The sequence below is a fragment of the Streptomyces sp. NBC_01017 genome, from assembly GCF_045162795.1.
Classification (GTDB): Bacteria; Actinomycetota; Actinomycetes; order Streptomycetales; family Streptomycetaceae; genus Streptomyces; species Streptomyces machairae.
This window is the reverse complement of sequence record NZ_CP108683.1, coordinates 11,333,071-11,375,640: the sequence shown is the minus strand read 5'-3', so window position 1 is coordinate 11,375,640 and position 42,570 is coordinate 11,333,071. Positions and strand designations below refer to the sequence as shown.

At 68.4% G+C, this 42,570-nt stretch carries 34 protein-coding genes and 4 pseudogenes (1 of these 38 only partly in view); 18 read left to right on the top strand and 20 right to left on the bottom strand.

The window, feature by feature from the left end; all coding sequences use genetic code 11:
• Positions 1-602 precede the first annotated feature (602 nt).
• Positions 603-3,089 (top strand): Helicase associated domain protein, encoded by a 2,487-nt coding sequence (locus OG331_RS52335; protein WP_406190225.1) that lies wholly within the window; start codon positions 603-605, stop codon positions 3,087-3,089.
• 453 nt (positions 3,090-3,542) lie between these two features.
• Here the strand turns inward: OG331_RS52335 and OG331_RS52330 are convergent, their stop codons facing one another.
• The 6 genes from OG331_RS52330 to OG331_RS52305 all read right to left on the bottom strand — a co-directional run bounded on the left by OG331_RS52330 (position 3,543) and on the right by OG331_RS52305 (position 11,312).
• The gene (locus OG331_RS52330; protein ID WP_406190228.1) at positions 3,543-6,209 is read right to left on the bottom strand and encodes a TOTE conflict system archaeo-eukaryotic primase domain-containing protein; all 2,667 of its coding nucleotides are present in this window, start codon (positions 6,207-6,209) and stop codon (positions 3,543-3,545) included.
• Positions 6,210-6,421: 212 nt separating this feature from the next.
• The gene (locus OG331_RS52325) at positions 6,422-7,567 is read right to left on the bottom strand and encodes a hypothetical protein (protein WP_406190230.1); all 1,146 of its coding nucleotides are present in this window, start codon (positions 7,565-7,567) and stop codon (positions 6,422-6,424) included.
• The gene (locus OG331_RS52320) at positions 7,564-7,995 is read right to left on the bottom strand and encodes a hypothetical protein (RefSeq protein ID WP_406190234.1); all 432 of its coding nucleotides are present in this window, start codon (positions 7,993-7,995) and stop codon (positions 7,564-7,566) included. Before OG331_RS52320 ends, OG331_RS52325 begins: the two co-directional genes overlap by 4 nt.
• Position 7,996: 1 nt before the next feature.
• Positions 7,997-8,758: an AAA family ATPase gene (locus tag OG331_RS52315; RefSeq protein ID WP_406190237.1), complete on the bottom strand. Its 762-nt coding sequence runs from the start codon at positions 8,756-8,758 to the stop codon at positions 7,997-7,999.
• A gap of 86 nt (positions 8,759-8,844) precedes the next feature.
• A complete protein-coding gene (locus tag OG331_RS52310) occupies positions 8,845-9,636 on the bottom strand; it encodes an AAA family ATPase (protein WP_406190240.1) in 792 nt (263 codons plus the stop codon).
• Positions 9,633-11,312, bottom strand: coding sequence for a Mu transposase C-terminal domain-containing protein (locus tag OG331_RS52305; RefSeq protein ID WP_406190243.1), 1,680 nt, complete (start codon positions 11,310-11,312; stop codon positions 9,633-9,635). The genes OG331_RS52310 and OG331_RS52305 overlap by 4 nt, the downstream gene beginning before the upstream one ends.
• A gap of 297 nt (positions 11,313-11,609) precedes the next feature.
• Between OG331_RS52305 and OG331_RS52300 the strand changes: the two genes are divergently transcribed.
• The 4 genes from OG331_RS52300 (at position 11,610) to OG331_RS52285 (ending at position 17,663) form a co-directional block, all read left to right on the top strand.
• Positions 11,610-14,000: a Helicase associated domain protein gene (locus tag OG331_RS52300; protein WP_406190246.1), complete on the top strand. Its 2,391-nt coding sequence runs from the start codon at positions 11,610-11,612 to the stop codon at positions 13,998-14,000.
• A gap of 705 nt (positions 14,001-14,705) precedes the next feature.
• Complete coding sequence (locus OG331_RS52295; protein ID WP_406190249.1) at positions 14,706-16,511, top strand: helix-turn-helix domain-containing protein; 1,806 nt, start codon at positions 14,706-14,708, stop codon at positions 16,509-16,511.
• The gene (locus tag OG331_RS52290; RefSeq protein WP_406190252.1) at positions 16,499-16,708 is read left to right on the top strand and encodes a hypothetical protein; all 210 of its coding nucleotides are present in this window, start codon (positions 16,499-16,501) and stop codon (positions 16,706-16,708) included. The genes OG331_RS52295 and OG331_RS52290 overlap by 13 nt, the downstream gene beginning before the upstream one ends.
• 124 nt (positions 16,709-16,832) lie before the next feature.
• Entirely contained in the window at positions 16,833-17,663 is an 831-nt protein-coding gene (locus OG331_RS52285) for a DUF6233 domain-containing protein (RefSeq protein ID WP_406190255.1), read from the top strand.
• A 419-nt stretch (positions 17,664-18,082) separates the two neighbouring features.
• On the opposite strand, the gene OG331_RS52280 is transcribed toward OG331_RS52285, so the two are convergent.
• A complete protein-coding gene (locus OG331_RS52280; protein ID WP_406190258.1) occupies positions 18,083-18,628 on the bottom strand; it encodes an IS1096 element passenger TnpR family protein in 546 nt (181 codons plus the stop codon).
• 335 nt (positions 18,629-18,963) lie between these two features.
• On the opposite strand from OG331_RS52280, the gene OG331_RS52275 reads away from it, so the two are divergent.
• Positions 18,964-19,656 carry a hypothetical protein gene (locus OG331_RS52275; protein ID WP_406190261.1) on the top strand — a complete coding sequence of 231 codons (693 nt, stop codon included), beginning with the start codon at positions 18,964-18,966 and terminating at the stop codon, positions 19,654-19,656.
• 247 nt (positions 19,657-19,903) lie between these two features.
• On the opposite strand, the gene OG331_RS52270 is transcribed toward OG331_RS52275, so the two are convergent.
• Positions 19,904-21,019, bottom strand: a complete 1,116-nt coding sequence (locus tag OG331_RS52270) for an endonuclease domain-containing protein (RefSeq protein WP_406190263.1) — start codon at positions 21,017-21,019, stop codon at positions 19,904-19,906.
• A gap of 301 nt (positions 21,020-21,320) precedes the next feature.
• Between OG331_RS52270 and OG331_RS52265 the strand changes: the two are divergent.
• The 3 genes and pseudogenes from OG331_RS52265 to OG331_RS52255 all read left to right on the top strand — a co-directional run.
• Positions 21,321-21,626 (top strand): annotated as a pseudogene (locus OG331_RS52265) (helicase associated domain-containing protein); the annotation flags it as partial.
• A gap of 172 nt (positions 21,627-21,798) precedes the next feature.
• Positions 21,799-22,008 (top strand): helicase associated domain-containing protein, encoded by a 210-nt coding sequence (locus OG331_RS52260; protein ID WP_406190266.1) that lies wholly within the window; start codon positions 21,799-21,801, stop codon positions 22,006-22,008.
• Positions 22,005-22,196 (top strand): hypothetical protein, encoded by a 192-nt coding sequence (locus OG331_RS52255; RefSeq protein ID WP_406190269.1) that lies wholly within the window; start codon positions 22,005-22,007, stop codon positions 22,194-22,196. Before OG331_RS52260 ends, OG331_RS52255 begins: the two co-directional genes overlap by 4 nt.
• A 3-nt stretch (positions 22,197-22,199) precedes the next feature.
• On the opposite strand, the gene OG331_RS52250 is transcribed toward OG331_RS52255, so the two are convergent.
• The 4 genes from OG331_RS52250 to OG331_RS52235 are packed head-to-tail and all read right to left on the bottom strand — an operon-like array spanning position 22,200 to position 26,082.
• Entirely contained in the window at positions 22,200-24,623 is a 2,424-nt protein-coding gene (locus tag OG331_RS52250; RefSeq protein WP_406190272.1) for a site-specific integrase, read from the bottom strand.
• Positions 24,620-24,961 (bottom strand): helix-turn-helix domain-containing protein, encoded by a 342-nt coding sequence (locus OG331_RS52245; RefSeq protein ID WP_406190275.1) that lies wholly within the window; start codon positions 24,959-24,961, stop codon positions 24,620-24,622. The genes OG331_RS52250 and OG331_RS52245 overlap by 4 nt, the downstream gene beginning before the upstream one ends.
• Positions 24,962-24,966: 5 nt before the next feature.
• Complete coding sequence (locus OG331_RS52240) at positions 24,967-25,698, bottom strand: tyrosine-type recombinase/integrase (protein WP_406190277.1); 732 nt, start codon at positions 25,696-25,698, stop codon at positions 24,967-24,969.
• Between the two features lie 36 nt (positions 25,699-25,734).
• Positions 25,735-26,082 carry a hypothetical protein gene (locus tag OG331_RS52235; protein WP_406190281.1) on the bottom strand — a complete coding sequence of 116 codons (348 nt, stop codon included), beginning with the start codon at positions 26,080-26,082 and terminating at the stop codon, positions 25,735-25,737.
• Positions 26,083-26,248: 166 nt separating this feature from the next.
• Between OG331_RS52235 and OG331_RS52230 the strand changes: the two genes are divergently transcribed.
• Together OG331_RS52230 and OG331_RS52225 are read left to right on the top strand one after the other, a co-directional pair.
• Entirely contained in the window at positions 26,249-27,916 is a 1,668-nt protein-coding gene (locus OG331_RS52230; RefSeq protein ID WP_406190284.1) for a Helicase associated domain protein, read from the top strand.
• Between the two features lie 353 nt (positions 27,917-28,269).
• Positions 28,270-29,793: a Mu transposase C-terminal domain-containing protein gene (locus tag OG331_RS52225; RefSeq protein WP_406209539.1), complete on the top strand. Its 1,524-nt coding sequence runs from the start codon at positions 28,270-28,272 to the stop codon at positions 29,791-29,793.
• Positions 29,794-29,934: 141 nt separating this feature from the next.
• Here OG331_RS52225 and OG331_RS52220 read toward each other — a convergent pair whose 3' ends face one another.
• The 6 genes and pseudogenes from OG331_RS52220 to OG331_RS52195 all read right to left on the bottom strand — a co-directional run bounded on the left by OG331_RS52220 (position 29,935) and on the right by OG331_RS52195 (position 33,323).
• A complete protein-coding gene (locus OG331_RS52220; protein WP_406190287.1) occupies positions 29,935-30,621 on the bottom strand; it encodes a DDE-type integrase/transposase/recombinase in 687 nt (228 codons plus the stop codon).
• Positions 30,622-30,714: 93 nt separating this feature from the next.
• Positions 30,715-30,891: a hypothetical protein gene (locus tag OG331_RS52215; RefSeq protein WP_406210882.1), complete on the bottom strand. Its 177-nt coding sequence runs from the start codon at positions 30,889-30,891 to the stop codon at positions 30,715-30,717.
• 44 nt (positions 30,892-30,935) lie between these two features.
• Positions 30,936-31,031: pseudogene (locus OG331_RS52210) on the bottom strand (helix-turn-helix domain-containing protein); the annotation flags it as partial.
• Between the two features lie 410 nt (positions 31,032-31,441).
• Positions 31,442-31,864 carry a tectonin domain-containing protein gene (locus tag OG331_RS52205; protein ID WP_406190290.1) on the bottom strand — a complete coding sequence of 141 codons (423 nt, stop codon included), beginning with the start codon at positions 31,862-31,864 and terminating at the stop codon, positions 31,442-31,444.
• Positions 31,865-31,875: 11 nt separating this feature from the next.
• A pseudogene (locus OG331_RS52200) lies at positions 31,876-32,175 on the bottom strand (tectonin domain-containing protein); the annotation flags it as partial.
• Between the two features lie 434 nt (positions 32,176-32,609).
• A complete protein-coding gene (locus tag OG331_RS52195; RefSeq protein WP_406190293.1) occupies positions 32,610-33,323 on the bottom strand; it encodes a LysM peptidoglycan-binding domain-containing protein in 714 nt (237 codons plus the stop codon).
• An 886-nt stretch (positions 33,324-34,209) separates the two neighbouring features.
• Here OG331_RS52195 and OG331_RS52190 point away from each other — a divergent pair.
• Positions 34,210-34,931, top strand: a pseudogene (locus tag OG331_RS52190) (IS6 family transposase).
• Between the two features lie 110 nt (positions 34,932-35,041).
• On the opposite strand, the gene OG331_RS52185 reads toward OG331_RS52190, so the two are convergent.
• Positions 35,042-35,311 (bottom strand): hypothetical protein, encoded by a 270-nt coding sequence (locus OG331_RS52185; protein ID WP_406190296.1) that lies wholly within the window; start codon positions 35,309-35,311, stop codon positions 35,042-35,044.
• A 334-nt stretch (positions 35,312-35,645) separates the two neighbouring features.
• Between OG331_RS52185 and OG331_RS52180 the strand changes: the two genes are divergently transcribed.
• From OG331_RS52180 to OG331_RS52170, 3 genes are all read left to right on the top strand, one after another.
• Positions 35,646-37,514: a helix-turn-helix domain-containing protein gene (locus tag OG331_RS52180; protein WP_406190299.1), complete on the top strand. Its 1,869-nt coding sequence runs from the start codon at positions 35,646-35,648 to the stop codon at positions 37,512-37,514.
• A 251-nt stretch (positions 37,515-37,765) separates the two neighbouring features.
• A complete protein-coding gene (locus tag OG331_RS52175) occupies positions 37,766-38,254 on the top strand; it encodes a winged helix-turn-helix domain-containing protein (RefSeq protein WP_406190302.1) in 489 nt (162 codons plus the stop codon).
• Positions 38,206-38,805 carry an IS630 family transposase gene (locus tag OG331_RS52170; protein ID WP_406190305.1) on the top strand — a complete coding sequence of 200 codons (600 nt, stop codon included), beginning with the start codon at positions 38,206-38,208 and terminating at the stop codon, positions 38,803-38,805. The genes OG331_RS52175 and OG331_RS52170 overlap by 49 nt, the downstream gene beginning before the upstream one ends.
• Before the next feature lie 1,870 nt (positions 38,806-40,675).
• Here OG331_RS52170 and OG331_RS52165 read toward each other — a convergent pair.
• The gene (locus OG331_RS52165) at positions 40,676-41,056 is read right to left on the bottom strand and encodes a hypothetical protein (RefSeq protein ID WP_406190308.1); all 381 of its coding nucleotides are present in this window, start codon (positions 41,054-41,056) and stop codon (positions 40,676-40,678) included.
• Between the two features lie 286 nt (positions 41,057-41,342).
• Between OG331_RS52165 and OG331_RS52160 the strand changes: the two genes are divergently transcribed.
• The 3 genes from OG331_RS52160 to OG331_RS52150 all read left to right on the top strand — a co-directional run.
• Positions 41,343-41,654 carry a hypothetical protein gene (locus tag OG331_RS52160; RefSeq protein WP_406190311.1) on the top strand — a complete coding sequence of 104 codons (312 nt, stop codon included), beginning with the start codon at positions 41,343-41,345 and terminating at the stop codon, positions 41,652-41,654.
• A 141-nt stretch (positions 41,655-41,795) separates the two neighbouring features.
• Positions 41,796-41,987: a hypothetical protein gene (locus OG331_RS52155; protein ID WP_406190314.1), complete on the top strand. Its 192-nt coding sequence runs from the start codon at positions 41,796-41,798 to the stop codon at positions 41,985-41,987.
• 7 nt (positions 41,988-41,994) lie between these two features.
• Positions 41,995-42,570, top strand: partial view of a hypothetical protein gene (locus OG331_RS52150; protein WP_406190317.1) — the 5' portion only. The gene runs 402 nt beyond the window's last position; the window shows 576 of its 978 coding nt (coding positions 1-576); the start codon lies at positions 41,995-41,997; its stop codon lies beyond the right edge, outside the window.

Below are 42,570 nucleotides of genomic sequence, written 5' to 3'. Positions count from 1 at the left end.
CAGCGCTGGCGCGCTGCAGAGCGATGGCCTCCGCTGACGCTTCGGCCCGACTCCGCCGACGCTCCGTCGAATTCCCGCGCTCGCGCGGGAATTGAATTCCGCAAGCGGAATTCTGAAAGCGTGTCAATTTCGCGCAAGCGCGAAATTGAAGGAGCCCCGCAAGCGGGGCTCCTTCAGCCGGCTGCAAAGGAGTGGGTGGGCGCGGTCCTGTGAGAGCGGACCACCGCGCTGCGCGTATTGCTCTTGAGTACCCGGGGAATCGCACGCGGCCGCTCACTCCTCTTGTTGCGAGAGTGGATTGACGCTCTGTCCATTCCGCTCCCTGAGGGGACTCCGCCCCCTCGTCTCGCCCGCGTTGTGGGCGAGACGCTAACCATGCCAGCGGGAAGGGGTGAGGGCACGGGGCTCGAGGCTGGAAGTGACGGCATGTCAGACATGAGCCATTGCTGGGCAAGGAAGCTACCTCTCTAGTATGCTTCAAAATGAAGCCGAGATCTAAACTTGCCTCAGCATCCCCCACCGGATGACATCCGTGACGCGCCACCAGAACGTCACACGATCGCGTCACCGACGACAGCAGAGCCCTTGGAGGAGCGGAGAACGTGCCGAAGACTCTCCGTCCCCATCAGCGTGAGGCTGTCGACGCGGTGCTGCGCGCGCTCGAACTGCCGCCGCGGTCGACTGTGCCCGAGCGGGGGTTGCGGACGCAGGTGGTCATGGCGACCGGCTCGGGCAAGACCCTGGTGGCCGTGCGCAGCGCGGAGGAGCTGGGGGCGGGCCGGGTGCTGGTGCTGGTGCCCTCGCTGGACCTGCTCACGCAGACCCAGGCCGAGTGGCATGAGGGAGGCCGCAAGGGGCTGATGATCGGGGTGTCGTCACTGCACGGGGATCAAGCGGTCTTCCCGAACACCACGGCGGTTGAGGAGCTGGTCGACTGGGTTCGGCCGTTCGACAGGGTGACGGTGTTCGCCACGTATGCCTCGCTCGGGCTCGGCACGCTGGAGCGGGCGCACGCGGCCGGGCTTCCGGGCTGGGACCTGGTGGTCGTGGACGAGGCGCACCGGACCTCGGGGCGGATCGGCAAGCCCTGGGCGGCCGTGCACGACAACACCCGCATCCCCGCACTGCGGCGGCTGTACATGACCGCCACACCCCGACTGTGGCAGCTGGACGACGACACCGGCGCGGGGGTGCCCGGTGAGCTGGTCGCGTCGATGGAGGACGATCCGGACGGACCGTTCGGCAGCAGGTGCTACACCCTGACCCTGTCCGAGGCGGTCAACTGGGGCATCTGTGCGCCGTATCAGGTGGTGTGCGTGGACATCACCGACACTCAGCTGAAGGCCGCGCAGGTCCTGGGCATAGAGGGCCGGTCGGATGAGGTGCGCGGGGCGCGGCTCGCGGCTCTTCAGACGGCGCTGGTGAAGGCGTCGGCCGAGGAGTCCTTCGGCCGGACGCTGGTCTTCCACCACCTGGTCAGGGAGGCCGAGGCCTTCGCGGCCGGCCTGCCCGACGTCGCCGCGCAGTTGCACGCGGACGCGCCGGAGCTGTACCCGAGCGCGGTCTGGGCCGACTGGCTCTGTGGCGATCACCCGCCGGCCCACCGGCGCCGTGTGCTGGACGAGTTCGCCGGCGGTACGAACGCGGTCAGGCGCTTTTTGGGGTCGGCGAAGGTCCTGGGTGAGGGCGTCGACATCCACAACTGCGACAGCGTGTACTTCGCCGATGTCCGCGGGTCCATGCCCGACCTGGTCCAGGCCGTCGGCCGTGCCCTGCGCATCCAACCCGGTGAGGGCAAGGTGGCCTCGCTGGTGGTGCCGATCCTGCTCGGGCCCGGGGAAACCGGGGACAACATGCTCACCAGCAAGGCCTACGGCGGCCTGGCCAAGCTCCTGGAAGCCCTCAGGGCACACGACACCCGCCTCGTGGAGGCATTGGCTGTGCCGCAGGCACCCAGCCGCTCCAAGGGCGTCCCAAGCCGCGCAGGAGACCCGGATGCAGAGAGCGCCGAGGGTGAAGACGGCGTCCCCGTCTCGGTGCCGGCGCGGGCGCTGCTGAAGTTCAGCACCCCGCGCGATGCGGCCGCCCTCGCCGCGTTCATCAACCTGCGCGTCCTCCACCCCGAGAAAGAGCACTGGCGGCGCGGCGTCGAAGCAGCCGTCATCTACACCCGGCTCCACGGCAGCCTGAAGATCCCGTTCACCTACCGCGTCCCCGACGGCCAGGAGCAGGAGGTGGAGGCCGAGGACCAGGGCGAACAGGAGAGCGAGGGTGTGCGCGAGAGGTGGCCGGCCTCGCTCGCAGGCTTCCCGCTCGGACAGTGGATCGCCGACGCCCGCCACCTGCACGCCCGCGGCCGCCTGCACGCCGAACGCGCCGGGCAGCTGGAGCAGCTGGGCATGGTCTGGTCGCACCATGACGTCGCGTGGGAGGAAGGGCTCACCGCGGCGCGTGAGTGGGCGAAGGAGAACGGACACCTCCTGGCGCCGCTGGACGCCGTCCACCGCGGCCACAAGGTCGGCATCTGGCTGAAGAACGCGCGAGCCGACGCCCGCACCGGAACGCTGGCCCCCGAGCGGCGCGAGCAACTGGACGACATCGACCCATCCTGGTGTCCCGCCTGGCCCGTCCAATGGCAACGCGCCTTCCACCTCGTCCGCCAGCACCTCCAGGCCCACGGCGTGCTCCCGACCGGACCGGGCGAGACCGTGCACCAGGGCCAGGACCTCGGACGGTGGGTACGCCAGCAGCAGTTCGCCTTCGGCAAACTCACCTCAGTCCAGCAGTGGATGTGTGAACACGTCCTCGGGATCCAGCCCACGGCCGAGAACGAGAAGCCGCCCCTGCGCCCCACACACGCCGACAAGTGGGCACTGAACTACGCCGCCGCCCGCCAATACTACGAACGCGAAGGCCACCTCCAGGTACCCAGAGGACACATCGAACGGATAGTCACCGGCGACAGCGGAGACCAGCAGGAACGAGACCTCAAGCTGGGGTCATGGATCAGCAACCAACGCAGCAGAGCCGCCACACTCTCCCCCGAGCGCATCGAGCAGCTGACAGCGATCGGCATGCGCTGGGCATAGCCGGCCACCGGTATCAACGCCCTCGCCGCCATGGGGAGCCACCACACCTGCCGTACTCCGTTCTCGTCCGTACGGGCGGAATGAGAGAGCCCCGCCCTCGGGCTGTCCAGGCTCTGGTGGGGTGCGGCGGACTTCGCCCGGTGGTGGGCGGCCACCACGGTCGGGCTGGCTGCCGGTTGCTGGACCGTTTGTCGACGGCGATGCTGCTGGACTTCCACCCGGGGTGGTCGACTTCAGTGCCTGGTCGGCGCAGCTGATCTGGCGTGAAAAGGGCCGGCAGCGGCAACTGGTGCCGGACTTCTTCGTGCGTACCGTCCGGCCACGCGCTGGTGGTGCTCTGCCCGCCGCAGCGCGGGCCAGGCGAGGGGTTCCAGCGGCCATGACTTTCTCCCAGGTCGCTTCGGCAGTCGTATGGCACCACTGGGCTCGAAGTGGGAGCGTCCGTCGGAGAGTTCACCGGTTGAGCACGGTGTCGTGCTCGTCCGAGGTCGGGTGGGCTGCGTGCCAGGCGTCCCAGATCCCTGCGCGGAGCCTGCCGCGTGGTGGTACTTCCATGCCCTGCTCGCGGGCCCAGGCCCGTACCTCCGCCACGCTCGGTACGGGAGCTACGGATTGGGGCTGCCGGGCGGCGGCAACAGGTGCACGCGGCGGTGTCGGCGGCAGATTCGCTGGTGTGGTGGTGGTGAAGCCGCGGCGTTCGAGGATGCGGCGGCGCTTGTGGTGCATCCGCTCCAGGAGGGGGACGTCGGCGTCGAGGTAGTCGTGGGCCTCGACGTGGGACTTTCTGGCTTCGGTGTTGCGCATGATCCGGCCGACCTGCTGGATCACCCTGCCTTTGAACGAGATGGGGCTGGTCAGGAACAGGGTGTCGAGGCGGGGTGCGTCGAAGCCCTCGCCGGCGAGTTTGTCGATCGCCAGCAGCACCAGCGGCCCGTCGTGTTCCTCGGCCAGGGCGGCGCGGATCCGGGCGCGCTCGGCCGGCGGCAGGCCGCCGTGCAGGACGAGCGGGGTGACGTCATGGGGCCTGAGGGCGTCGGTGAGTTGCTTCAGGTGTTCGACACGGTTGGTCAGTGCCAGGCTGCACCGGCCGCGCCGGGTGGCGTCTGCGATGTCCGCTGCGATCAGCTGGTTGCGGGCGCCGTGGTGGGCGAGTTCGTTGTAGATGGCCTGGATGGAGGCGCCGTCGGTGCCCGGCTCGTCGGTGGTGAAGGTGGTGGGGTGCACGACGAGGTGTTTGGCGAAGGTGCTGGTGTCGTCGATCTCGTGGCGGATCGGGCCGCACTGCATCGTGATCACCGGGTCCATCTGGTCCGCGCGGTAGGGGGTGGCCGAGAGCCCGATCCAGCGAGGGGCTTTCGCTCGGCGGATCGCCGCTTCCGCTCCGGGCGCACCGATCGTGTGACACTCGTCCACGATGACCAGGCCGTACCCGTCGAGGAGGCCATCGGGGGCGTCGCGGTGGGAGAGCGTCTGCAGCATGATCAGGTCGACGGCGTGGCCGCGGCGGTCCTTGCCTGCCCCGAGTGAGCCGGGCTGCTTCTCGCCGAGGTCGAGGAAGGTGGCAAGGCGTTCGGTCCACTGGGCCTGCAGCTCCGCCCGGTTCACGATGACCGCGGTCGGGGTGCGGTGGTGGGCGATCAGGGCGCAGGCCATGACGGTTTTTCCGGAACCGGGTGGTGCGACCAGGGTCCCCGCCGCATGTTTGGTCATCGCGTCCACGGCCTGCTGCTGAGTGGGGGTCAGTGTGCCGGTGAAGTGGGCCGTGATCGGCTCGGGTTCGGGCAGGTCACTGGTGAGGGTGAGAGTGCCTCCGGCAGCGGTGATGAGCCCGGTCGCCTCGTCCGCCAGGCCTCGGGGCAGCCTGAGCCAGTCGGGGTCACAGGCGTCGAAGCCGCAGACGAGGCGCGGGGTGTTGAAGGTGGAGAAGCGTTGGTTCTGCTTACGGTAGAACTCGGGATTGTGAAACGACGCCGCGTGCTTGAGCGCGGCCAGCAGCTGCGGTGGCAGACCGACCGTGGAGATTTCCAGCATCGCCGCGAGGCGGGCCTCAACACGCGCGGGTGCCTTGCCGAGGGCCTTGCGGCGGGGCCGGGGCCCCAGTTCCGGCGCGGTCGGGGACGGGCCGGCCTTGACCGGTCCGAGCTTGTCCACAAGTGCCTCGACGTCGGCCGGGGACAGGCGCTCAGTGCGGGAGAGGTGAGCGAACTGGTCCGGATAGGGCTGCCAGGTGCCGGGGTCCACGAAGACGGTGGTGCCGCCCGCGCGGCATGCGCCCTGCAGGGGAAGCGCGATCAAGCTGCCGAACTTGAAACTGCCCTTGGCCTTGGTCGGCAGGAAGTCCTGGGCGGGAAAGAGCCGGTCATAACTCGTGAGGGCCATCTGCCCGCGGGCATCGATCGCCCGGCGCAGCAATGCCATGCCCAGCGCGCGGGCGGTGGCCGCGGGAATGGGGGCGGTGAAGAACGTCCACACGTGCGCGCCCTTCCCGGAGCGGGAGATTTCGAGGAGGGCAGGGACGTCCGCCTCGTGGCAGGCCGTGATGTAGGCGGTCGCGTCGGCGCGCCAGTCGCTGCCGTCCTTGCCATCGAAATCCGCAGCGAGCAGGCGGCAGGTGTCGTCGGCCAGCAGCGGGTACAGGCCGATGTGCAGCTCGCTGCGCCCCTGGCGGGTCGGATCGAGGTGACGGTAGACGCCCTCGTCATTCAAGGGCCAGAAGATGCGGTCTTCCTCGGCCTTGTTCTTGTCGAAGGGGTTGTCCTCGGCGGGACTCCATCCGGTACGGCCTGACCTGGCGCTCACCCACCGCCTGGCGTAGACGTCCTCACGTCCGGCAAACAGAGCCCGGAAGAGAACGATCTTCGCCTCAGCGCTGGAAGAAGCATCCGCATACGGAAGGCCTTCAGCCCTCACAGGCAGCGGCAGGTCCAGGACCGGCTCGGTCATGGGAGGCATGGCGGCGGCGGGAGCGGCCCGGCCTCCGGGGCCCAGAAGGCTACGCAGCTGCGCGTTGTCGGCTCTCAGCCGAGCGATCTCTTGGAGCAGTTCAGCGTTCTCCTCCAGCGCCACGTCGAGACGGATACGCAACTCATCGGCATCGAAGCAGTCGGACCAGTCCTCCACACATTCATGATCCCTGCCGTCGCCTCGCTCGTTGGGCCGGGGCGGCAGATTCAGCCGCACGGGGCCGTGATGGGGATGTCGGGTCGGCGCCAGGTCAGTCGTTCTGACTGGTGAGGACCCGGGACCCAACATCGGGGCCGAGGCCGCGGTAAGGATGGTCACGCGGATCATCGGGGGAGGGTGGGACCGTTGTCGCTTGGCCGTGTGGACCGTCACGCGGGTGGCGACTCCCCTCCGGCCGAGCGCAGCCACTGCTCGTAGCTGACGTACTTGCAGCTGAGTGCGTCGATGCCGTTGTACCACTGGATTGTGGGCGGGCCGGCCCGTTTTTTGCGTCTGGTTCGGGGGCGCGGCCATGCCGGTGCGGGTTGCGGCGGGCGCAGGCGGCAGTGTTCGGCGAAGTCGGTCAGGCTCATCAGGACCCGCGGCAGGCCGGTGGAGAAGAGGGAGTCGTCGCCGCGCGGGGACAGGTGAACGAGGTTCGCCGCGGCCAGCAGGAAGGGCCTCGCCCACGGCGGGACGGTGAAGATGCCGCAGTCGGTGACGAAGCCCGGGCGGCGGGTGCGGTAACGGTCATGGAGGGTGAGGGTGGTAGCGCCGGCATCGAGGTCGCCGGCGCGGACGGCGTAGAGCTGGGTGAGGGGGGCGCCGGTGAACACGGCGGTGGCCAGAGCGCCGACGAGCTGGGGGCAGGCGGTACGGGTGGCCAGGCGGTGGGCGAGCTGGTCGATACCGTAGGCGCGTTCGGGCACATTGGGGCGGCGGGCCTGGGGCGGGGTGCAGTGGCAGTCGGGGAAGTCCTGGTGGGAATCGAGGTAGGCCAGGGCGGGGACGGTGATCCACCGCCCCTGGGCACCGCGGCGCGGCGGAGGGACAGTCGGGGCCTTGGCCAGCAAGTCGCCCACGTGGTGGTCGGTGGACACCGTGTGGTGGTCGATGTCGCGTAGCGCGGTGCGCACCACGGCGGGCGGGCGCCGGGTGTGGCAGACGGCTACCAGGTGCACGCCCGTGCGCAGGCGCAGGGCGAGCAGCGCGGACCAGATTTTCTCGTCCAGGAGGTGGGCGCGCAGCACGGTGAGCCGGGTGATGGGCAGGGCAAGGATCCAGGCGCCGACGATGTTGAAGACGGGCGGGCCTTGAGTGCCCCAGTCCCCCGGCAGTTCGGTCGGTTTGCCGAGGGCGGCGAGAATGTCGAGGGCCAGCGCGCGGGCAGACGCGGCGGGCGTGGGGTGAACGGTGACGCGGCCGGCGGATGGATTGTGCGCGGCAAGGGCGGCGCGGGTGACGGCGGCGTCGTCAGCGGGGTCCAGGAGCACGGTGACCGGTGACGCGGCCGGGTAGATGATCTTTCGGCTCATGCCGGCCTCCCGGCGCAGGCGCGCGTCTTTGGCAGGGCGGCGGCAAAGAGCAGGTCCGGGTGGAGAACGGGGGCGCGCGGCGTGGACCGGGCATCCAGCAGACGGCGCTCGGTGAGCTCAGCCAGCACCGGAGGGCTCAGGGGTAGGGGTACACGGCTGCGGGCCACAGCCCGATGACCGCTCAAGGACGCGGGCAGGAGGGCTGCTTGCCCGGGGGTGGGGTGGTCGGGCTCGGCGACGTCGGCGTGGGCGAGCAGCGCGGGCTGAGCCGGGCGCAGGGCGGCGGAGCTGCCGGGAACGTTGTCCACCGCGACGCATCCGGTAGCCGGGCTGGATGCGGCCAGGACGGAGCACGGCCAGGCGGCGGTGTCGTCCGGGTGGCAGATCAGCGTTACCGGCCCGACCTGCGGAGCGGTGCGGGCGCGCATCTCAGGGTTCCTCGCGCGGCGGGAGGACGGCGTCCAGGACGTCTTCGAGCAGCGGGTGGGGCGCGCCCTGGGGTGCGGGGGTCTGGCGCAGCAGGCGCAGGGTGTGGTGGGTGGTCTGTGCCCAGCGGCGGAAGTTGCCGTGGCACCAGCGGGCATCGAGCCGCCCGAGAGCATCAGGGTCGGCCCCGCGCCACAACGGATGGAAGCGCGGGATCACCTCGGCGACGTCGGCGGGAGTGAGCTGGGGAATGTGCAGCGACACGGCGGTGCGGGAGGCGAGCATCCTCTGACGGCGCAGCACCGCCTGGCCGCGCTCGCCGACCACCAGGACGATCGCGACCCGGGTGTGGGGTGCGTCGAAGAGATACCGCAGGTACTCGAAGCATGCGGCATCCAGGCGCTGAGCCTCGTCCACCACCAACAGATGGTCGCGGGCGGCCAGGGTTTCGCGTACCGCCGCGTCGAAGGCCCCTGGATCCTGCGTCCGTGCCTCAAGGTTCAAGGCGTCGGCGAGGTCCGCGCGCAGGGCCAGGGGGGTGGGAGCGGGGCGGGGCACCAGGCGGCCAAGGCGTGCGCGGCGGGCGGGCCGAGGCATTGAGGCAAGCACCACGTCGAGGGCGAAGGTCTTGCCGACCCCGGCGTTGCCCGACAGACACATGATCGTCTTCTGGGCGGCGATCTGCTCGAGACGGCGGGCCAGGTCCGCTAAGACCGGCACAGGGACGGCGTCGGCGCCCTTGAGCGACAGGTAGTGCCGGGGCACACCGGGGACCGTGCAGGCAGGCTGCGCGCGGCCCGGAGCACGCCGCCGTCGAGCGGACGGAGGGTTACGGGTGCGTGCGGCGGGGCTCATGGGGTGTCGTCCAGGTGGCCGTTCTTGCCCAGGTGACTGAAGGTCCAGCGCACGACCTCGGTGTCCACCTGCTCGCGGCCAAGACGCTTGAGGCCGCGCAGCACCTGAACGGTCAGCCAGGCCCAGTTGCGGAAGTTGCCGTGCGCGGCGTGCTCGTCGACGAAAAGGAGATCCTCCTCCTTCACGTTCTCCCACACCGGGTGGAACAGCGGGATCACCTCGAGCACTTCTGCGCGGGTCAGGGGCGTGAAGCGCTGCCAGATGAAGATGCGGGAGGCGAGCATCGGCTCCTTGCGCAGCACGGTGTAGCAGCCGGGACCGCCGACGAAGATGATCGCGAGCTGAGTGGCGTAGTCGTCCCACAGGTAGCGGAAGTACTCGAACGCCTCGGAGTTGAGCCACTGCGCCTCGTCCACGACCAGGGTGCGGGGCTTCACGGCCAGGGCGTCCTTGAGGAGCCGGTCGAACTCGGAGGGGTGCGCGGGGGCATCGCCCCGCAGGCCCAGCGCGGCGAAGATCTCGTAGCGGACCGCCCGGGCGGTGGGGCGGGAGCGGAACGTGATCCGCCGTACGTCCTCGGCGGGTTCCAGCTCGCGCAGGCCGGTGTTGACCGCCAGGGTCTTGCCGCATCCCGAGTCGCCGTAGACGCACATCATCGCCCGCGCCTCGACCGTGTCGGCAAGGTTCTCCCGTGCCGTGAGAAGCGCTCTGGTGGTCACGACGTGCGCGTCGGACAGTTTCAGGCCCAGGTACTGGTCCCCGTCGGCCGGGGGCAGGGTGCCCGTCATCGGTCCTCTCCCTCCTGGGATATTCCTGAGCCGTCGCCTGGCGGGGCGGGCCGGCACTTCGCACGCAGCGAGGCCGGGGTGCGCCAGTGATCCGGCGGCGCGGCGGGCGGGATCAGGTCGGGCAGCGCGAGCTCGGCCGCATCCCCCAGCCGCTCGCTGTCAGCAGCCCGGTCGGCCTCCGCCGCGCTCAGTGAGCCCAGCCGCCTGGGCGGCTTGACCTCGGTGACCGCGGCGTACCGGGTACGAGTCTGCTCGGCGGCCGCGGACATAGCGCGGGCCAGGCGCCGCTTCTCGGCCGCCTTGCGCCGCCGGTGCGCCCTGCGCTGAGTATCGGTCGCCTCATCGCAGGGGTGCGCCGGCCCCAGGTACTTCCCCGAAGCCGCCTCGAACACCTCGATCTCGTGGTCGTGGTGCGGGATGAAACGGATGCGGACCTTGCATCCCACCTCCGCCTCACCGTGCATCCACTCCCCCACGTAATAGCGCTTGTTGAAGCGCACCCCGCTCGCGGTCAGCGTGCGGATACGGCCGTCGTCGGCGAGCGTGAACCGGTGCAGCAGACAGCGGTCCACGTCCTCGACGGGGGTCGGGTCGGCCCGCCACGCCTCAAGCGGCGTACGCCCGTCGAGGGCCTGCGAGGTGTGCTCGGTGTTCCACCAGGTGATCCACTCCAGCAGCAGACGGACGAACTCGGCGAACGGCAGCGCAGCCGCCTCGTCCACGCGCCCGGGGCGGGCGCCGGGGCGCAGCCTCATGGAGGGGGCGTGGGTGTAGCGGGGCATGGACGCGAAACGCATCCGCTCCGCGCACCGGTTCAGGTTCTCGATCGACCCCTTCAAATCCGGCCGGTAGGCGGGCAGGTCCTGCACCGGCACCGCGAAATGCCCCAACGCATCGGAGACCGTCGCGGAGAGGAAGTCGGCGCCGCGGTCGATACGCACCAGCGAGGGCAGGCCGCCGATCGGCCCGTACGGGCCCGTGGAGTCCTCATCCCTTACCAGCGCGATCCGCAACGCGGCCAGGACCGCGTCCCTCGAGGGCTGATGCGGCGTGATCGCCGCACCCGGAATCACCTCGGTCGCGCAGTCGATGAACCATGTCACCCACGGAAACACCAACTCGCCGTCCAGCAGCACCTCGACCGGCACATGCTTATGATCCGCCTCCCAGCAGGCATTCCGCCACAGCCTCGGGCGCCGCAGATGCACATCGTGCCGCCGCCGGGCCGGCTCCCCGCCCGCAAGCGCCGCACGCTGCCCGGGGTTGAGGTCGAGGCGGATCGCCCGATGCAGCGTCGCCAACGACGGCACATCGGGCACCTGATTGCCCTCAACGCGCACCCGCGCGGCCTCGGCCACCAGATCCCGGTGCACCGCGGCCGCGTTCCCGCACCACGCCACCAGACGCCCATGCAACTCGTCCGTGATCCGGAAACGCTCCCGCTGAACCGGGCCTGTACGCCCCTCACGTCCGGCCTGAAGCCACCGCCGCACCGTCCGCCGCGACACCCCCACCGAGGAAGCGACCAGCCGCACATGCTCCGCATCCAGCTCCCCACGCGCCTCCAACGCCAGCAACCGGGACACCACCTGCTCACGCCCCAACACCCTGGGAACCAGCGGGACATCACCAGCATGCCCCAGGCCGCCACCGCTGAAGAATTCCGCCCCGGCCATGCCCTACCCCGCCCGTCGACGCCCTGTACCCCTCCCCCACCAGACACGATCCGCCAACCACCAGAACATATACGCGAATTCAGAGAAATGTCCGCTCACTTACGTCCCAGCCACTAAAATGCCCTGCCGCTCAGGAATCTGCACCAACCCGACCAGCACCTCCGCACATCACTGTCCCGACCACACGTCACACCGATGCCCCCGGCACCAACAACACCCCAGGCCAGACACCCGCACCCCACCCGGGGACACCCCGTACAGACCCAGGACAAACACACTCAGATTCGCACACGGGGCATGGCCGTGAAACTGCGTGACCACCAGATCGAGGCTGTGGCCGCTATTGTGCGCGGCTTCGATATCCCGCCGGGCGGTATTCCCCGGGACGGTCTTCGTGGGCAGGTGCATGCCGCGTGTGGCACTGGGAAGACCATCATGGCTGCCGCGTCGGCGAAGCGGGTTGTGCCCAGGGGGCGTGTGCTCGTGCTGGTGCCGACGCTGGATCTGCTGGCGCAGACGGTGAAGGCGTGGCACGACATCGGGCACAAGGGGCCGGCGGTTGCCGTGTGTTCGCTCCAGGACGATGCGGAGCTGTGGAGCATGAGGGTGCGCTCCACCACGAACCCTGTGCAGCTGGCGCTGTGGCACGGGCAGGGGCCGGTGACCATCTACGCCACCTACGCGTCGCTGGGTGTCCTGGCGGAGGCTTTTGAGGGTGTCTACGGGCAGCAGTTGGCCCCGGTGGACCTGGCGGTGGTTGATGAGGCGCACCGGACTTCGGGGTCGATGGGGAAGGCGTGGGCGGATATCCACGACCAGAGCGTGTTCCCGGCGTACCGGCGGCTGTATCTGACGGCGACGCCGCGGATCTGGGAGGAGCGGCTGGACCGGGAGGTTGCTGAGGGGGTGCGTGACCCGCTGCCGCGGGAGATGGCTGCCTCCATGGACGACGAGAAGGTCTTCGGGCCCGTCCTCTACAAGCTCTCGCTCGCCTCTGCCGTCTCCCGGGGTCTTTTGGCTCGGTATCAGGTAATTGTTGTCGAGCTTGAAGATCCTCTCGTCACGCCCGAGCGGCTGATGGGCGAGGAGCGGCACGGTGAGGAGGTGCGCGGGCAGCGTCTCGGAGCCTTGCAGGCCGCGCTGCTGCACACGATGGCGCAGCACAATCTGCAGACCTGCATCACCTTCCACCACCGGACGATAGAGGCGCAGGCGTACGCGGAGGGCCTTCAGCGGGTGGCGGCGAAGCTGCACGCCGACCAGCCCGAGACGTACCCGAAGCGGATCTGGGCCAACTGGCTGTGCGGCGAGCACGTCCCCGAGCGCCGGCGGGAAGTCCTGGGCGGCTTCGGGTCCACGGGGCAGCGTGCGGTGCTTTCGAACTGTCGGGTCCTGGGCGAGGGCGTCGACATCAGAGCGGTGGATAGTGTCGCCCTGTTGGATCCCAAGGGCGCGCCTCACGACATCGTCCAGGCCATCGGCCGCGCTTTGCGTCAGAAGCCGGGACAAGGGAAATTGGCCTCTCTGATCGTGCCGGTATTTCTCCAGCCCGGAGAAAAACCGGAAGACATGTTCACTTCAGGATCGTATCGCCCGCTGGTGAAGGTATTGGAAGGTCTGCGCGCTCACGACGAAGAAGCAATCGAATTGCTCGCCATCCCGCAAGAGCCACAGAAGGACGTCGCGCAGCCGTCCCAGTACATCGGTACGCCGCCCAATGAAGGCGAGGAAGAATCCCGTCTCCTGCTCCGTTTCGCCGCCCCGCGTGACCCAGTGATGGTCGCGGACTGGGTGTCCTTCAACGTCATCGACACCGAACGACAGGACTGGGCCCGCAGCTGGGCGAAGCTCAAGGCGTACGTCGAACGGGTCGGGAACGCACGGGTGCCCTACGGACACCGGGAAGATGCGACACCCCTGGGACAATGGGTGGCAGAGCAGCGACGGGCCTACACAGCTGGGGAGATGAGCGGCCAGCGCGCCCAGCGGCTGGAGAAGCTCGGCATGGTCTGGTCCCCGGCCGACGAGCGGTTCCAGGAAAACCTGGAAGCCGCCAAGGCCTACTACGACCAGCACTGGACACTCTGCGCGCCCCGCTCAGCAAGCATGCTGGACCGGGCGGTGGGGCAATGGCTGTCCAACCTCCGCCGCCCCGGCACCCTCGACGGACACCCCGAATGGAAGACGGCACTCGAGGCCGTCGACGAAGACTGGAACCCGTCATGGCCGCCGGAGTGGCAGCGGCACTACGCCGCGCTGCGCGAGCTCGTACGCGACGAGGAAGGCCAGGCGGAAGTCCTGCCCGGGCTCACCGTCCACGGCATGGACATCGGCAAATGGCTGACCCGGCAGCGGAAGCCCGAGGTCTGGCAGACCCTGACGGACGGGCAACGCGAACGCCTGCAGGCCGTCGGCGTCGTCCCGCCGGCCCCGGAGCCGGAAGCGGTCATCAAGGCCGCCAAGACGGCTCTGAGCGCCTTCGAACGAGGCGTAGCGGCCCTGGCCCAGTACAAGAGCCGAGAGGGCGCAGTGACCGTCCCCAGAGGGCACGTAGAGACGCTGCCAGACAGCACCGAAGTCAAACTCGGAGTCTGGGTCATGAACCAGAAGAGCCGCAGGGAGAAGCTCACCACCGACAGGCTCACCACGCTGGCCAACCTCGGGCTGGAATGGGCGGCGGCCCCGTAGCCACGTCGGACCCGTACGAAGGGGTGTTGCAGCCCTGGCGCAGTACAAGACCCGCACGGGCTCTGTGAAGGTCCCCAGGGCCCACGTAAGCGACTGGAGGACGGCACCGAGGTCAAACTCGGAGTGTGGATCATGAACCAGAAGGGGCGCCGCGGGAAGCTCACCACGGACAGACGGCAGGTGCTGGCCGCACTGGGGCTGGACTCGGCCTGAGCCCGGCGCCGCCAGATGCGGCCCGGCCACGACACGGACAACCCGAAGATCATCCCGCGCCCCACCCGACCACGTGACAACACCCCGGGCAGCGCGAACCCGCGATGAAAGGCTTCCGGTCCGCCGGATCCGCACAACGGTCCCTGTCCGCGTTCACCAGGAACCCACCCCACTTCAGACCCCACCGGCACCTGGCGACCGCCGGCCGGCACGAGCCTGCCCACCACGACCTGAACCACAGGCCGCCCCGCCCCCGGTCACACCCCCAGCCGATCACGCCCCCGACAACAGCAGCACCCTCCTGGGAGGGCCCGCCGTCCCTGCCCCCTGCCCCCCAGGGCAGGGACGGATGCAGTCACGGACCGCACAATGCGATGCAGGACAACCGGCCCCTTGCTCCGCAAAGGGCCGAACAGCGCCTCCGCTCCCGCCCTTCCCCCAGCCCGGGACACAGAAGGGGGGGCGGGGCCAGGAGAACGGAACAGACACGATATGGAGAACTACCCCCCTCCTGGCGCCGGTAGCGCCGGTGGTACCGGGCAGGCCGGCAACGAGGAGGAAACCATCCTCCAGGCGATCCTCTTCCAGTCCACCCAGTCCACCACCGTTCAAAACCCCGATCTCCAATGGCTTGGCCACCAGCTCCAGGCCCACTACAACGATGACGACCTCGATCATGAGCTGTGGCTGTGCCAGATGTACGGGAATTCTCCCACCGTGGCGAATCTGTGCGGCACCCGCCCCATTACTGCCGCTGAGGCCGAGGATGCCTGGGACGATCTCGTCGGCGCCTACTACACGTGGTACAACACCGTCTACCAGCCGGCCGCCGCCGGTGACATACCCGGCAGCGGGCAGAGCGGTGCAACCACCTCCGTACAGGACCAGCCCACCCCCGGCACATGGACCGACGACGACACGGCATGGCTCACCGACTTCCTCAACGCCTGCGCACAGGACGAATACCAGCGCAATTACCAGCGCGACGAAGCAGGCCTGAAAGAATTCCTCCAGGACGCGGGAGGCAAACCCGAGGCGGCGAAGGCGCTCATCCGCCGGGCACACCGCCACTACGGCGGAGCCGACGCGCTCGCACAGGTCCTCGCAAACCCCCGCCCCACGACCGGACCGGTGCCCGCCCCGCAACCGCAGACCCAAGGGGCCGGCTACGTCTGGACACCCGACCCCGCCCCACAACCCGCACCAGCCGCGCCCCCGCCCGTCCACCCCCACCCCGCCACACACGCCTGGTCACAGAAGGACGAAAACGTCCTCAACCGCTGGCTCGACTGGCTTGCCCAGATGGACCAGCAACCCACATGGGACACCATCGCCAACGGCCTGGCGCAACTCCTGGCAAGCCAAAAAATCAACGCTGAACCCGCAGCCTGGTGGACCACAGCCTGGCAGTCCCCCAGCAGACAGATCGCATACCTGCGGCAATACCAGAGCCGGAAGGCCGACCTGTCCGTAACCCTCGACGCACAAATCACCTACGCCTGGCAATCAACCCAGTGGGCCCTCGCCAACCAGCAGCAAACCCAAAACCAGCCCCAGCCACCCGCATACACCTGGACCCCCGACCAACAGACCCAGCCCCAGCACTACCCCCAGACAACCCCACAAACCCACCCGCCGGCACAACACCCGCAGACCCACCCCCGAAACCAGCCCACACCCCACCCGGCTCCACCACCCTCAAGCGGACAATCAAGGCCCGGGAAGCGGAAACAACCCGCACCAGACCCCAACGCCATTAAACAAAAAGACAACCAACGTAAACACCCACGCGCCGTTGGCAAAAACGCTTTCAGCCAGAAACTGTTGAAACTGCGCGAGAAGGCAAGCCTGACACAGCAGGAGCTTGCAGACAGGCTGAATATTGGACAAGTATATATATCGAGAGGCGAGTCCGGCAGCTACATCGCTCCGGACAGGGCACACCTCTGGATCCAGGCAGTGACAGACGACCCGCAAATTCAAGAAGAACTTCAAGCACTCTATGATGCAATATTCCACAGCACGGAAGACGCAAAGTCGGCATTCCGGGAACGGATGCTGCAACTCCGCACAGATCAGGAATTCTCCCAAGCAGATGTCGCAGCTGCACTCGGCGGGACCGTGAACATTTCGCTTTGGGAGAAGAAGATTACACCGACAACAGCAGCGAGCCAGGAGAAAGTTGACAAGTGGATCAACTTCCTGACGGCAGGACTGCAAGACAGGGAAAGCGTCCGCACGGAGCTGCGCCGGCTCTACGAGAAGGCAATGGGGCGGAAGCTTTCGTGGACCGACTGACCGTCGTCTGGCAGGCCCCCCTGACGGACGGACAGCGCGAGCGCCTGCAGCAACTCGGCATCACGCCGCTGCCGTCGGAGCCGGAAGCGCCCGCGAAGCCGTCCACGACACCCATGGCAGCCTTCGAGCGGGGCGTTGCGGCCCTGGCCCAGTGCAAGACCCGGGAAGGACACCTGACCTCCCCAGGAGTCACGTAGAGACAATCGTGGTCAGCGGCCAGGAGCATGCCGTGAAGCTCGGGGTATTCCTCAGCAACACCAAGAGCAGGCGCGCCAAGCTCACCGCCGACAAGCTCCGGCAGCTCGCCGACCTCGGACTCGAATGGGCAACAGCCTGACGGTCGGGCCGCTGACGCTGCCCCGGAAAGCGTGTCGGGGTCACTCGGGCGAGTTCCTGCCCGGGGCGGCCCCGGCCCTGCTGCATCCCGCCCGCGGGGACAGGGACCTGTCCCGCACACTCCGTACCGGCACGGGCCAGCGAAAAGCCTATCTTTGTCGGGACGTTGTCCTGCCTGCCGAATCAAGCAGAACAGCGAGAGTCAGCGGTGGCCGGCGCAGAGGCCTGGCTCGCCGTCGAAGCGAAGGGACACAAGCGGTCATCGTGGACCAGGGGAAGGGTGCACACAACGCGCCGCCGATCTGCCTCGTACTCCCCGACGGACAGGAAGTCCGCGGACGGCTGCACGCCCGCCGGCGGGCGGAGGACGGCTGGCTCTACCAGGTAGGAATCCTGGTGTGGCAGGACGCCACGAGCGGCCCCGCCGAACCTGCCGAGCAGCGAGTCTGGGTGAGTCCCGCACACGCACGCCCGGTACCCGGTGTCTCCTACCAGCACGTCCCCACCCACACCGGTCCGCAAGCAGACAGCCGTTCTCATAGGCGCCCGCCCGCATGGACCATCCAGTACCTGCCCCACCGCCCCGGACACCCGGGCGCCACGCTCCTGCACGTCGTCGGCTGCACCCCCAGCGACCGGACACTCACTCGCGAAGAAGCACTCGCCGCGCTCGATCAGCCCCGAGCAGCAGCCTGCATTCAATGCGACGCGGCCCGGTCCCTCACTTCAGACGCACAACCGACCGACCAACCTCGCCAGGCCCAGCACACCGACGAATCCCATCAGAACACAAAACCCCGCGAAACAGTCACATAACCGCCTGGTGCCTGAGAGCGGCACGACAAGAAGCGGAGGTGGCCGCCTCATGTACGTCACGAGCGTCTCTTCCCCGCTCAAGATGTTGTTTCGGGACCTGTTCCTCGGCCTGTGAGCACCCCGGCGTCGGCCCGGAATGCACTGGCCAGTGCGCACTACCATGGAGCCGTGCCGATGACGCTAAGCCGCTGTTCTGCTTGCGGCGGGGGAACCTGGGTGAACACCGCTGACACCGAACGGTGGTTCTGTGACTGCGGAACCGAACAAACCCCTGCGAGCACCGCGACCTGTGACAGCGACGATGCCAGAAGCTCACGGCTCTGACCTCATGCGCCGGAGCGCCGTTGTACTGATCTGCTTTGCTGTCAGCGGCCGTTTCGATTCCCCACTGACGGCCGCTTCGTGTACGCAGCGTGAGGTCATCCTCGGCGGTGTTCGCCCCACCACGGCAGGATCGGAGGCAGGTCGCTGAGCCCGCGGGCTGGCCGCTTCGGCATCGGCGACTCCCCGCCGTCCCCGTCCCAGCGGCGTGCGTATTGGTCCGGGAGGCTGCCCCAACCCCAGTAGGGAACCGGGCAGTCGGGGGCCTCGCCGAGTTCGTCGAGAGGATCCATGCGCTTTTCCGCCACCGTGCACAGGTGGGCCCAGTCGTCGCCCATGTCGAAGACATAGGCGAACTGCTCCTCGGCCTGCAGCCTGCTCAACTTGGTCGCATGGCCATCCACGGTGCCGTCCGGGGCCTCGCCGTCCCACCAGTCCAGAGGGCTGACCCGGGAGCCGTCGGACAAGATGAACAGGTGCAAGTGGGCCAAGTACCAGCGGCCGAAGGCGAGATCGATGGCCGTGGCGAACTGGGCGAAGGAGTGCGAGCGAGCGGCGGCAAAGACCCGGCCGGGGCGAGGCCACAGGTCTGCCCCGTGCCCGGAGACCAACTCCACCCGGATGGACAGCCAGGTACGTGCCACAACCTCAACCCCTTCAACCGTCAGGTCCGCGAGCCGGCACCGAGACTACCGAGTGTGACTGCCACGTGGGGAATCGAGCTGGCCGCTACTGGCCGCCGACACTTTTACCGTGTGAGGGCAGCCAAGCCAAGAGGGCCACATCTGCGTAAGAGGTGGCCCGTTGTTCCGCTGATGGTCTGCCCTCCACTGCCATCACCATGACCGTGCTCCCGGCGGCCGGCTCCAGCAGCAACTGCTACCCCCGGCTCTGCCAGGAAGCCGAAGGCGTGGTCCCTTTGCCCTCCTCGTGAGCGCGTAACGTAGACCGGCACCACGACCTCGCAGCAGGAATCACCGTGCCGCCTACTGAAGTACAGTCCGCCTCCATCGCCGCCCCGCGCCCGGCCGCGCCGCTCATGCAGCGCCGGCCGCAGCGGTCAACTGTCCGTCACGGCCAGGCATCCTGTGCCGACTACGGCTGCACCCGCACCGAGTGCCGCCGCGCGGCACTCAAAGCCCGCCGTCAACGCAACCAGGACCGCCTGCGCGGCCGCCCCGCCCGAGTTCCACCGCATGCCGCCGCCCGGTGGGCGGCCCGACTGCGCGAACAGGGCATGTCCGCGCAGGACATCGCCGACAGAGCCGGTCTGTCCGTGACCCTGGTCCGCCGACTGCTGCGCGTCCCAGAGCAGACACAGACGCGGAACATCGCCCGCACCACCGCCGACGCCGTACTCGGCATCCCAGTCCCCGCCCGACGCGAACCCAAGGCACCGGGCCTGACCGACTCCGCTGAAGCATCCCGGCTCCTGGCAGACGTGGCCCGTGCCGGATGGCCCGCCACCGCACTCGCCCAGCGACTGGACGTCACCCCCGCCACCATCGCCGAAGTCCGCGACAAACGCCCCCGCCTCCACCTCGATCTCGCCCTGCGGATCCGCCGTCTGCACCGCGAACTCATCGCCCTCGACCCCGTCAGCCAAGGCATCCGCCCCGCTGACGCCGCCCGCACCCGAACCGCCGCCGCCCGGCGCGCCGCAGGGTTCTGAGCAACCTCCGCCGACGTAGGGCCCGGGCGGGCGGCCCACCTCTGCTCAGGTCGCCGGTGCGAACAATCCGAGCAAGCGTTCCTTCTGCCAGGGCCCAGACTCCGGGGACGGCGGGTCCCGGAGATGTCTGAAATTGTGGACAGCTTGCGGCGTTGATGGAGGAAACAGCGGGTTTCATGGGCGTCCGGGTGGGCTGCGAACCAGCTCCGGGCGGCTGGGGTTGGGTGTCGGATCTGATGCCGTTCGTTCAGAACAGTGCCAGGCCCTCACTGCTGGTGTCTGCGATGACGGGCCGGAAGCGGGTGGGGAGGCCGTCCAGGCGGTCGGGGCCGGCCGCGGCGGCCACGGCGGGGGCGGTCTCGGCCAGCCAGGTGCCAAACCGCTTGGCGGCTTCGCGGTAGGGCACTTGCGCCAGGACACGGTGCTCGCCCGAAGGACAGAAATCGACGGCGACGGTGAGCAGGCAGGAACGGGGGGCGTTGTGGCTGCCCGTCCAGGACACGCGCAGTACACCGCAGGGTTTGCGCGCGCGGGAGCTGCGGGGGGCGTGGTGGGTCGGGCGCAGCGATCGGCAGGCTATGTAGGCGGTCCACGCGGCGAGGTGTGGCAGCGGCAGGGTGGTGCGGGCGCGGCAGCCGGGGCAGCGGTGCCAGTGGCGGAGCCAGTCGACGGCGTTGGTGTCAAAGAGGCGTGTGTAGCGGCTGGCTACGCGGATGTCGTTGCTGTACAGGTGGTCGGGGCGTTCCAGTGTGTTGCAGGAGTGGCAGACGGGGGCGCGGACGTAGTCGTGTTCATGGCAGTGGTCGAGTACGGCAGCGGGTGCGGTGCGGCAGACAGCGCAAACCCACCCAACCACCTTGCCTGAGGTGCCCGGCTTCCTACTCAGTACCGAGTACAGCTGGCCTTGCAGTTCCCCGTTGTACGGGCGCAGTGGGGCAGTTGGGCTCCTCTGCCGGCCGTCAGTGGCTCGGACCTGCTGGCAGTCGGGCGGCACGGTGGCGGCGGTGCTTGCCTGGCAGGGCCGCGCGGCCTGCAGCCACCGCGTTTCGGCATGCTCGGCGGCATCCAGCAGTCTCACCACGGCACGCGGCAGCCACCATGTCCGCTCCGTCCGGTCCCGGGTCTGCTCCACGACTATCCGTCGCCAGTCGATCCCCGCCAGATGGCACGGCCCAGCGCCTTCGCGCCGGGCTGCCCGCTCTAAGCCGGCCAGCTCCTGCAGTTCCCAAGTGATGCGCTGACGCCACCGCAGCAGCGTTCCCTCGATGCACTCCTTCTTCGGCGCGCCACGGAACGGACCGATGCGGACCAGGTCCTGGCAGTCCATCTCGACCGCGTTCAGTTCCAGTGCCGCCCGGCGCAATTCAATCTCCCGGACACTCCACTGACCGTCGCCTGCCTTCACCGTCGCCACCACACGGCCACCGAGCAGGACATACCCCGCCCGGGCGTTGGCAGGAGAACAGGTAAACGCCGCAGAAGCCCTTGGCACAGCGCCGTCGGCCGTCAAGCCGGCCCACAGAGCGTCCGCAGCCCCCAAAGAGATCAGGCCGCCCGTACGACCCGGGATGAAACCCTCTGACATACCAGCAGGCTAACCGCCCACACCGACAAGCCGATAGGAGCGGCCAGCCGTCAGCCCTCGCCGGTGCTGGGCGCGCGGCTGGGCGGCGCTGCAGAAGTTCACCGGGCGTGAGCTTCACGCCCGCGTTCCCTACGGGCACAAGGAAGGCGCGTACCCCCTCGGGCAGTGGGTGGCAGAACAACGAAGGGCGTACGGGGCGGGGCAGATGACCGGCCTGCGCGCCCGGCGGCTGGAGAAGCTGGGCATGGTGTGGTCGCTGGCGGATGAGCGGTTCCAGGAAAACCTCGCGGCCGCCAAGGCGTACTACGAGCAGCACTGGACGCTGTGCGCGCCCCGGTCCGCGACGATGCTGGACCGGCCGGTGGGGCAGTGGTTGTCCAACCTGCGCCGCCCTGGTGCGCTGGGGGCCACCCCGAATGGAAGACCGCGCTCGAAGCCGTCGACAAGGACTGGAACCCGGCATGGCCGGCCGACTGGCAACGCCACTACACCGCGCTACGCGACGTCGTACGCGACGAAGAGAGCCCGAGATCCTGCCAGGGTTCACCGTCCACGGCATGGACATCGGGAAGTGGCTCACCCGGCAGCGGACGCCGAAGGTCTGGCAGGCCCTGACGGACGGGCAGCGCGAACGCCTGGAGCAACTCGGCGTCGTGCCAGTGGCGCCGGAGCCTGAGGTGTCCGCGAAGCCGTCCACAGCGCCCGTGAGCGCCTTCGAGAGGGCATTGCGGCCCTGGCCCAGTACAAGACCCGCGAGGGCACCGTGACCGTACCCAGAAGCCACGTAGAGCGACTGGAGGACGGCACCGAAGTCAAGCTCGGAGTCTGGCTCATGAACCAGAAGAGCCGCATGGAGAAGCTCACCACCGACAGGCTCACCGCGCTCGCCGCCCTTGGCCTCGACTGGGCTTCAGCCAGGGTATTCGGCGACTTGCGATATCTGACTGCACCATAGGAGTCAGCTGGGCTGTGGTGGTCGTGGGCGGTTGGCTACGTCTGCGGCGTAGGTGGCCCAGTCGCCGGCGGCGATCTGCTGCCAGGTGGCGGCGGTGTCTGTGCTGATGCCGAGGAGCCTGGCGAGGACGGCGGCGGGCAGTTCGCCAGCGAGGGCGAACAGAGCTGTGGAGCGGTCGCTGCGGGGGCGCAGGCCGAGCTTCTTCAGGCGTTCGTCGAGGCCGGCGAAATCGAGGGGAGTGCCGGGGCGGATGCCTGGGAACAGCCAGGGCGTGTCGGCGCCGGTGGTGCCGTTCTGGACGCGGCCTCGGTGGCGGGTGGTGGCCAGGTCGCGGACGAGTCCGGCGACCGGTTCGGGGAGTGTGATGGGTTTGCTGCCGCACCGGATGCGGGTGCGGTCGTCGTCGTGGATGACGTGGGCGGTGGTGAGTCGGCAGATGGCGGCGGGGCGTTGGGCGTACAGCAGCAGAAGGAGTCCTGCGACGCGGTCGGCGGTGGGGATCGTGTCGTCGTGCAGGATCCGGCGGGTCAGTGTCCAGCGTCGTTCGGTGTCCAGGGCGACGGTGGGACCGGGCCAGGCAACGGCGGGGTAGGTCAGGTCGCGGGCGTGCCGGTGGGTGACGGCCCAGCGGACGAAGTTGCTGGTCTCGCGGGGGTAGATGGAGTTCGGATCAGTGATCTGGGTTTCGAGGTCGGCCTGAGTACAGGTAGCCAGGGTCAGGCCGTGTGTTTGCAGCCAGTTGAGGAAGTTGGCGGCGGCAGTGACGTGGCTGCGGATGTTGACCGCTTGCAGGCGGGTGGCTGGGGTGCCTCGCACGCGGGTGCGCAGGCGGCGCAGATGGTGCCAGATCGCGTATCCGTGCAGGATGCGGCGGTGGTCGGGATCGGTTAAGGCCTGGATTTCGTGGTTGATCCATCGCTCGAGACGGATCAGGTGCTCGTCGCGGGCAGGCAGCACTTGGCTGGCGACGAGGACGGCGCGCAGATGGGCGACGGTCTTGCCGTGAGGCAAGGTGTCGAGGAGGTCGTGGGTGAGAGGGCGGCCGGCGGTGGCGATGCCGCGCAGGACGGTGGTCACCTGGGGGCGGGCGAGCCAGGCCAGGGTGGTGTCGGGCCGGCCGTGACCGACCAGCGCGACGTGCAGCGCGGTCACGTGCTCGGGCAGGTGACCGTCGGACGTGAGAAGTGCGCGTAGGCGCTGGTCGAGGACGCAATGCGTGCAGGGGCGGGCGGTTAGCTGCCAGGGTGCGCGGCAGAGAGTGCAGCGTTGCCAGAACTGTGGGTCGGGGTTGAGGCACTGGGCGCACAGTGGAGCGGTTGCGGTGCCGCCGCGGAGTGGGGCGATGGTGGAGCAGCGGCTGCAGACGGCCCAGCATTTCTCGCAGCTATCGCACCAGGGTTTGCCGGTTGTCGGGGAGATCCATCCCGGCCGGGTGCGTCCGCAGATCGAGCAGGTGACGTGCCGGCGGGGGCGGCAACTGCTGCAGTAGGAGCCGTCGGGACAGCGGACGGCGACTGTGCGGCGGCGGCCGCAGCCACAGCACCGCTCGTAGTTGATCGGGTCGCTGCGCAGGCAGGACGAGCAGATCGGGGCCCCGTCATTGTCGCGGACAGCGGGGTCACGGACGGCCCCGCAGCGCGCGCACGCGGTGGCCCGGGCACGGCCGTAGCAGGTCCTGCAGATCCGTTCCCCCTGGTGCAGCACGGTCAGCGGGAGCAGTCGGTGGCAGCGGGGGCATGACGGCTTGACCACCCGGGTGGCGTGCTGGGCGGTGAGCTCGTCGATGAACCGTAAGACGGCCGGGGAGGGGGCTTGGTGGCCTGCCCCGGTCAGCAGGTCGGGCTGGTTGACGATCTGGCGGGCAAGCCGCTGCCGGGTGCTGGGCAGGGACGCAGCGCGGCCCAGTGCCGTCTGCACGCTGGTTCGGGTCAGGGCCGGATCCAGGGCGGTGAGCAGCAGGATGAGTTCGTCGACGGCGTGGGTGTCGTCGCGGCGGCAGCCCTTGCAGCGCGGGTGCCCTTCGCTGTCGCGGTACGGCAGGCGTCGCCGACAACCACATCCGGCGCAAGTTCCGCGGCCGGCGGTACAGGTGGCGCAGCGAAAGGAGCTGCTCTGCCATCGCCGAAGCCCACTCTGAAACCGGCCGCAGCGGTCACAGCGGGGCGCAGCGATGGCACGGGCTCCGGCGGCCCGCAGGGCGACCAGAAGCTCGGCGACGGCTTTGGGGGCGGGCGGCTGTCCCGTGATCAGCAGGGCGGGGTCGGCGGCCAGGGCCCGCGCCAGGCGCCGCTGCTTGGTGCGGTCCCGGCTCAGGCCTGTGACGACACGGTGGATCTCGTCGCGGGACAGGTACTGCTCGGCGCGGCAGACCAACTCGACCGTCAGGTCGAGGGGGTCATGGCCGGGATCGGCGCCGACCGCAGTCACGGGTCCACCCCGGTGATCCGGGCCCGCCGGGGCCGCAAGCTGCCCAGGGCACCGTCCGTACTGCCTGTGCCTGCCTGTGCGGCTTTCGGCGTGCGTGCGCCGGCCTCGGCGGCCACCGGTTCGATCAGGTCGTCCATGGTGCAGTCAAGGATGTCGAGCAGCGCCATGAGGATCTTCAGGCTCAGCCGTTCCGGACGTTCGACGACCAGGCGGTAGACCTGGCTGGTGGACAAGGTGATGCCCCGCTCTGTCAGCAGCGGCAGCAGGTCCGTGGTGGAGAACATCCCGCGCTCGGCCATGACCCGGCGCAGGTGCCAGTGGTAGTCGAGCTTTCCCATCTGCCTCACTCCCCCGCCGCTGGCAGCCCATTGAAGGCCGGAGCCAGCGCCCGGGCCAGGGCCGCGTTCATGAAGTCGTCGCTGACGTGCGTGTACACGGCTGTCGAGGTGTCGCACTCGTGGCCGACCTGCTGCTGGATGAACCGCCGGTCCACGCCGTCCTCGGTCAGGTGCGTGACGTAGGAGTGCCGCAGGGAGTGCGGCACCAGCGACTCGGGCAGATTCAGGGCCTGACGGTAGGCGACGAACCGGGCGTTGATCTCCGATGGTTTGATCCGTCCGCCGCGTTCGGTCACCCACAGCGCGGGGTGGTCGGCGCAGCCGGACCGCGGCCGGACGTTGTCGACGTAGTCGGCGACTGCCTCCACCGCCCAGTCCATCACCGACAGCACGTTGCGGCGCCGCGGCGGCTGGCCGCGTTTCGCCTTGCCGTAGCGGACGTTGAGCGTGCCGTACCGGCCGAATGCGGGGGCTTGGGGGTTGCGGCCGAAGTCTGCGAGATCGAGCCGGGCTGCCTCACCGCGGCGAAGCCCCCACCCGTAGATGACCTTGAAGAGAGTGGCGTCCCGGTAGGCCGCCAGCGCGCCCTTGCGCCTGGCCCGCACCGCACGGGCTACCTGCTCGTCTGCGTAGTCCAGGAAGCGCTGCAGCTCCTCGCGGGTGAACGGACGGGCCTCGGGATCACCCTCGTAGTCGTTCAGGTGGGCAATGGTGTTCCACTCGTGGCAGATCGCCACCGGATGGGTACCGAACCGCTCCTCACACACCCCGGCTTACCCGTAGCGCGGATCGATCAGGTACTCGCTGAACAGCCGCAACTCGCACTGGTAGGCGCGTACCGTCGACGCCGCCAGACGCCGCTCCCCCAGCAGCGACGCCGACCACTCGTCCAGATGCGCCGGCATCCACGCCCACGGGAACTCGTTCGTGAACGCCAAGAACCGGCGCACCGTCTGCTCCCGCGCAACCATGGTGCCCGTCTTCACCCCGCGGGAGGTCTGCTGCGCCCTCCAGCCACTCAGCATCCCCTCGAGGACTACCTCCTGCGGCCGAAGATGCACCACCCCCGCCACCAACTGAAGGCGCGCCGCCCCGGCCAACTCCGTCTGAGATCGAGCCACCGCCGATCACCTCTCCCGTCCAACGGGCTGATCGTGCATCAGGCGGGATGAGCTCGACAAACCTCCTGAAATCAGCGTGTGTTAGGGAGTACCGTCAGCAAGTTAGGCAACAACAGCTGAACTGCTCAAGAGCCGAATAACTCCCGCCTGATGCAATAGCCGACAGTTGCGGTATCAGATCATCGTGCTGGAGCTCCAGGACCCCGTCGTCACCCCGGAGAAGCTGATGGGCGAGGAGCCGCACACGGAAGAGGTGCGGGGGCAGCGCCTCGGAGCCCTCCAGGCCGCGCTCCTGCACACCATGAGCCAGCACAACCTGCAGACGTGCATCACGTTCCACCATCGGACGATCGAGGCGCAGGCGTACGCGGAGGGCTTGGAGCGGGTTGCGGCGAAGCTGCACGCCGATCAGCCTGAGACGTACCCCGCTCGGATCTGGGCGGACTGGCTGTGCGGCGAGCACGTCCCGGAGCGCCGGCGGGAGGTCCTGCGCGGGTTCGGGACTACGGCGCTGCGGGCTGTGCTCTCCAACTGTCGTGTCCTGGGTGAGGGCGTCGACATCAGAGCGGTGGACAGCGTGGCCCTGTTGGACCCCAAGGGTGCTCCGCACGACATCGTCCAGGCCATCGGCCGGGCTTTGCGTCAGAAGCCGGGACAGGGGAAGCTCGCCTCTTTGATCGTGCCGGTATTTCTCCAGCCGGGAGAAAAGCCGGAGGACATGTTCACCTCCGGATCGTATCGCCCGTTGGTGAAGGTATTGGAAGGGCTGCGCGCTCACGATGAAGAGGCCATCGAATTGCTGGCGATTCCGCAGGAGCCGCAGAAGGACGTTGCGCAGCCGTCCGTGAACATCGGTTCGGCGCCCGAGGAAGACGAGGACGAATCCCGCCTGCTGCTGCGTTTTGCTGCTCCGCGTGATCCGGTGATGGTCGCGGACTGGGTGTCCTTCAACGTGATCGACACGGAGAAGCAGGACTGGGCGCGCGGCTGGGCCGCGCTCAAGAAGTTCACGGAGCGTCAGCTTCACGCCCGAGTGCCATATGGGCACAAGGAAGGCGCGTACCCCCTTGGCCAGTGGGTCGCGGAACAGCGAAGGGCGTACGGGGCGGGGCAGATGAGCGGGTTGCGTGCCCGCAGGTTGGAGAAGCTGGGCATGGTGTGGTCGCTGGCGGATGAGCGGTTCCAGGAGAACCTGGAGGCCGCCAAGGCGTACTACGAGCTGCACTGGACGCTGTGTGCGCCCCGGTCCGCGACGATGCTGGACAAGCCGGTGGGGCAATGGCTGTCCAACCTCCGCCGCCCCGGTGCGCTGGACGGACACCCCGAATGGAAGACGGCGCTGGAAGCCGTGGCCGCTGACTGGAATCCGTCGTGGCCGGCGGACTGGCAACGGCACTACGCCGCGCTGCGGGAGCTGGTGGCCGACGAAGAGAGCCAGGCGGAAGTCCTGCCCGGGTTCACGGTCCACGGCATGGACATCGGGAAGTGGTTGGCCCGGCAGCGGACGCCGAAGGTCTGGCAGTCCTTGGCGGAGGGGCAGCGCGAGCGATTGGAGCAGCTCGGCATCGTGCCGCTGGCGCCGGAGCCGGAGGAGCCCGCGAAGCCGTCCACAGCGCCCGTGAGCGCCTTCGAGAAGGGCGTCGCGGCCCTGGCGCAGTACAAGACCCGCGAGGGCTCCGTGAAGGTCCCCAGGGCCCACGTAGAGCGGCTGGAGGACGGCACAGAGGTCAGACTCGGGGTCTTTCTGAGCAACAGCAAAAGCAGGCGCGCCAAGCTCGCCACCGACAAGCTGGCGGCATTGGCTGCCCTCGGACTCGACTGGGCCGCAGCCTGACCCGTGTCGGGGGCCCGAGCGTTCCGGCGCTAAAAGCTTTCCTGCTCCGGGCCGGTGTCATCGGACTGATGTATGTGTAGCGCCTGGGATCTGGGGCGACTTGCCGAGTTGGTCGAGTGCCGTGCGGCTTCGTACGCCGGCACGGCTGTACTGGATCGCGAAGGCGGCCGTCAGTTGTTTGCCGGTACCGGTCAGTTGGGTGCCGAAGGGCTGGGATACCTGGGACCAGGACGGCGAGCCGTGCCGTGCGGTGCTTGTGGGAAGGGGGCCGCCCCGTGCCGGGAACGCAGGATGGGTATTTCGAAGGGGGCCCATCGGCCGTGTTCCCGTCCCGGCTGGGGCGGGCGGCCGCGATGCCCCGGCTGCTGGACCTCGACGGGCGCGGTGAGCTGACATCCGCGCATGTGCGTCTGGTCGCCCAGGCGTTGGGGAAGTCGGAGCGGACGGTGTGGCGATGGCTGGCCGCTGCCCGTGAGGATCATCGCCTTGCCCGGGTGGAGTCGTCCCATTTCACAGTCACCGCAGAAGTGCGGCGGCTGCTGGCGCTGTGGGGCGGTAACGCTTCCCGGGTCCACGCCGAGCTGGTGCAGCGGGCGGCCGGGGATCCGGACGCGCCCGCGGTGCCGTCGCTCTCCACGCTGCACCGGGCGATCCGCCGGGACCTGACCCGCGGTGAACGGGCCGGGCTGAAGAGCGGGGAAGCCGCGCGGCGCGCGCATGACGTGTTCGGGCAGCGGCCGGCGGCGCACCGCAACGCCGTATGGGAGGGCGACCACAAGCACGTGCCTGTCGAGGTCGACGTGGAGGGTGAGCTGGCCACGCCGTGGGTGACCTGGTTCGTCGACTGCGCCACCAAGGCGATCACCGGGGTGGCGGTCACCGCTCACACGCCGAGCCGTGACGCGGTGCTGGCGTCCCTACGGATCGCGATCACCCGCACCAGGCCGTTCGGTCCGGTGGGCGGACTGCCCGGTCAGATCCGGGTGGACCGAGGCAAGGAGTTCTTGTGCGCGACGGTCACTGCGGCGATGGGCGCGTTCGCCGTCCCCGTCACCGGCCTTCCCGCCTACAGCCCGCATCTGAAGGGCACCATCGAGGCGTTGAACGACGCGGTGGAGGAGATGTTCCTCGTCTCGCTCCCCCGGTACACCGGCCGTCAGAAACTCACCGGCGGCCGGCTCGCCGACCCCGACGCCCCGCCGCTGACGTACGAGGCATTCGTGGGGCTGCTGCTGGACTGGGCGGACTGGTGGAACACCCGGCACCATCCGTCCGCGCTGAACGGCAGGACCCCGCTCCAGGCGTGGCAGGCCGACGCGACGCCCCTGACAGACGTGTCCGCGGGGCAGCTGGCGACGTTCGCTCTGGAGGACGACGGGCGTACATACACGATCAGCACCAGCGGGGTGCGGTGGCGCCGCCGCGACTACCTCGCCCCTTGGATGAACGGCCGTACCGGCACCAAAGTCTCGGTACGGCATCTGCCCCATCACGACGACACCATCGAAGTCTTCGACGCCGCCACCGGCCGCCACCTCGGGTCGGCGTTCCTGGCCGCCGCGGCGAGCCGGGACCAGATCCGCTCCGTTCAGGCGGCACGGACCCCGGCCGCCCGCCGGCTCAAGGCCGATCTGAAGGCTGCGGAAAAGCTGCGCCGCCGGCGCTTCGAAGCCTCCACCACCGCCGCCCCGCCCCGCCCTCTCACCTCCCCGACCTTGGCGCAGGCAGAAGAGGAACTGGGAGCGGCGGCGCAGACGGACCGCCGCGCGCTGGCCCGTCCCGATCTCGTTCCGCACGGCCCCGCGCCCGATACCTGGGCCCGCCCCAGGACGGCACGCACACCTACTGCTGATGAGGACCAAGCTGATGATCGCTGACCTGGACTACGGACTGCTGCCCGACGAGAGCGAAGACCACTTCCTGGGCCTGGAGCAGGCCCAGTTGGTGGGCACCGACACGCTGCTAACCACCCGGGACAACATCGAGGCCGTCATCGAGGCCAAGGCCATGATGTGCGTCTACGGGCCGGCCGGATCGCCTTCCGGGACCCCGCCGGCGGCGAGGGCCGGGCGTAGGGCTGCGGCGAGGCGGACGCTGTCCTCGGCGCCGCCCCAGCGGTGTCCGACCACCGCCCGCGAATGATCGTCCACGAAAGCGAAGAGATATGTCTTGCGACCTGCGATTTTCGGGCCGTGCAAGGCGTCCCCGACCCACAGTTCATTGGGGCGGTCGGCCTCGAACCGGCCGAACGCGGGCGGAGCCTGGCCGTCCGGGCGGTTCAGCAGGTCCAGACGGCCGAGGTGGCGGTGGACGGTGCGGTAGGACGGGCCCCAACCCAGATGCTGGGTCAGGATGCGTACCACCTGAGCAGTCGTGCGCTGCGGGTTCTCCCGCTTCAAGGCCGCGGCCAGGTCCAGGACCTCTTCCGGGGTTCGCGGGGTGACCTGCCTGGTGGGCGGCAGCAGGGCGTCGAAGCCGCCCGCGCGCCAGTTCCGCAGCCACCGGTCCAGAGTGCCGCGCCCGACAGTGACCTGCCGACCGAACGGGTCGGTATGTGTCTTCGCCGCCAGCTCCCGCACCATCGCCCCGCGCTGGCGCGGACTCAGGGCAGGATCGGCCGCCTCGCGGATCAACTGGTACCGGAACAGCGCGACCTGGTGGGCCCGCTCGGCCCGCCGGCGTTCCTCCTCGTCGACCAAAGCCATCAGCACGACCTCCAAAAAGCTGCGGACATGTCAACGAGCGATCATCGGCCCGCACCACCGCAGCCCGTCAGGGTCAACTCGTGTTGATCGACTTCACCGAACCGGCAGCGGCCAGGAAGGCGCCAGCAGCAAGCCTCGGCTGACCGCCGAGACCACCTCCCAGACCGGCGCGGTGACCATCGGGAACCGTCCCCGCACCGCCATCGAGACGGCGATGACCGCGGCGACCGCGTCGGCGAATGCCGAGGCCGCGGGTGCCGGCAGCACCACCGAGGGATCATCGGCGAGGTGAAGAACCCGGCCAAGGCCTCGGCCCGGCGAGCGAACCGACGCAGCCACCCCCGCACCGTCGACTGCGGCCGCCCCAGCCGGTCCGCGATCCGGCGGTGCCCGACGCCGGATGCCTTCATCTCCACGGCGGACCCGATCACCTCGACCACGTCCGCCCGCCGCGACAAGCCACTGACCGGCAGCAACACGTGCGTCAGCCCGCACCTCGAGCACCGGGAACGGCGCGGCCGTACGTCCAGACGAACATCACCCGCCCCGCGCAGCCCCCGCGGCCGGGCCCATCCCCACGGTGTCAGCACCCCGCCACACGACGGACACCTCAACTCTCCTGCCGCCAGACGCCGTTCGACATCACCGGCAACCGCCTCTACCGTGATCAAAGCGCCTCCGGGCGCACCCGAACGGCACTCCCGGCTTCGCGACCAACGACAACGGGAGGGCCGTTTCCCGATCAAGACATGGTCACCGTTCCCCTCGGCACCCCGGAGATCAACCCACCCGCAACGATCAGCCCACGTTGCCGACTCGGTCAGTCCTGTCGGTCGCCGGTGTAGCGGTAGATGTTGCCGGCTGCGTTGACGCCCCAGACGGTGCCGTCGGCCGCTGCCCCGATGTCGGTGAGGCTGCCGGTGATTTGGTTCCAGGGGCTGGAGGTGCGCTCGTCGTAGCCGGAGAAGCTGTAGATGCCGCCTCCGGAGTTGACGCCCCACACGTTCGTCCGTGACCCGGCCGCGATGCGGGTCAAGTTGCCGGAGATCTCGGACCAGTGATTCTTGTCGTTCTGGTCGCCGGCGTAGCGGTAGATGTTCCCCGCTGCGTTGACGCCCCAGACGGTGCCGTCGGCACCGGCCCCGATGTCGGAGAGGCTGCCCGGGATCTTGACCCAGGGGCTCGGGGTGAGGAAGTCGAAGCCGGAGACTTGTAGATGTTCCCCGCTGCGTTGACGCCCCACACGTTCGTGCGCGACCCGACCGCGATGCGGGTCAGGTTGCCGGGAATCTGGACCCACTGGTCGGCGCTTTCCTCCTGGTCGCCGGCGTAGCGGTAGATGTTCCCCGCTGCGTTGACGCCCCAGACGGTGCCGTCGGCGCCGGCCCCGATGTCGGAGAGGCTGCCCGGGATCTGGATCCACGGGCTGGAGGCGAGGTCGTCGTAGCCGGAGAACTTGTAGATGTTGCCGGCGGCGTTGACGCCCCACACGTTGGTCCGGGACCCAGCAGCGATCGCTGTGAGGTTCCCGCGGATCTGCTTCCACTCGGGCATGCCTGGCTACCTTCCGTCGAGAATGACACTCACAGTGTCGCCACCATCACATAGGGTCACGCATGGATGGGATGACAGTCGGACCTGAAATCGATGTTTGGCTGCGGGTCAGTCCATAAGCGTTGATGGTGACGCCCTGACCGCCACATTTATCGGCCTGATCAGGCGTCACTCGTACGAGCAACGGCGCCTGCCCAGTCCACAAGGAAGCCCAAGCAGGCTGTCGTGGAGATACGCCCGAAGAAGCCTTCGTCGGGCGTGCGAGAACCATGACACTCCTGCCCGAATACGGCACCGAACCGGAACGCAGCTGAACTACTCTGCCATCCATCACAGAAGGTCCCGACTCGGCTGGCGGCCGGGTCCGGGCTCTCCGCGTCCGGCGCGCTGGCACATCATGCGGCCGGGCGGACCGTGCCGGGCGACCACCCTCGTTAGTAGGCGCCGTACACGTTGTTGATCGATCCGTAGCGGTCGGCGGCGTAATTGCACGCAGCCGTGATGTTGGCGACCGGGTCGAAGGGGTCCCACAAGGTGCCGGGCACGTGGTAGGCGGTGAAGGTGGGGGCGATGACCTGCAGAAGCCCCTTGGAGGGGGTGCCGGCCCTCGCGTTGGAGTCCCAATTGTTGACAGCCCACCGGTTGCCCGAGGACTCACGCATGATGTTGCGGTGGATGCCGTGGTAGGAGCCGGGAATGCCGTGGAGCGCCATGACGTCCAGCGACTGGCGGATCCAGCCGTCAAGGTTGTCCGGATAGATCCTGCCCGCAGCCGGACCCTCTGCCCTGTACCGGCTGACAACAAGTTTCATGCCCGGCCGTATGAGTGACGGGTTGTCACCCACGATGGTGCGGTTGTCCGCATAGAGCTGTTTCCAGCCGCCCTTCAGCTCATGCATCCTGGCGATCCTGTGGAGGGTTTCACCGGCGGCCACGGTATGGTTCACCGCGCCCTTCTGCGCCGCCGGCAGGGCGGACTTCGCGGCCGCGTTCACTTGCGTGACGGCCGGAGCCGACGCCGTGGCGGCACCCGCATCAGTCGCACTGATGACGGGCAGGGCCATCGCGATCCCGCTCGTTCCCACGGCTGCGAACCGGCGGTTGATCAGGGAGTTCTTCGGTCGGCGATGTCTGCCTTTTCCAGGCATGGCACAGTCCTATCTGGCGTCGACAAGGCGAGGTCTGGGGCCGGAGCCGAAATGTCTCCGGCGTTGAGCTTCACCCCGGCGGTCCGCACGTCGGCACCGTCGTCGAACCGGCGGTTTCCGCTCCGGCTGGGGGCAAGATGCGTCATGGCCGCGGTGTTCGGGAGAACCGCCGCAAAATGCGGCGTACACCCGGATTGCGCGGAACCGTAGGTGAGCCAAATCCACAGGGCAAGCCCCGGAGTCTGCTCGAGCGGGCCGGGCCAGCTTCTCCAACTGGGCCAACCTGAACGGCACTTACCCAAGAACACGCTCTCCCCGGCAGTTCACACGTGATGCATGTCACGGGCCGCGGCGGCCGAAAAGTGGCAGATCTGCGCGGCTTGATCCGGCCGGACCTCTTCCGGGGCAAAGGGACTTGCCCCATCGGGCGGCGCACTGCGGCCCGACGGGCGGCGTCACCCTTCAGCAAGCCGTGCCGGGCGAGGCCCTGCCGTCGCGCAAGTGGCTGCCGCACGGCCCGGCGGCAGGGGACGGAAAACCGTCACCGGCCGGAGCGCAGAGCGCCAGCAGGGGGCCACGCGGCCGGCAGCCGCCCCGGTCCGGCGCACAGCACCCGCCGTGACCGGACCTCTGCCCCTGGCCGGTTTTGATGTTGTGCGCGGTGCGGTACGTGCTGGGGGGCGGGGGAGGCGGCTGTGTCCGCCGCACGTGTTGTCACGTGAGCGGGTGGTCGTAGGATGTTACTCGAGTTGATCATTTCTTGGGGGGCTGTCCTGGGGGCGTGTCGCCGTCGTACCAGGGCCACCAGTACCCGGCGGAGGGGCGTTGTCACATTGTCGGTGGCGGGGTGGGATGATCTTCGGGTTGGTGTCCGGGGAGGGAGCCGGTGGTGTCGGATGCGGGGCCGTCGTACAAGAACCACCGGTACCCGGTGGAGGTCATCTCGCACTGCGTGTGGCTGTACTTCCGCTTCCCGCTCAGCTACCGCGAGGTCGAGGAGCTGATGCTGGAGCGCGGCGTCCTCGTCTCCCACGAGACGATCCGCCGCTGGTGTGTGAAGTTCGGCCAGGCCTACGCCACCGGTCTGCGCCGCAGGCGTCCGCAGCCCGGTGACAAATGGCATCTCGACGAGGTCTTCATCAAGACCGGTGGGAAGCAGAAGTACCTGTGGCGGGCCGTCGACACCGACGGCAGCGTTCTCGACATCCTCGCGCAGAACCGGCGCGACAAGGCCGCGGCCAGGCGGTTCTTCCGCCGGCTGCTGAAGAGGACCGGGCAGGTGCCCAGGGTGATGATCACCGACAAGCTGAAGTCCTACGGTGCCGCGCACCGGGAGGTGATGCCGTCGGTGGAGCACCGCTCGCACAAGGGGCTGAACAACCGGGCGGAGAACTCCCACCAGCCGACCAGGCAGCGCGAACGCGCGATGAAAGGATTCCGCAGCCCGGGCGCGGCGCAGCGCTCCTGTCCGCGTTCACCGGGATCTCACCCCACTTCCGCCCCTACCGCCACCTCATGACCGCCGGCCGGTACCGCCTCGAGATGACGATCCGCTTCACGATCTGGAACCACATCACCGGCAGCATCGGCATGCCCGCCACCGGCTGAACCACGGGACGCACCGGGCCCTCGCACGCCCCGACGCGCCATCAGCCGACCACACCCCCAACAACGTGACAACGCCCTTGCGGTGCATAATCTGGTGGCTCCGCGCTCTGCTATGCGCGGCGCGATGTCTGGGTGGCGGCCAGCAGATTCCGGATCTCGGTGACGCTCTTTCCGGTGCGTTCAGCGATGCGAGCGACTGGTTCCCCGGCCCGGTACGCGGTGACGATCGCCGCGGTCAGGTTCCGGCGGGCCGCGTGGACGGTTTCCTGCGCGTCGCGCAGGGTCTGGGCTGCCGTGTGACAGCACCCCGGGCAGCGCGAACCCGCGATGAAAGGCTTCCGGTCCGCCGGATCCGCACAACGGTCCCTGTCCGCGTTCACCAGGAACCCACCCCACTTCAGACCCCACCGGCACCTGGCGACCGCCGGCCGGCACGAGCCTGCCCACCACGACCTGAACCACAGGCCGCCCCGCCCCCGGTCACACCCCCAGCCGATCACGCCCCCGACAACAGCAGCACCCTCCTGGGAGGGCCCGCCGTCCCTGCCCCCTGCCCCCCAGGGCAGAGCCGGATACGGTCACGGACCGCACAATGCGATGCAGGACAACCGGCCCCTTGCTCCGCAAAGGGCCGAACAGCGCCTCCGCTCCCGCCCTTCCCCCAGCCCGGGACACAGAAGGGGGGCGGGGCCAGGAGAACGGAACAGACACGATATGGAGAACTACCCCCCTCCTGCCACCGGCAGCGCCGGTGGTACCGGGCAGGACGGCAACAAGGAGGAAACCATCCTCCAGGCGATCCTCCTCCAGTCCACCACCGTTCAAAACCCCGATCTCCAATGGCTTGGCCACCAGCTCCAGGCCCACTACAACGATGACGACCTCGATCATGAGCTGTGGCTGTGCCAGATGTACGGGAATTCTCCCACCGTGGCGAATCTGTGCGGCACCCGCCCCATTACTGCCGCTGAGGCCGAGGATGCCTGGGACGATCTCGTCGGCGCCTACTACACGTGGTACAACACCGTCTACCAGCCGGCCGCCGCCGGTGACATACCCGGCAGCGGGCAGAGCGGTGCAACCACCTCCGTGCAAAACCAGCCCACCCACGACGCATGGACCGACGACGACACGGCATGGCTCACCGACTTCCTCAACGCCTGCACACAGGGCGAATACCCCCGCAATGAGGCAGGCCTGTGGACGTTCTTCGTCGACGGCGAAGAGATTGACGAGCGCGTAGCGGAGGCGTTCATCGACCGGGCACGCCTGCACCACGGCGGGGCCGACGCGCTCGCGCAGGTCCTGGCAGACACCCACCCCGCAACCGAACCCGTATCCGCCCCACAACAGCAGATCCAAGGGGCCGGCTACGTCTGGACACCCGATCCCGCCCCACAACCCGCATCCGCCGCACCCCCATCCCTCCACCCCCACCCCCACCCCGCCACACCCGCCTGGTCACAGATGGACGAAGACGTCCTCATCCGCTGGCTCGACTGGCTTGCCCAGATGGACCAGCAACCCACATGGAACACCATCGCCAACGGCCTGGCGCAACTCCTGGCAAGCGAAGACATCCACGACGACCCCACAGCCTGGTGGACCACAGCCTGGGAGTCTTCCGGCGGGCGGATCGCATACCTGCGGCAATACCACCACCGCCAGCGAGCCGACGCTTCCATAACCCTCGACGCACAAATCACCTACGCCTGGGAATCCACCCGCCGGTGGGCCCTCGCAAACCAGCAACAGCAAACCCAAAACCAGCCCCAGGCCCAGCCACCCGCATACACCTGGACCCCCGACCAACAGCAGGACCAGCCCCAGCAACCCGCATACACCTGGGTCCCCGACCCGCAGACCCAGCAGCAGCACTACCCCCAGCCAGCCCCGCAGACCCACCCGCCAGCACAAAACCCGCAGGCCCACCCCCGAAACCAGCCCACACCCCACCCGGCTCCACCACCCTCGAGCGGACAACCCAAGCCCCTCAAGCGGAAACAACCCACACCCGACCCCAACCTCACTGGATCCAAAGGCAACCAAGGTAAACGCCAACGCCAACGCGCCGTTGGCGAAAACGCTTTCAGCCGGAAAATTTGGAAACTGCGCGAGGATCTAGACCTGACACAGAAGGAGCTTGCAAAAGAGTTGGGTGTCGGAAGCAGCGTTATATCGAGAGGCGAGTCCGGCATCTACATCGATCCGGACACGGCACACCGCTGGATCCAGGCGGCGACAGACAACCCAAAAATTCGAGAAGAGCTTCAAACGCTCTATAACGCAATATACCAAGACGGGAGAGAAGGCAGGGAAGACGCAAAGAAGGCGTTCTCGAAACGGATGCAGCAGCTCCGCGAGGAGAGGGGACTCGTCCAAGCAGAGGTCGAAGCTGGAATCGACGTACCGGAAAAGAGCCTTACGAATTGGGAGTATGGGAGACCACCAGCAGCAGCAGAGAGAGCTAACAGGTGGATCAACTTCCTGACGGCAGGACTGCAAGACAGGGAAAGCGTCCGCACGGAGCTGCGCCGGCTCTACGAGAAGGCAATGGGGCGGAAGTTTTCGTGGACCGACTGACCCTCGATCCACCGCATGATGATCGGCCTGTGGACAGAGAAATAGGAAGAGTACAGCAGTCGTCGAGGATCTCTCCGACGGCCTCACGCAGCCGCTGGGCAATCTCGTCGGCGGTGTCCATCAGCGTCATTGCAACTCGTTCCCCGCCGAGGAACTTTGGCGGCTTTCGAGCTCGCCATAAATTGAGCGTGAATTAGTACTGATCTTTATGGTCGTGCTTGACGATCTGTCAGGTCGAGCATAAAGGCAGCATGGGGACTTCGAATACAGCGCGTTGGGGGCCGGTTGAGCGGGAGGCACGGCGGATGCAGGCTGCCGACCCGTTCGAACAGGGTGTGCGGCAGGTGCAGGTGGTCCGGTTGCTGGGGGTGTCGCGGCAGGCGGTCGGGCAGTGGCATGCGGCGTGGCGGGAGGGCGGTCGTGAGGCGCTGGTGGCGCGGCCGAACCGAACCCACTTCCATCTGACGGCGCAGCAGGAGCAGGAGTTGCTGCGTGGGTTGCGGCTGGGGGCGTCGGCGCACGGCTGGGAGGGCCAGGGCTGGACGCTGTCGCGCATCGCACGGGTGATCGAGGAGAAGTACGGGGTGCGGTTCTCGGTGCCGGGGGTGTGGTACCTCATGGACCGTCTGGGCTGGTCGTGGCAGGTTCCGAAGACGCAGGCCCTCCAGCGTGATGAGGAGGCGATCGCCGCATGGCGCACGAGGACGTGGCCGGCGGTGTCTCATCCGCCCAAGCCGTGACCGAGGGGCGCTGGATCGTCTTCGAGGACGAGTCGGGGGCGGCGCTCGCCGGGGTGGTCCGCCGCACCTGGGGGCGGCGGGGCGTCACCCCGGTGATCAAGCTGAACGGAGCGCGCGGGGACCGGGAGAACATGGTGGCGTTCGTGGCCTACCGGCCCGGCTTCGAGCCGAGGCTGCTCGTGTGGCACAAGAGCCGTGAGGGATATACCAAGGAGCACTTCCCGCTCCTGCTGACCATGCTCCACGCCCGCCTCGGCGGCCTTATCACGCTCGTATGGGACAACTACTCCAGCCACACCAGCGCCGAGGTGCGCGAGTGGGCCAAGGGGCAGGAGCACTGGCTGCGGATCGTCCAGCTGCCGCCGTACGCCCCCGAGCTGAACCCGGTGGAGCTCCTGTGGAAGATCGTCAAAGATATCCTCGCGAACCGTGCATTCCGTTCGATTCCTGAGCTGGCGGAGGCAGCCGAGGCAGCCCTCAGCAAGATCAAGAAAACACCGCATCTCCTGCGTGGATTCCTTGCCGGGACCGGACTGGCATTGCTGGAGTGACCGTCAAGCGCTGAGATAAAGATCAGTAGACGCCGGCCGGGCACGCTGGACCGCCAACCGGAGTGGGAGACGGCACTCAAGGAGGCCGACGAGCACTGGAACCCGCAGTGGCCGGCGGACTGGCATCGGCAGTACGCCGCGCTCCTGGAGTTGGTGCGCGATGAGTGCCCGTTTCCGAAGTCGCTGAAGTGATCTCTCGCGAGGCCTAGCCTGGTGGTGTGGCCGATGGTGATGGCCGGGTGCCTGCCCGGTACTGCCTGGCTTGTGGTGAACGGCTTCGGCCGGACGCCGGCCCGAGGGTCCGGTTCTGTTCAGCGGTGTGTCGTTCCAGGCAGTGGCATCAGGCCCGCCGGGTGCGGGCGAGGGTAGCGGCCCTGCGGGACGTCCGGGACTCTGCCGAGTGTCCGTCGTGCGGGGCACGATGGACGCCGGGGGTGGAGCATCCGGCTGGGACGCTCTACTGCTCGCCGAAGTGCCGCACGAGGGCCTGGCGGCAGCGACAGGAAGCGTCCGGGACGGCGTCACAGTGACGCTGATGCGAACGCTTCTCTTGTCCAACTCCGACCGAGTATGACCGAGTTGACGTCAAGTCTTGTTGACGATCTCCCGGCAGGTGGACGCTCCAGGCGAGCAAGGGGCCGTGGGTCTCTTCGCGGTCCTGAGCGCCGCACCCGGCCCCGCAAGGGGTGGTGATCACCATGCCCATGAACCCCGGTCAGGTCACTCGGCAGCGCTATGACGAGATGGTCGCCGCAGACCGTCAGCTGGTCTCTCGGGCGTGGTCCGGAGGCGCCTGCCGCTTTGCCGAACCGTACGTGGAGTTTGCCGGCCCACGCGTTCGTACGCCTGCGCTACCCGACCGAGATCCGCGCCCTGTACGGCATGACGGTGGATGATCCGCTGGACCGCTTCAACCGGCTGCGCCACGTGTGGGACGAGCCTTCCCGCCGGCTGCCGCCCACGGCCGAGCGCCTGGCCGCGCCTTCTTGCGCGGCTCCGCTGGCGCTCCGCCAGATTCTCCCGCAAGCGGGAGAATCGAATTCCGCAAGCGGAATTCTCCTGCGTTCCACAGTTGAGCGGGGTTCTCGGGGATCCGGCGGGATATCGATGCAGGTCAGGGCGCCGGACCTAGCGCGAGAAACTGAAATCGCCTAGTGGCACGACTTGTCCACCCCAGTGTCGATGAACTTGTTGGATGCCCGTATCGTCTAGGCTCCGGACTCCTATCCCTGACCCACGGTGCAAAGTAGCCATCGGCCCTCTGTCCGTCCTAGTTGCCTTGCGCCCGGCCTGTTCGTTAGGGAACGAGAGTCGACGGAGGGGCGGGGACGTTCATCAAGCTCGGAGTCTTCCTGAGTAACAGCAAGAGCAGGCGCGCCAAGCTGAGTGCCGAGAAGCTCCAGGCACTGGCAGGCCTCGGGCTGGAGTGGGCAGCGGGGTAGCGACCCGTCGGAGACAGCGCGAGGGGCCATGCCGGAGTCGGCGTGGCCCCTCGCGCTGTGTCAGGTGCAGGCCCTCTTCGCCCGGGCGGTCAGGGCATCGCGCAGGATGCCGTCGGGCGTACGTGCCATGCGCAGCAGTTCGCGGATCACCTCTGCCTTGTCCCAGCGAACGCCGGTCTGAACCCTCAGATCCAGGAGCCATTGGTCGATCTCGTGGGACTCGATCGGTGAGGGCGTCGAGGCCTTGGACAGCTACCTGCCGTCGCACGTCGCGGAGCTGGCCCGGAAGGTCGCCGGTGCTGGAGGAGCCACAGCTGGCCACCGCGTGACGGCGGGGGTCGCACCGTCGTTGGACCATGCGCCCCCGAGCCGGGCCCCGGGGACGTCATGGCTGATCCCCCGGGGCCCCGTGGCGTTGTGCGTGGGCGCTACTGCACCAGCACTCCGAGAGCCTGCTCGGCCATCTGGACACCCATCGTGGCGGCCATGGTGGCGCCGCCCTCCAGGAGCTTGTCCTTGAGCTGGGTGGTGAACTGCCGCAAGCGGCCCGGCTCGGGATTCTCCAAGGTCGCTTCGTCGTGGAGGTCCTGAGCGACGCGCTCCAGCGCCGCACGGTCCGGCTCGGGCATGCCCAGCGTGGGGCTGATCTGGCCGACGTACCCGGCCAGTTGGACGAACAGTGTCGGGTCGACGCCGTCGGTGTTGTTCTGGGTGAAGTGCTGCTGCTCGCCGATGATGACGCCCTTGGCGTTCGGCAGGTAGTTGTTGTATGTGGTGCCGGGGCTGGGCTGGTTGATGTGGTCCTGCACGCTTCCTCCTGCCAGGGCCGCAGCTGACGCCCTGGGGTGTGATGGTGACCGTGGCGGGGTCGGTGTCGATGCGTTCGATCAGCTTGTGCTCTGCCAGGTAGGCGAGTGCTTCGTACAGGTCGTCGCCGGAGAGGGCGGATCCGGCGAAGTAGGAGGCGGGCGCGGTGAAGAAGAGCGCCGGGCCGACGGGCTGCTGGTTGCCAGCGGTGTCGAATAGCCACCGCTGGAAGGCGTCCATGGTGTAGCGGAGCCGTGCGGCGCGGTCTGTCCGCAGCTTCTTCAGCCGGTGGATCGCGGCCCGGCCCCCGTCGGTGAGGTGAACGTCCGGGGCATCGTCGAAGCCGCGCCCGCCGCGGATCAGATCGCGCTGCTCCAGCTCGTAAGCGAGCACGGAGGCGTCCTCGCCGTGCAGCTGCTGTTCTTCGACGAACCGGGTGACGTCGACGTAGTGCGAGGGATTCTGCTGGGCCTGCTCATCCAGCCACAGCAGGAGCCGGGCCAGGATCGGGGCGCCTTCGCCGGTGTCACGGCCGGGCACAAAGCCTCCGTCGGCAGACGGCTCCGTCTGGATCGGCGTTCGCCGGGCCGCGCGCTCTAGCCCTTGGCGATCTCCTTGAGGTGCTTCTCGATCGCGCGCTGATTGATGGAGTTGCGGGCCACGTTGCCCTCCCGTCGCAGATGACTCAGCGCCAAGGGTAGGGAGGGGGTCTGACAATGGGTCGTCTGTTCCGTCGCGGTCATGACGGGGCGCTGGTTGGTGCTGCGTCGTGAAGGCCCGAAGCTGTTCGCGCTGCCGTGCTTACGCGCCGAAAGCATCAACCGCTACGACCGGGCGGTGCGCGAGGGCGACATGGCAGTACTCACCGGGATCTGCCCGGGCAAGCACGACTTCACCTGCGCTACTGCCGCGCCGGGTGCTACGCCTCCATGATGGCGAGATGAACTTGCCGTCCGGAGTGCCAGTTTTCAAGCTTCGGGATGCCATCGCGGAGGCGCTGTGGGCTCATGTCAAAGCCAACCGGCTTGCGGCGGTGTGCGAGTACCTGGGGCTCGCCCCGCAGCAGCCAGACGAGGATCCGTACAACAGCAAGAGGTCCTATGTTCACACCCGGCTGGAGGACAAGCCCCTCCCCGAACTGATGGCGATAGCCCGTCGAGTGGTCGGTGAGTATGGCGACGACGACCTGCAGCAGCTGCTGGCTCAGATGGGACTGCACGGCGTCTCCGGGGAACTGAAGAACCTGATCTTCGCTGCCGACGGTCCTAAGCCGCAGATCGTGCTGCCAGACTCCATCAGCAACACCATCCGCATCGTCAAGAACGAACAGTATTGCCTGGTGTACGACCAGCCGCTCGAGGACCGTGGGCTGAGCTGGCAGGACTTGGTCACCTGGTGGGTTCGCCAGCATCCCGAGCACGCAGACGACCCGACACAGGCGCGGATCTCACTACGGGAACGGTTGCGGCGCTCGCTGGGCGACAACGGTGCTGAGCTGCTGGTGTTCGACACCTAC

Excerpts from the sequence above, each read along its gene's own strand:
- OG331_RS52180 (WP_406190299.1), top strand. The coding sequence starts at position 35,646 with ATGGAGAACTACCCCCCTCCTGCCACCGGCAGCGCCGGTGGTACCGGG.
- OG331_RS52285 (WP_406190255.1), top strand. The coding sequence starts at position 16,833 with ATGGGCAACAGCCTGACGGTCGGGCCGCTGACGCTGCCCCGGAAAGCG.
- OG331_RS52225 (WP_406209539.1), top strand. The coding sequence starts at position 28,270 with ATGCCCCGGCTGCTGGACCTCGACGGGCGCGGTGAGCTGACATCCGCG.
- OG331_RS52300 (WP_406190246.1), top strand. The coding sequence starts at position 11,610 with ATGGCCGTGAAACTGCGTGACCACCAGATCGAGGCTGTGGCCGCTATT.
- OG331_RS52310 (WP_406190240.1), bottom strand. The coding sequence starts at position 9,636 with ATGACGGGCACCCTGCCCCCGGCCGACGGGGACCAGTACCTGGGCCTG.
- OG331_RS52245 (WP_406190275.1), bottom strand. The coding sequence starts at position 24,961 with ATGGGAAAGCTCGACTACCACTGGCACCTGCGCCGGGTCATGGCCGAG.
- OG331_RS52195 (WP_406190293.1), bottom strand. The coding sequence starts at position 33,323 with ATGCCTGGAAAAGGCAGACATCGCCGACCGAAGAACTCCCTGATCAAC.
- OG331_RS52320 (WP_406190234.1), bottom strand. The coding sequence starts at position 7,995 with ATGCGCGCCCGCACCGCTCCGCAGGTCGGGCCGGTAACGCTGATCTGC.
- OG331_RS52170 (WP_406190305.1), top strand. The coding sequence starts at position 38,206 with ATGGCGCACGAGGACGTGGCCGGCGGTGTCTCATCCGCCCAAGCCGTG.
- OG331_RS52220 (WP_406190287.1), bottom strand. The coding sequence starts at position 30,621 with ATGGCTTTGGTCGACGAGGAGGAACGCCGGCGGGCCGAGCGGGCCCAC.
- OG331_RS52260 (WP_406190266.1), top strand. The coding sequence starts at position 21,799 with ATGGACATCGGGAAGTGGCTCACCCGGCAGCGGACGCCGAAGGTCTGG.
- OG331_RS52325 (WP_406190230.1), bottom strand. The coding sequence starts at position 7,567 with ATGAGCCGAAAGATCATCTACCCGGCCGCGTCACCGGTCACCGTGCTC.
- OG331_RS52305 (WP_406190243.1), bottom strand. The coding sequence starts at position 11,312 with ATGGCCGGGGCGGAATTCTTCAGCGGTGGCGGCCTGGGGCATGCTGGT.
- OG331_RS52175 (WP_406190302.1), top strand. The coding sequence starts at position 37,766 with ATGGGGACTTCGAATACAGCGCGTTGGGGGCCGGTTGAGCGGGAGGCA.
- OG331_RS52155 (WP_406190314.1), top strand. The coding sequence starts at position 41,796 with ATGACGGGGCGCTGGTTGGTGCTGCGTCGTGAAGGCCCGAAGCTGTTC.
- OG331_RS52295 (WP_406190249.1), top strand. The coding sequence starts at position 14,706 with ATGGAGAACTACCCCCCTCCTGGCGCCGGTAGCGCCGGTGGTACCGGG.